Source organism: Streptomyces bauhiniae, assembly GCF_004784475.1.
GTDB lineage: Bacteria > Actinomycetota > Actinomycetes > Streptomycetales > Streptomycetaceae > Streptomyces > Streptomyces seoulensis.
This window is the reverse complement of the sequence record NZ_SRRT01000005.1, coordinates 570376-628046: the sequence shown is the minus strand read 5'-3', so window position 1 is coordinate 628046 and position 57671 is coordinate 570376. Positions and strand designations below refer to the sequence as shown.

Sequence of the window (57671 nt, the reverse complement as noted above, 5' to 3'; positions counted from 1 at the left end):
AGGTAGGTACCCCGGTTGTTGGCGAGCAACGTGACGCCGTCGGCGTGCAGGTCGTCCAGTGCGCGCGCTGCCTCGGCGGCCGATGCGTCGGCGTCGGGCATCGGCAGCGTGGCGAAGAAGCCGAAGCGGCCGGGGTGGTCGAATGCCAGGGCCGCGGAGTGGTCGTTGAGGCGTCGGGCCAGGTCGGCGGCCTCGGCGGGTTCGGTGAGGAAGCCGGTTCCGGGCGTGGAGACGGAGACGACCGACGTGGCGATGCCGAGCAGGTCCATCAGTTCCAGGGCGAACTCAGGGCTCCAGTCGGGCAGGGCGCGGCCGCCGGCGTCGGCGATGCCGGCCTTGGCGAGCGCGTCGCGGTAGAAGTCGGGCACCACGTGCTGGTGGACGTCGATGCGCTGTGCCGAAGGGGACATGAAGCGACCTTTCATGCGGGCTACGAGGTATGGCGGGGAAGCACTGCCGACATGCGAGTCGCCGCCTCGTAGACCAGCTCGGCGTGCAGTTCGAACAGTGCTACGAGGTCGACATCGTCACCGTTGATCTCCCGCTGGACGAACAGCCCGTCGCCGCCCGCGACGGCGTAGGTCGTCAGGGTGTGCACGGACTGCTCGTCGAGGTCCGGGAAGAGTACCTGGGCCATTTCGGCGATCTTGGCCCGCGCGATGTCGCGGACCTGGAGGAACACCGTCCGACCACGGGGTTCGGCAGGACGGTGCTCCAACGCGAGCATCAGACCGAGACGGAGGAAATCGGGGGCGTCGATCAGCGACTTCGCCACGCTCCCCGCCATGGCGACGACCCGTTCCAGCGGCGTTCCCGCCTCTTCGCCCGGAAGCTCGAAGGCGGCGAGCCAGATTTCGAAGCTGCGCTCGATGACCGCGGCGATCAGGTCGTCCTTGTCCTTGAAATGCCAGTAGATCGAGCTGGCGGGCAGTCCGCACTTGGCGCTGACGGCCGCGATCGAGGTGCCTTCGTACCCCCGCTCGCCCGCGATCTCCGCGGCGCCGTCGAGGATGCGCTGCCGCGACTCGACTCCGTTCGCGCGCTTCTTGCGGGTCGGCTGCGGCTTCGTCATGGCAGGTGTCCCTCTTGTTGTGCACGTCTCGACCGGCTGCTTGACCGTATCCGGCGACGAGCCTACCGTAGCACCCGTTCCAATTGGAATGAACGCTACAGCAAGTGCTGAGCGGCATGATCGACAGTGAGGTGGCCTGATGAGCGGGACCAGGGCCGGGGCGGAAACCGAGGACAGTGCCTACGACGTGGCGGTGATCGGTTACGGACCCACGGGCGTGACCGCGGCGAACCTGCTGGGTGCGATGGGGCTGCGTGTCGTCGTCCTGGAGCGGGACGCCGAGATCTACACGCGCGCACGGGCCATCTCCACCGACGAGGAGATCGTCCGCATCTGGCAGCGGATCGGCCTGGCCGAGCGTCTCAAGCGGGACATGCTGACCGAGCGGCCGGTGGAGTTCGTCGACGCCGGCGGCCGTACGTTCCTCAGCGCGGTCCCCACGCCACGCGGCCACGGGCATCCACCGCAGATGTTCATCTACCAGCCGGCGCTGGAACAGGTCCTGCGCGACGGTGCCGACCGCTACCCGAACGTCAAGATCCTCTTGCGCCACGAGTGTCTGCGCCTGCGCCAGGACGCCGACGGGGTGGAACTGACGGTGGTCGGAACGGCCGACGACTCCGTTCACCGGCTGCGCGCCTCCTATGTGATCGCGGCCGACGGGGGCTCCAGCCTCACCCGCGCCCAGTTGAACATCGGCTACGAGGGCCGGACGTACGAGGACCGCTGGGTGGTCATCGACACCAAGATGCTCAAGCCCTGGCCGGACCACGACAAGCTGCGCTTCCACTGCGACCCGGCCCGTCCGGCCGTGGACTGCCCGACCCCGCTCGGCCACCACCGGTGGGAGTTCCCGATCCTGCCCGGCGACGACGAGAAGCAGTTGACGACCGAGGAGGCCGTGTACCGGCTGGTCTCCAGGTACGGCATCTCCCGCGACAGCATCGAAGTCCAGCGCGCCACCGTCTACAGCCACCATGTGCGCTTCGCCACCCGCTTCCGCATGGGCCGGGTCTTCCTCGCCGGGGACGCCGCCCACGCCATGCCGCCGTGGATCGGCCAGGGCATGGCCGCCGGCGTGCGCGACGCGGCCAACCTCTGCTGGAAACTCGACGCCGTGCTGCGCGGCGAACTGCCCGAGACGGTCCTCGACAGCTACGAGGCCGAGCGCAAGCCGCACGTCAAGGAGGTGACGAAGCGGGCGGTGTTCGTCGGCCGGATCATCACCGAGCGCCGCCTGCCCGTCGCCCGCGTCCGCAACGGCGCCGTGCGCGTCCTGGACCGCATACCGGGCCTGGGCGACCGGATGCAGGACTCGAAGTGGATTCCCGAGGCCCGCTACGACGCCGGCCTGCAGGCCCGCCCCCGCACCAGGGCGACCGGACACCAGATCCCGCAGCCCTGGGTGACCGGGCCCGACGGCGAACGCGTACGGCTGGACGACGTGCTCGGCGGCCGCTGGCTGCTGCTGCACCGTGGGCTGCCCACGACACAGCCCGCGTGGGAGCGCCTCGGTGTCGAGTCGCTGGCCGTCCTGCCGGTGGGCTGGCGCCCGGCCGAGGGCGCGGTCGTCGACAGCGAAGGCGTCCTGTTGCCCTGGCTGGCCGGACACCGGGTCACCACCGTGGTCCTGCGCCCCGACGCCTACGTATACGCCGCCGCCCCCGCCGGTGCCCAACTCCCTTCGCCGCCGACCGGATTCGCCCCCGCGTCGCAGCCCGCCACTCAGTGAGGACCACCATGACCACACCCACCGAAGTCCCCGCGATGCGGGAGCGTCTGCTCGACGTCGACGGCAAGCAGATCTTCGTAGCCGAGACGGGGCAGGGAGCGCCCGTCCTGCTGTTGCACGGCGGCGGTCCCGGCGCCTCCGGCGTCTCCAACTACAGCCGGAACATTGCGGAGTTGGCCAAGGAGTTCCGGGTCATCGTGCCCGACCTGCCCGGCTACGGCCGCAGCAGCAAGGGCATCGACGCCGACGACCCCTTCGGCGCCCTGGCCACCGGCATCCGCGGCGTGCTCGACCAACTCGGCCTGGACAAGGCCCACTTCGTCGGCAACTCCTACGGCGGTGCCTGCGCCCTGCGCCTCGCGCTGGACACCCCCGAGCGGGTCGACCGCATGGTGCTCATGGGCCCCGGCGGCATCGGCACCACCCGCGCGCTGCCCACGCCGGGCCTGAACAGCCTCCTGAACTACTACACGGGGGACGGGCCGTCGCGGCAGAAGCTGGAAAGGTTCATCCGCGACCACCTGGTCTTCAACGCCGCTCAGGTGCCCGACTCGATCATCGACGCGCGCTACCAGGACAGCATCGACCCCGAGGTCGTCGCCGCCCCGCCGCTCAGGCGCCCGAAGTCGCTGCGCGCGCTGTGGAAGATGGACTTCACCCGCGACAAGCGGCTGAACCGGCTGGGTGTGCCCACCCTGGTGCTGTGGGGCGCCGCGGACCAGGTCAACCGGCCGTCGGGTGGCCGGATGCTGGCCGGGCGCATGCCCAACTGCGATCTGTACGAGGTCGCCAACACGGGCCATTGGGTGCAGTGGGAGCGCGCCGGCCTGTTCAACCAGCTCTGCGCCGGCTTCCTGGCGGGCCGCCGATGAACACCACGCCCTCGGTCTTCGGCTCCGTCCACCTCGGCTACCTCGTCATCGAGTCCGACCGCTTCGCCGACTGGCGCCGGTTCGGGACCGACGCCATCGGCATGCACCACGACGACATCTCCCGCGACGTGATGCGCTTCCGCCTCGACGACCAGGAGTGCCGCTTCCTGATCCGGCGCGGCCCCGCCGAGGACGTGGTGGCGATCGGCTGGCACATCGACGACCACGCCTCCTTCGAGCAGATCGAGGCCCGCATCCGGGCCCATGGTGTCCCCGTCGTACGGGGCTCCGAGGAGGAGGCGGCCCTGCGCGGCGTGGAACGCCTGCTGCGCTTCCCCGGCCCCAAGGGCATCGTGCAGGAGATCTACACCACCCCGGTCGTCTCCCCTGAGCCGCTGCGGATGCTCGCCTCCGGCTGGGTCACCGGCGACTCGGGCATGGGCCATGTCGCGATCACCTCCGCCAGGCCCACCCTGTTGCGCGGCTACTACGACACGGTCTTCGACGCCCGCCTGACCGACTACATCGACGAGACGATCAGCGGCGTCAAGCTCAAGATCCGCTTTCTGCGCGTCAACGAACGCCACCACTCCATCGCGATCGCCGCCGTCCGCGGCCTGCCGATCGACCCGGTCCGCACCCGCGTCCAGCACCTCAACATCCAGGCCGAGAGCCTGGACGACCTGGCCCAGAGCTACGAGCGCGTGCACGAACTCGGCTTCGACATGGCCCTGTCGGTGGGACAGCACACCAACGACAAGGAACTCTCCTACTACGCCCGTACTCCCTCGGGCTTCGAGTGGGAGGTCGGCTGGAACCCCCTCGTCATCGACGAGAGCACCTGGGAGCCCGCCACCCACCAGGGCATCTCCATCTGGGGCCACCGGCCCGTCGGCCAGACGATCGTCGACAAGCTCGACCAGTTCCGGCTCGGCGCCCGTTCCCTCGTCCGCCCGGAGCGAACCGTCCCGGCCCTCAGCGGCGCCGGCATCCCCGACGACTGACGCGACAGGAATGACGTGTGCCGCGGCCCGGCAGTCCGGCCGGGCCGCGGCCCGGGTCAGGCCGCCCCGATCCTGGCGGCCAGTGCGGGGAACTGAGCCAGCGCGTTGGACCGCTCGACGGCCAGTCGCTCGGCGGACGAGAAGGTCTCGTCCAGTTGCGGTGCGGGGTCTCCGGCCGCGGGGAACAGGGCGCTGGTGAACGGCCAGTCGGTGGCGAAGAGGATGTGCTCGGTGCCGGCCAGCTCCCGCACGGATTTCATCGCCTGGGGCGCCGGGGACAGAGCGGTGTCGTAGAACAGCTTGCGGAAGTGCGGGCTGCTGTCGTCCAGGCCGGCGGCCCCCACCTGCTGTGCGACCGCCGGGGTCACGGTCAGCAGGCTGGTGCGGTAGGAGATGTACGGCAGGGTGCCGCCGGCGTGCGCGGCCAGCCACCGGATGCGCGGGTACCGCTGGTAGACGCCCTTGTAGAGCATGTTGACCAGTGCGCGGGTGGTGTCGAACGTGAACTCGTACAGGAACGGCGGCAGCCCGAGGTCCGGGTAGCCCTGCGGGGTCACGGGGTGGATGAACACCATGGCGCCCAGTTCGTCGAGCGCCTTCATCAGCGGTGCGAACACGGGATCGCCCAGGTACGTCCCGCCGTAGCTGCTGAAGATGCCGACGCCGTCCAGCTTCAGGTCGCGCACGGCCCGCCCGGCCTCGGTGACGGCGTGCGAGACGTCCTGCTCGTCCGGGGCGCTGCCCAGCGGCAGGACGGCGAAGCCGCCGAAGCGGCCCTTCACGCGTGCGGACGTGGTGTGGACCAGATCCCGGCTCATATAGGTGTTCAGACGCTGAGCCATCGCCACCCGGTCCTGCGCGGAGGACAGGTAGGTGACCCCCGGCTCGGAGACGGAGACCACCTGGGTCTGGATGCCGTAGCGGTTCATGAAGTCGACCGCCAGGGTCGGGCTCCACGCGGGGACCGGCACACCTCCGATCTCGGTGACTCCGTGCGCCGTCAGGGACCGGCGGTAGAAGTCCGGGATCAGATGGCAGTGCACGTCGATGCGGTCCCTGCCGTGGCGGGCCGGAGCGCTGGAGGGGGCGTTGCCGGCCGCGATCGCCGGGCCGGTGCCGAGTGCTGTCGCGGCGGCTCCCAGCGGCAACGCCGCCTTGAGCAGTCCGCGCCGCCTCATGCCGCCTGAGTCGGCTTGTCCAGGAGCAGCCATGAATACACCTCACCGATGGAGCGAAAGGGGGGAAGGTACGTCCGCGGGAGAGCCCACGCGGACACCGGGCAGTCACCGCTCGCCAGGCACGACGGCAGCCGCACCCGCAGCGATGTTCCTGTAGTGGTCACTACGGTGACTGGAGTGATCACTACGGTAAGAGGGGCGGGGGTGGGCGTCAAGGATGGCGGCAGGGGTGCTTCATGGACGTGCGCCCGAGCGCAGCACGCGGGACAGACCCAGCGCGGCCGTCCGTACGGCGGGCGCCAGTTGGGCGGGGTGAAATCGGCCGAGCGGGACGGCGACGGACAGGGCGGCCACCGCAGTCGGCCCGTCGAAGACGGGAGAGGCGATGCAACTGACACCGAGGGCGGCCTCCTGCTCCTCGTAGGCGAGACCGGAGACCCGGATCTGCTCCACGACGGTACGCAGCCGCCCCGGATCGGTGACCGAGTGTGGGGTGAGGCGGGGCAGAGGCCCGGCCAGTACCTCGTCCGCCAGCCCGGCGGCGGAGAAGGCCAGCAGCGCCTTGCCGACGCCCGTGCAGGTCAGCGGAAGTCGCCCCCCGATGCGGGAGGGCAGCGTCAGGGTCTGGTGGCCGTGGATACGCTCGATGTAGACCACCTCGTGCCCCTCCCGGATGCCGAGGTGCACGGTCTCGTGCGTGGCCTCGAAGAGATCCTGGAGGAACGGCAGCGCCGCCTCCCGCAGGTCGAGCCGGCGCGGCACGAGTGAGCCCAGCTCGAAGAGCTTGCCGCCGAGCCGGTAGGTCTCACCGTCGCGCTCGAGCAGACCGAGGCGCACCAGCTCGGTGCAGAGGCGGAACGCGGTCGTCTTGGCCAGTCCGGTGCGGGCGGCGATTTCCGTGAGACGGAACGTGCCGCCGTCCGGGCGGAAGCAGTCGAGGACGGCAGCCGCCTTGTCGAGCATGTTCCCCTGCGTGCTGTTCCGTGTCATGGAACGTATTTTGCCGCTGCTCGAACCGTACGCCTATACCTGTCGTGGATCGACGGACGGCCACCGCCGCCTCTCCGACAGCCCCGCCACTCTCCGTCCGGAGGTAACCCGCATGTTCGCTCCGCCCCGCCGCACCAGTCCCCGCCGGGGGCGACCGTGAGCGCCCACGAGCCCGCCGACGCCGTGACCGAGGTGGCGGCCGTCCTGGAGGAGGCCGCCCGCACCGGCGCCCCCTGCGCCCCGGTGCGCTCGCTCCTGCCCAAGGCGGACATCGAAGCCGCATACGCCGTGCAGCGCCTGTACGTGGAGCGCGGGATCGCCGCCGGGCGGCGGCTGGTGGGCCGCAAGATCGGCCTGACGTCACCCGCCGTGCAACGGCAACTCGGCGTGGACCAGCCGGACTTCGGCGCGCTGTTCGCCGACATGGCGGTGCCCGAGGGAGTGCCGGTCGCCTCCGGCCTGCTTCTCCAGCCGAAGGTCGAAGCCGAGGTCGCCCTGGTGCTGGGCACGGACCTGCCGCACCGCGACCCGACCGTCGCCGACCTGTTGCGTGCCACGGCGTTCGCGCTGCCCGCGCTGGAGATCGTCGACAGCCGCATCGCCGACTGGGACATCACCATCGTCGACACCATCGCCGACAACGCCTCCTGCGGCCTGTACGTCCTGGGCGGAACCCCCGTACCCCTGGAACGCGTCGATCTCCGGTCCGTGACGATGACCCTCACCAAGAACGGCGAGACGGTCTCCGAGGGCACCGGCGCCGACTGCCTGGGCAGCCCCCTGACCGCCGCGCTCTGGCTCGCCTCCACCCTCGCCGGGCTCGGCGACCCGCTGCGGGCCGGCGACATCGTCCTGACCGGTGCGCTCGGCCCGATGGCCGTCGCCGCCGGGGGCGACGAGTTCACCGCGCACATCGAAGGACTCGGCACGGTCACGACCACATTCGCGTCCGCCGCCACGGAAGGAGCCGGAGCATGAGCACGAAGGTCGCCGTCATCGGGTCGGGCAACATCGGCACCGACTTGATGATCAAAATCCTGCGGCTCTCCGACTCCCTGGAGATCGCCGCGATGGCCGGGATCGATCCCGACTCCGACGGCCTTGCCCGCGCCCGCCGCCTGAAGGTCGCCACCACCCACGAGGGCGTCGACGGCCTGGTGCAACTGGACGAGTTCGCGGACGTGGAGATCGTCTTCGACGCCACCTCGGCCGGTGCGCACCGCCGCCACGACGAGGTGCTCCGTTCGCTGGGGCGCAGGGTCGTGGACCTGACGCCCGCCGCGCTCGGCCCGTACGTCGTCCCGCCGGTCAACGGCGACGACCACCTCGGAGCACCGAACGTCAACATGGTCACCTGCGGCGGCCAGGCGACGATTCCGATCGTGGCCGCCGTCGCAGCCGTGACGCCCGTCCACTACGGCGAGATCGTCGCCTCGATCTCCTCCCGCTCGGCCGGCCCCGGCACCCGGGCCAACATCGACGAGTTCACCGAGACGACCTCGTCGGCCATCGAGAAGGTGGGGGGCGCCGCCCGAGGCAAGGCGATCATCGTCCTGAACCCGGCCGAACCCCCGTTGATCATGCGCGACACCGTCTACTGCCTGGTCGGCGAGTGCGACGCCGCCGCGGTGACCGCTTCGGTGGAGGACATGGTCGCCCGGGCCCAGGCGTACGTGCCCGGATACCGCCTCAAGCAGCAGGTCCAGTTCGAGCGCGTCGCCGACGACGACCCCCTGCGCTCGCTGCTGCCCGCCGGCACCCGGTCCACCGGGGCCGCGAAGGTCTCGGTCTTCCTGGAGGTCGAGGGCGCCGCCCACTACCTGCCCGCCTACGCCGGAAACCTCGACATCATGACCTCGGCCGCCCTGCGCACCGCCGAGCGCATGGCCGCCGCACAGCCCTTCACGGAGGTGGTCTCCCGATGACCGCGAACCAGCCCCCCGCCCTGTACGTCCAGGACGTGACCCTGCGGGACGGCATGCACGCCGTACGCCACCGCTACACCGTCGACCAGGCCCGCACCATCGCCGTCGCGCTGGACGCCGCCGGGGTCGGCGCGATCGAGATCGCCCACGGCGACGGCCTCTCCGGCTCCAGCATCACCTACGGCGTCGGTGCGCACACCGACTGGGAGTGGATCGAGGCCGTCTGCGACAGCGTCCACCACGCGGTGCCCACCACGCTGCTCCTGCCCGGCATCGGCACCCTGCACGACCTGCGGCAGGCCCACGCCCTCGGCATCCGCTCGGTCCGCGTCGCCACCCACTGCACCGAGGCCGACATCTCCGCCCAGCACATCGACGCCGCGCGCAGCCTGGGTATGGACGTGGCCGGGTTCCTGATGATGTCCCACATGGCCGAACCGGCCGAACTGGCCCGCCAGGCCAAGCTGATGGAGTCCTACGGCGCCGGGTGCGTCTACGTCACCGACTCCGGCGGCCGCCTGACCATGGACGGCGTACGCGATCGCGTCCGCGCCTACCGCGATGCCCTCGACCCGGACACCGGCATCGGCATCCACGCCCACCACAACCTCGGCCTGGGCGTCTCCAACTCCGTCGTCGCCGTCGAGAACGGCGTCACCCGCGTCGACGCCTCCCTCGCCGGCCAGGGCGCCGGAGCCGGGAACTGCCCGCTGGAGGCGTTCATCGCGGTCGCCGATCTGATGGGCTGGGAGCACGGCTGTGACCTGTTCCCCCTGATGGACGCCGCCGACGACGTCGTACGTCCCCTGCAGGACCGCGAGGTCCGCGTCGACCGCGAGACCCTCACCCTCGGCTACGCGGGCGTGTACTCCAGCTTCCTGCGCCACGCCGAGACCGCCGCCCGCCGGCACGGCCTCGACACCCGCACGATCCTCGTCGAGGCCGGCCGGCGCAAGATGGTCGGCGGCCAGGAGGACATGATCACGGACATCGCCCTCGACCTCGCGGCGGCGGACCCTGCCGAATTGCCCGAAGCAGAACGGGGCCTCCAGACAACCCGGTTGAGCCTCTAGAAGAACCCGAGTTCTTCGGGCTGTAGGAAACCAAGAGGCTCTTCGTCTGCTGGTGGTACACGGCTCAGATGCAGTTTGACCAGCGAAAACAGCTCTGGTCGCCACAAGCTGCGGACGGCTGGTCCGGATATGGTCCGGATCTTAAGACTTGGGCCCCGCCGCTCCTTGGGTTGGAGCGGCGGGGCCCACGGTGGTGGCGGAGGTCAGCGGAGTGCGCTGACCTCGGTGGCCGACAGGGTCCGCGGGTAGACGTGGACGTCGGCCACGGAGCCGGGGAATGCCAGGTACGGCGCCGTGGCGGAGGCGCTGTTGACGCACCCGCCGACGGTCAGAGGCATGGAGGAGTCGTACTGGGGGCTGCGGTTGGCCGCAGTGCCCACCAGTGTGCCGTTCTGGTAGAGGGCCATGTTGTCGGTGCCGGCGTCACCGGCGACCGGGGCGCGGAAGGTGGCGACGAGGTGGGTCCAGGTGCCGACCGAGCCGCTGTTGGGGTCGCCCTCCGCGGTGGGGAAGTCGGAGTTCTCGTCGTTGGTAGTGGTGGTCTGGAACATCCAGGCAGCGCTGGGTTTGTCGTAGGAGAGGTAGAAGGACTGGTGCTGTGTGGTGCCCTGGCAGACGGCGGTCGTGCCGAGCGCTGAGTTGATTTTCACCCAGGCGGAGACGGTGTAGCTGCCGAGTGTGTTCACCGCGCTCTGCTTGCTCTTGAGGAAGCCTGTGCTGCCGTCGAATGTGATGCTGCCGGACATTCCGCTGGGCGCGTCGGGACCGAAGGTGGCGGTGCCCGAGGGCGTGAACGGGTTGAGGGAGGCGGTGTCGGTCCCGTTGGCGTTGAGCTTCCACTCGTCCTCGGGCATCCCATTGTCCCAGCCGGCGGGCACGATCACGCTGCTTGCGCCGGCGTCGCTCGCTGACATCGCGTACGGGTACACCTGGACGTCCGAAACGGAGCCGGGGAAGGCGTTGTACGGCGTGGTCGTGTCGGGGCTGTTGACGCAGCCGCCGATGGTCAGGGGCATCGAGGAGTCGTACTGCGGTGTGAGGTTGGTGGCGGTGCCCATCAGGGTACCGTTCTGGTAGATCGACATCACGCCGGTGCCGGCGTCACCGTCGACGGGCGCGGTGTAGGTGACGAGCAGGTGTGTCCAAGTACCGAGGGCACCGGTACCCGTGTCGCCTTCCGCCGTAGGGAAGTCGGCGCTGTCGTCGTTCGTGGTCGTGGTTTGGAACATCCAGCCTTGATTGCCTCTGTCGTAGCCCAGGTAGAAGGCTTGGTGCTGGCTGGTTCCCTCACAGATGGCGGTTGCGGGGCCGGCAGCGGAGTCGAGCTTCACCCATGCCGAGACGGTGTAGTCGGCGAGAGTGTTGACGGCGGTGTGATCGCTCTCGAGGAACCCGGTGTTGCCGTCGAAGGACGTGGCGCCGGCGGGAGCGTTGAGCGCGTTCGGCCCGCCCGCGTTGAAGGTCGCCCCGCCGACCGCGGTGAACGGATTGTCTTCGCGCGCGTCGGCGCCGTCAGCGGCCAGCTCCCACTCGTCGTCGGGCGTGTCACCACCGGTGGCTTCCGGAACGATCAGGTTCGGCGCGATGCCGACGACCTGGGTGTTCGTGTCGTTCAGGTATCGGCCGGCGAGATCGGCGTAGTACGCGTCCGAGGGGTTGCCGCCCGAGAGGTCCGCTGCCTTGACGGTCGACGAGGTGGCCGTGCCGTCCGTGGAGACCGCTGCGGCGAAGTCGATGACCTGGGTCGGGAAGTTGTCGAGCAAGTAGCCGTTCACTTGCTCGCGTGCGGCTTCCTGAGCCGCGGTGCCGGGGCGGCCGGCGGTGAAGGGCGGGATGGTGGTCAAATAAACGGTGATATTGGCATTCTGTGTCACCGGCCGGCCGTCGATGTAGGTCTGCCCGTCGTCGGTGAAATATGAGCTCAACTGGCTGTTCAGTGCCGCCAGTCCCTTCTCGACGTTGGTGGCACAGGTGTCGGCGTCGCTCGAGCAGTTGAGCAGGTCGGTGGCACCGGTGGAGACGAGGACGGTTCGCACGTTGCCCTGGGCCAACACGTTGCGATCCAGCGGGTTGAGCGCATTGGTCGGGTTGTCGCTAAAGGTACTTTGTGGCAGCGCGCTGTTGCTGTTGGTGCCGACGTTCAGTACGCCGTATTCGACGGTGCCGTCCCCGTTGGGGTCATCGACGATATCGCCGGTGATGGCGTCGCTGAGGTGGTGTCGGCCGTCGCTGCTCGCTGTGTCTCCGTTGACGCTCTGGTCTCCGTAGAGGACCAGCGAACCGGTGGGCGCAGAGGTGGGCGTGGTGACGTCGATGCCGGCGAGGTAGGGCAGACCGGTGTACGTCGTCTGCGTGTACTTGGTGGCCGCGGTGTCGCCGGTCCGGTTGGCCGCGTCGCTGACCCACACCGGGGTCCGGGCCGCGGCATGGCCGGCCATGGACGACACCGAGCCGTGCACCTGCAGGCTGACCAGCACAGTGGCCTGCTGTGTGACGGCCAGCGTCACCGGGCTGCTGGTGACGTCGCCGCCCGCCGGGACGGTGACCGAGGTGGTGCCGCCGAAGGTCAAGGCCGTCGGTGCGGCTGCGGCGGTGGCGCCGCCTGTGGTGGTGTCCTGCACTGCGACGGAGGCTGCGTCGAAGGTCACGGGCGCGGTGCCCATGGCGTTGGACAGATGGACCCGCACCCCGTTACCGCTGTCGGTGCCGAGGCTGACGTGAGCCGGGATGCGCAGCGTCTGTCCGTTGACGGTGGCGGCAGTGCCCCCGGATTGCTGAATCTTGGCGGTGTCCTGTACGGACGACCAGGTGCCGACCCAGTGCTGAGCGCTTGTTCCGCTGCCGGTGACGGTCAGAGGCCGTACGCCCATCCCGAGGATGTGCAGTGTCGGCTGCCCGGCCTGAACACCGTTGGTGAACAGGGGGAGAGTGATGCTGCTGATGACCGACCCGGGGCATTGCAGCGGGACGCTGAAGGCGTAGACCTTCGGCCCGGGGCTGGGGCTGGTCTGAGTGTTGTTGCTGTGGTTCTGGTGGACCAGGGTCGCCGAGGCTGCCGTAGCCGGACCGCTCAGCCAGTCGGGCACTGTGTCCAGCTGGTAGGTCTGGTCTGCGGAGTCGCCGTTGGGGTCGAGACAGTTGTTCTTGGCGTAGGTGATGGTGCCGGTGGCGCCCTTGGCGGCGCCGCCTGTGGCGAAGCCGAGGAAGACGACTGCGTTACCGGTGTTGACCACACCGCTGCCCGGCACGGTGACGGTCTGGCCGGAGGCCAGCATGTTGTCGTACGTACCGGTGCCGAACTTGGGCAACACGACACTGGCGCCGTCGACGGTCACAGTCTTGCCGCTCTGCCAGCCGACTGTGCTCGTCAGGTCGGCGGAGTTGATGCTGTTGCCCGAGCCGTCCGCGTCGGCCGGGCTGGTCGTAGTGGTGAAGGTGCTCGTGGCCGTGTTGTTCTGGCAGCTGCTCGTGGTGTTGATCGTGCAGGTCAGCGCGGGTGCGAGGCGCAGCACGTCGAGGCCCGCCTGATATCCCGTGGAGGTGGGGTTCTTCCCGGTGAGGGTGAGGGTGAGGGTGTGCACGCCTGTTTTGAGGGTGAGTAGTTGACCGCTGGAGTCCTTGGGTATGCCGAGGTTGACGAACCGGGTGGTGACATAGGAGTTGTAGGCGTCGAAGCCGCTGAGCAGGGTGGATTCGGTGGGCTGGCCCGCGTCCAGGACCAGCCGGTAGATGCCGTAGTCCTTGGCCTTGGTCAGATTGACGCCGAAGCCCCAGGGGCCGTCCTTGGGGATGTCGAAGCTGAGGGTGGCGCTGTCACCGGAGACGACCTTCGAGGTGGTGCTCTTGTTGGCGAAGAACGCCTGGTATCCGTCGGTGAACTCGTAGCCGGCGCCCGCGGCCTGGCTGATGAGCTGGCCGCCCTTGCTGGTGATCGTCGCCTTGGGGACGGCCGTCGTCGAGTTGTCGGCGTTGGTGGCCGTCCAGCCGCTGACCATCTTGTCGCCGTAGGCGTACGTCGGGGTGTTGGTGCCGGCATAGAACGCGTAGGACGTCTGCGAGACGGATGTCGAACCGGCCTGGTCCACGGCCTTGGTGTACAACGTGTGCGGTCCAGTCACCCCGGGAGCGAAGGCGGGGGAGGCACTGCCGTTGATGACCGACGTGCCGGTGCCGGGGCCGTTGTCGGAGGTGACGTAGTACGCCTTGCCGGCTGTGATCTTCGTGCTGGTGGTCCAGTGGGTGACGCCGCTGCTGTAGACGGTGTTGCTGAGTGTGCCGTCCAGGGCGAACAGGTAGCCGGTGATGTTGTTGGTGTGGTTGTTGCCGAGAGTGAAGGTGCCCTTGTCCCCGAAGGCGGCGCCGATCTGCTTGGCCGGGAACTGACTTGATGTCACCGTGGGTGCTGGTGGAGCGCTGGTGTCCACGGTGAAGGTCTGGGTCTTGGTCCACAGGCCGGAGCCCGGCCCCGCCCAGTAACCGGCCGCGTTCTGGGCGGTCGCCTTCCAGGTGTAGGTGCCGTCCGGCAGGCTCGGGGTGGTCCAGTCACTGCCGTTCGTGTTGTAGCGCGCCCGCTTCTTGGAGTCGGTGCTCGGGCCGAAGCCCTGATGCACCATCGTGCCGGCGCTGTTGTAGACGTTGTAGTCGACACGCACCAGCTCGCTGCCGCCGGCCAGGTCCGGGTCGACGGCGCGGGCGGACAGCGTCGGGGTGTGGGTGGTGGTCATCGTCTTGCCCATATTCACCGACGACGGCTTCACGGCCGGCGTGCCGGTGCCGTTCTTGAGCTTGGGCCGGTAGCTGTAGGTGACCGACATGGTCGCGCCGCCGCCGTAGGCGAGCTGCTTCCACTGCTGCGCGTCGTTCATGTCGGGCGACTGGACCATGAGCGTCACGCTCTTCCAGCCGCCGGCCGCCGCGCTCTGCGCGCGAGAGGTCACGTCGAATTCGAGCGACGGCGGGCTGACCCATGAGTTCGCGCCGTCGGTCACCGGGCAAGTGCCCGCCTCGTGGCTCTTCGGGTTGGTGCCCAGCGCACCGGTCCGGCCTCCGGGCTCGTGTCCCCAGTACAGAGAGGAGGAGCTCCATCCGGCAGGCCGGTCGGTGCCGTACACGGCGGCAGGGGTGTCGGAGCAGGAGGCGGCGGAGAGCTGCTTCACGTACAGCGAGGCGTGGCTGACCACTGCGCCTTTGATGCCGCCGGTGTTCATCTGGTAATAGGTGCGCGCCCGTTCGCCGTTACCAGGGGAGTTGTTGTCCCACCCTTCACGGGCATTGGTGGCGCCGGAGGTGGACGTCGAGTTGTAGACGTTCCAGCCGTTGTCGGAGATCCGCGCCCAGTCCAGCTGGGACGGTCGGCCGCTCCACTCCGGGTCGATGTACACCGGGTAGGTGGTCGTCTTGGCGGTCAGGAGCTTCACATCAGGGCTGAGCAGTTGCTGTCCGTGCTGAAGCTTTACGCGCACCTGCGCGCGGTGCTTGCCTACTTCGGCTGCCCTCTTGTGCTCCGCTCGCGCTGAGGCAGCGGTTGTGGTCCGGGCGGTGCGGGCTGCGGTTCTACTGCCGCCGCTGTCCCACATCAGCGCGGTGTCGCTGTGGAATACCTTCTTGCCGGTGCGCTTGTCGGTGGCCTGCGCCCCGCCGTTCGAGGTGCCTGTCACGGTGAGGTTGGCCGAAGTGGTGTTGAGCGCGAGCTTGCGCAGTCGTGGGTTGGTGCCGGCTTTGGGTGTCTTGACCACCAGGATGGAGGAGTAGCCAGAGGCGTCCGCCGTCAGCTGAAGGTCGACTCCAGGGAGCACCTCCGGGTAGGTGGCGGTGTCTCCGGCCACGAACGGTGTGGGCAGCGCGCCCGGCCAGGAGAAGTCCAGCTTGTCCGCCCCGCTGTGCATGGTCACCATGGCGCCGGAGCCGCCGCTGGAGAACGCCACGGGAGTTACGGCTGCCTTGGGCGCCCATGTCCCGTCCGCCTGCCGTCTCAGGGTGGTGTCAATGGCGACCCATTTCCCATTTTGTAGTACTCGCTGCGGCATCGAGGAGTCGGTCCGGGTGAAGGTACCGTCCGGATTGGCGACCACGGTGGTGCCCGTGTCGGTGAACTGGTCGATCGTCACCGCTTTACCGGTCGCTCTAGCCTGCGCGGACGCGGACTCCGTGGGATTGAGGCGCCGCGCTGCGGTTGACGGAGATGCACTCCGCGGCTTGGAACTGGCCCCGTGCGAATGGGCGTTGGGAACTGCATGAGCCGGCATCGTGGCTGTAAGGGCTCCAGCAGCCAGCGCCGCGGCAATGGCGACAGCGATAGGCCTCGCTGCAGGACGTCTGGACACCCGCGCGGGTGCGCGAAAAGCGGACATCGTAGTTCGGGTCCTTCGCAGGTCTAAGGCGGTCCCCCCTTGGGCCCGACTGCGCTGTGCATTCTCAGGGCCGGTGTACAGAAGGTCCATCAGGGCCGGAGCACCGGCTTCCGCTGCAGAGACCGCTTTCGACCGATGCTGGCCATCTTGCGCCCCGGTGCAGGCGATTCCTTTGCTGTCCCTGTGGAGATGCTTTGCAGATTGTGATGACTTCCAGTCCTAGCGTGATCCACTGCGGGGGGTCATCGACTGCGCCTCCGTCTGACGACTACTCAACAGCGCCTGCAGCTTTCTTTTTTGGGGTGCTTTGAGACCCAGGGGGGGGACGCACGGCATGGCGCGGATTTCGGCGTGGGGACGCAAGCGGGCGGCACATGCCGCCAGGCGGGCTCGGCGCACGGCGGCGGTGATGGCCGGGGCCCTGGTGGTGGGACTGCTGCCGGCAGGTGTTGCCACAGCGGCGTCTCCGGCCGCGCAGCACAAGACCCTTCCTGCCGCTCCCCAGAACAAGCGCGTCCCTCTGGCCCACCCCAAACCAGGGTGGGGCTCCACTTCCAAGCGTTTCAAGCACTTCAATCCCGGCGGCGGTGCCAAGCTCCCCGCGGCGGGCATCGCCGATGTCACTCTGCCGGTCCACGCCGCCTCCGCGCATCTGAATGCCAAGGCGACTGAGATGCGGGCCAAGGGGACGCCGCTTCTGTTGGCGGCGACCGCAGGAGCAGGGACCAAGGCGAGCGCCGCCGAAGGATCGCAGCGGGTCCGAGTGGCCGTGATCAGTCAGAAGACGGCGCGGGCGGCCGGTGTGCACGGTGTGCTTTTCACTGTTCAGCGCACTAGTCCGGGTACCGGAAGAGTCGCCCTGCGGGTTGATGACTCGTCGTTCCGCTATGCCTTCGGCGGCGACTTCGCCTCACGCCTGCGCCTGGTCCAACTGCCAGCCTGCGCCCTGACCACGCCGACGCTACCGAAATGTCAGGTCCAGACCGTGGTGCGTACCGCGGCCGGTGACCCGTTGTCCACCCAGATCGCCCCGCCGGCTCCCGGTGTTCTGTCGACCAAGGCCGACAGTTCTGAGGGCTTGGCAGCTCCATCGTCCGGCGCAAGGATGGTGTTGGCGGCCACCTCAGGCACATCGGGGTCATCGGGCGACTACTCAGCGACCAGTCTGTCACCAGGTGGGTCCTGGTCGACATCGGGGAACACGGGTGCCTTCACCTACAGCTATCCGATCTCCGTGCCGCCGCCCATCGGCGGCACAGCACCGAATGTCGATCTCGTCTACAACTCCTCGAGCCAGGACGCGCGTACTGAAGGCACCAACAACCAGTCCTCCTGGCTAGGCGATGGTTGGACGTCGTCTGACAACTACGTCGAACGCACATACAAGTCGTGCAAGGACGACTCGTCGTCCGGTGCGCCGGCCAACGACGGAGACCAGTGCTGGGCGGGGCAGATCCTCACCCTCTCACTGAACGGCAACTCCACCGCGATCGTCTACGACGACTCGACGAAGACCTTCCATCCCGTCGACGACAGCTCCACGATCAAGATCGAGAACCTGGCCGACGTCCAGAACGGCACAGTGAACGGAGGAGAGTACTTCAAGGTCACAGAGGGCGGGACGCAGTACTTCTTCGGTCTCAACCGGCTGCCGGGTTGGTCGTCGGGCAAGGAAGAGACGAAGTCCGTGTGGACCGAGCCGGTCTACCACGCTCACAGCGGTGTGTCCGGCTGTCCGGACAGCACGGACTTCGCTGCAACCTCGTGCACGCTGGGCTACCGCTTCAACCTGGACTACGAGGTCGACACCCACGGCAACGCCACCGCCTGGTACTACTCGCCGGAAACGGGTTACTACGGCGCTGCCATGAAGAACACCGCGGTGCCCTATACGCGCGGCGGCACCCTGTCCCGCATTGACTACGGTATGACCGCCTCGACGATCTATTCGGCCACCGCACCGGAGCAGATCGTCTTCGACGCCACCGCTGAACGCTGCATCGCCGGTACGCCATCCGGTAACACCTGCGCCGACAGCCAGTTCACCGCTGCGAACGCCTCGTACTGGCCGGACGTTCCGGTGGACCTCAACTGCGCGTCAGGCTCAACGAACTGCACCAACCATGGGCCGAGCTTCTGGTCCCGCAAACGTCTGACATCGATCACCACTCAGATCCAGTCGGGTGGGGCGACGAGCCAGGTCGACAAGTACACGTTCACCCAGTCCTTCCCTGACGGGGGCGACCACGCCCCCACGCTCTGGCTGGACGCGATCCAGCGCACCGGCCTCGACAAACTGGGCGGAGCATCTGGGAGTACCTCGACCCCGGCGGTGAGCTTCGATCCGCCGCTGCAGTTGCCCAACCGGGTCGGCACGATCCCGCAGATGCCGCTGATGTACCACGACCGGATCCAGACGGTCACCAGCGAGGCCGGAGCGCAGATGACGGTCACCTACGACCGTCCCAACTGCTCGGCAGCACCGGCGAGCGACCCCGACGATCCGACGGACGCGGCCGCCAAGACGTTCGCCTCCACCAACACGTTGTCCTGCTTCCCCGTCTACTGGGCCCCCGACGGGCAGCCCGCCCCGTGGATGGACTGGTTCTACAAGTACAAGGTCGCCTCCGTCGTCACCGAGGACCCCCACAACTCCTACCAGGACGGGACCCAGCCGAGGCTGGAGACGGATTACAGCTACAAGGGCACCCCTGGCTGGCACTACGACGACAGTGAGACCGTCAAGGCAAAGAACCGTACCTGGGGTCAGTTCCGGGGCTATCCGGAAGTGGACGTCACCACGGGCGATCCGAACGTCTTCCACTACACCGACGGCGCGAAAGTCTACGACCAGAAGACGCTGACGAAGACGCACTACTTCCTGGGCATGAATGGTGACACCCTGCCCGGCGGCAAGACCCGGTCGGTGCCGGCCCTGACCAGCCAAGACGGAGCGACGTCGGTCACCGACGAAAACGCCCTGGCAGGCCAGACCTTCGAGACCGACACCTACACCAGTGCAACGGGCATCCTGGACAAGGCCGTGGTCACCGTGCCCACGATCATCGGCCCTACAGCCACGCGCACTCGGAGCGGCCTGCCGAATTTGACGGCCCAGATGGCACGTACCGCAAAGACACTGACCCGGCAGGCTGTGTCCTACGGCTGGCGCAAGACCGAGACCGACACCTTCTACAACACCGCCTTGGGCAAGTCGACCACAGGCATGGCGGTGCAGGTCGACGACCGCGGTGAGACAACAGCCAGCGACAACGTCTCGAAGTGCACCTACAACCACTACCTCACGGGCGCTGTCGCCACCCTGGTGTTGGCCGCCGAGACCCTCACCACAGCCCAGGACTGCTCATCGGCGGGTGCCACCCCCAGCGGCACCCTGCTCTCCGACACCCGCACTTCCTACGACACCAACAGCTTCGTCTACGACGGCGACGGGCAGCAGAATCCGGCCTTGCCCAAGATCGGTGACGCAACTCTCGTTCAGGCGGCCTCTGCCGCGAACGGTGCCACCGCGACCACCTTCATCGACAAGACGTCCACACGGTACGACTCCTACGGCCGGACGACGAAAGTCACCCGGACTCCCAACTCCACTTCCCCGGACGGCAAGAGCCTCGCTCAGAGCGTCTTTACTTCTTACAGCCCCGCCAGCGGTGCTGTGCCCACCGGCAGTACCACCATCACGCAGGTGACGCCCGCCGTGGACTGCTCCACGGTCACCGCCTCGTCCCTGAACTGCCAGTTCGCCAGCAGCACCCTGGACCCGGCGCGTCTCCTGCCCACGGCCAAGACCGACATCGCCGGGAAACTCACCTCACTGACGTACGACGCACTCGGCCGTCTGACCGCGGTATGGCTGCCGAACGAGATCAAGGCCAACAGCGCCCCGGCGAACACCGTCTACTCCTACAGCATCTCCCAGTCGGCCCCGTCGATCACGACTACGAACTCGCTTCTCGACAGCGGCAATTACCGGACCAGTGAGACGCTGTACGACGCAATGCTGCGGCCCCTGCAGGCTCAGAATGCCGGGGAGAACTCCAGCACCACGGTCACGGACACCCAGTACGACTCCCACGGCTGGACGGTCGCCAGTAACAACGGTTACGCAGTGGGCGGTAGTCCCCGTAGCAGCCTCATCTCGGTCTCCCAGGTCTCCATTCCCGACACCACCGTCACCGACCACGATGGCCTGGGCCGTCCCGACTTGGTCACCGAGGAGCACAACGGGCTCAAGACCTGGAAGACGACTACCGTCTACGCTGGCGACAAGACCACGGTTTTGCCACCCAAGGGTGGGGTGGCCTCGGCGAAGGTAGTCGACGCCCGGGGTCAGACCAGCGAGCTGGACCAGTACACCGCTCCACCCACCGTGTCAGGCACAGCGACCACCGGCTTCACTGCTTCGGGCGGCACCACCTCCGCCACCACTTACGGCTACACCCCGGCCGGCCAGCAGACCCGGGTCACCGGCCCGGACAAGACGGTCTGGACGTTCGACTACGACCTGCTGGGTCGCAAGAAGTCCCAGACCGACCCAGATACAGGGCGGAGCAGCTACGGGTATGACGACGCCGGCAACCTGACCTCCACCACGGACGCCAAGCAGGTCGAGCTCGATTACACCTACGACCTGTTGGGGCGCAAGCTCACCGGCACCGACAAGGCCAAATCCAACTTCCAGTTCGCCTCCTGGACCTACGACACCCTGCGGGTCGGTTTGCCGACCTCCTCCACCCGCTATGTCCCGGGCGTGACCGGCGGATACACCGTCGCGAGCACCGGCTACACCTCGCTCGGTAAGCCGACCGGCACAAAGATCAGCCTTCCAGCGTCCGAGACACCGCTGCCCTCGACCTACACCACGACGTACACCTACACGGTCCGCGACCAGTTGCTTGCCACGCAGAGCGACCCGCGTGCCCAGGGCCTCAACAACGAGGTGATCACCTACGACCACGACGCACTGGGGATGCCAACCGGTACCGGGAGCAGCGCCTTCTCGTACGTCACCGGGACCGTTTACACCGATTACGGAATGCCGTCCCGAGTCACCATGGGGGCCTCGACCAACCCTGCCGTGACCACGTACGACTTCGACGATCAGACCCTCAGGCTGAAAGAGCGCGTGATCAGTCGGACGCAGGCACCCGGCCCCACCGTCGACGACGTCAAGTACAGCTACGACGCGGCCGGCAACCCCACCTCCGTCAGGGACGAGCAGTCGGAGACCGGCAGCACCGTCACAGACCAGCAGTGCTACAGCTACGACGCCCTGGACCGGCTCACCGACGCCTGGACCGCCAACGACAGCTGCAACGCCAACCCGCCCATCAGCAGCACTCTCACCACGGCACCCGGCTCCTACTGGCAGAGCTTCAGCTACGACGCCATCGGCAACCGACACCAGAGCGTCGACCACGCCATCGGCACCACCGGCAATACTTCCACCACCAACTACGCCGACGGCTGCACCGCCACCTGCAACCCCACCGGCACTCAGCCCCACACTTTGACCGCCACCACCGGTGGCACCAACCCGACGACATTCGCATACGACGAAGACGGCAACTTGCACACCCGCACGCCGAGCGCGGGGCCAGGTCAGACACTCACGTGGGACGACGAGGGTCACCTGGCCCAGGTGGACACCACCGGCGCCAGCCCCACGACCACGAAGTACCTCTACGACGCCGACGGCAAGCAACTCATCCGCCGTGACCCCGGGCAGACCACGCTCTTCGCCGGCGACACCGAGATCGTCGTGAACACCAGCGTCACGCCCAACACGTTGCTCGGCGCCATCCGCACCTACAGCCACGGCGGGACGGGAAGCCCCGTCGCCATCCGGTCCAGCCTCACAGGCGGCGGAGTCAAGTACCTGTTCGGCGACGCCCACGGCACCTCGACCCTGGCGATGGACACCACCACACAGCAGGTCGCACGCCAGCAGTACACCCCCTACGGACAGCCAAGATCCAGTGCCAACACTGTCACCTGGCCCGACCCCACCCATTCGTACCTCGGCAAGCCACAGGACAAGAACACCGGCTACACGGACGTAGGCGCCCGCAAGTACGACCCCAACCTCGGAAGTTTCATCAGCGCCGACCCCATCTTCGAAGCCTCCAGCCCTCAAGAACTCGGCGGCTACACCTATGCCGCCAGCAATCCGGTGACAGGCAGCGATCCGACCGGCACCATCCGGGTGAACCCCGACGGCACCCAGTGCACTGGCGGCTGGAATGAATGCGGCCCGGGCAACGTGAGCACCGGCGGAGGATCCACGACGGAAGCCACCACCACGAGTCACGGAGGCGGTGGCCTCGGGGCCTGGTTTGGGGGCGTGGTCAGCACAGTAGTCGACCAGGGCAAGAAGTCCGTCGTCGGAATGGTGGAGGCGCCTTGGCGCCAGATCCAAGCCGACAAGCAGTGCTTTACCAGCGGTGACAACTGCATGCAGCTACTGGCCCAGGCCGAGCCCTCCCTCGCTGCCTCTAACTCGGTAGTGGGACGCGGGTCCGAGATCTACGGTGACTTTACTCATGGCAGAAGCGCCGAAGGCACCGGAAAGCTGATTTTCGACGCGGCCGTGATTCTCGTGGCGAAGGGCGCAGGCGCAGAGACTGAAGCGGAAACCGCGGAAGCCAGGTCCCTGGTCAAACCTCCGAAATGCAGTTTCGCCCCAGCTACTCCGGTGCTCATAGCCAACGGCAGAACCAAGCCCATCGGCAAAATCAAGCCTGGAGACAAGGTCGAAGCCGCAGACCCGAAGACCGGCAAGCACCAAGGCACGCGAACCGTCCAGCACGTATGGATCAACCACGACCACGACCTGCTCGACCTGACCATCCGCACCAAGAACGGCCACACCGCTACTCTCCACACGACTGCCAACCACCCATTCTGGGACGACACCACCCACAGTTGGGTCCCTGCCGGCAAGCTTCGCCACGGCGACGCTCTGAACACCGCGATCAACGGACACGCCTACGTCGTCGCCACCCAGTTCACCCCGGGCACAGCAAACCGCTGGAACCTCACCGTTCAGCAGCTCCACACGTACTATGTTGTGGCGGGCGGCGTGCCGATATTGGTCCATAACACCGACGGAGCAAGTTGTCGGGTTGACCTCGGCGATGGAACATTTCTGCATCCTGATGGGTCCATTCGAGATAAAAAGGGCCACTACGCCGGCACAACCGGTGCCCAGCCAGGTGCCAACAATGAAGAAACTGTCTGGGATCACTTGCAAACCGAGGGTGCCACCGTGGTGCGCCAGGAGGTGGGCGTCAGAGTGCCAGGATTTAAGCTGCGGAAGTATGACGGGCTGGCCAATATCGATGGTTCCTGGTATGGAATCGAAACAAAGGGTGCATCGGCTGGTCGTAACCCTGATCAGAGGCTCTTTGATGATTGGCTGAACACGCCAGGTAATACAGCCGTCACTACAAATGGGATTGAACTGAGTGGCGTCTTTGACGCCTGGGTACCGCAGGATCGGCCGCCGGCCGGGTGACAGGCACACGGGCAGGCCGGGCTGGAGGCCGGGCCTGCCCGTGTTCTATGCTTCCCTACCCTGAGGTGGCCGATGTTCATAGGAGTCGAGTGATGAGCTTTGATCTCGCGTTCTGGTACTCAGCGGATCCGGTCGATGGTACGAGTGCGCTTGGAACTTACCGGGCGATTCTTGACGAGGTCCCTGAGGCTGTAGTGCCGAATGCGGCGGTCGGCGATTTTTTGGCTGACGTCGTAAAGGTCTTCCCGGACCTGACTGAGGAGAATATGGATAGCTCTCCTTGGATGAGTCCTCTCTATTTCAGCGACGCTTTCGTTGTGGCGAGTATTTCTTGGTCTAGGCAGCAGGTGATGGCGCGAGCTCTTGCTGCTCTGGCGCGTAAGCACGGTCTCGTTTGCTTTGACCCGCAGGCGGAATCCGTCATTTCTTGACCGAGAAGTCTGGAAGCGGATTTAGGCCCCGCCGGAATGGCATTCCGGCGGGGCCTCTGTGGTGTCTGACGGCAGTAGTTGACGGCAACGTCCAAGCCGTCATGGTCCTCCAACTCACTGCCACGGGCTGAGATCAACCCGCAGCATTCACCAGGTCCGCCAATTCGGCTTCTGCCGTCCCGGCCCGCAGGCGGACGTCGAAGGTGTAACCCTCATCGCAGAACATCAGGTCGAGATCCGCTGGTGTTAACCTGCGGAAGACGATCGCCAGCCAGATGGCGTCTTCCTCCCAGACGTCCACGTACGGGCAGCACCGTCCTCATGCACGTACGCCTCACCTGGGCCGTTCTCCGTCTCGAACTGCCATATGAGGCTGCGCACTTTGCTGCGTTGCGTCGAGTCGATCTCGACCCTGGACCGTCGGGCCCGGATCGCGTCTGTCAGCCCATCCCGATGCGCCATCCGTCCGCATCACCCTCGACCACCGTCAAGAACATCAGGGCCAGGGTCTACCAGACGTCCGTGACACAGCACCGATCAGTCGTGCCTGAAGTTGGAATGGGCGCAGGGTATCGACATCGGCGCCGTCCTCACCGAACCACTCTTGAACCGGCCGCTCCGCACACCCCTCGTCGCTACACATCGACAGAAGGTACTTCGACCAGAAGCCCAGGTGGGCAAGCAGTGACTCGCCCGCCACCAACGGGCTAACAGTGTATCCCTTGATCAGCACCCGTCGATGGCACCGATCACCACACGGTCCGATCCGGGATCGGCTAGGCAGACCGGCCAGTTACGGGACAGCTCTGAGCTAGCCGAGCAACTGATCGGTTCTGGCAATGATCCCAGTACTGCTAAAGACCGGTTCACCGCTACGTTGCGGTATTGAACTCACGGGGTGGGGGTGATCTTATTTCTCTGTTGCGAGAGTGTGACGCTGAGCTCAGAGCGGAGAACACGAGTGGTCAGAATCCGCTTGGTCTGGCCTGTTTGATCGCCAATCTTGATAAAGCTAAGTATTTGTGGACCCGAGTCGTTCTGAGTAGCTAGATTAAATTCCCTTGATAGTGCGCCTGATGCCTTGCCGGGAGCGAGTTCCGGTAAGACATCAAGCGTCTGACGGTAGTAGTGGACGGCAACGTCAGCGGACGGATGCGGCACCGAACGGCTGGTCCTCGCCGCCGTCGGGCTTGGGAGATATCTCCGCGAGCCCGGTTGAGGGCTCGGCACAGGAGGTTGATGGCCTGGTGCTGGAGGCGGACGTGGGCGTACACGTCCCGGTTGACGCGGATATGGGCGGGCCCCAACGGCTCCTCGATGACGACGAGTTCGACGACCTATTCCAGGAGGAGCGTCGCGGTTTAGTGCCTCAGATCGTGGAATCGGATCGGCCATAGTCGAGCTTCGCAGAGCAGGGCGCTGCAGTGCGGGGTGAGGGTTGCGGGCAAGATCGAATGTCCGTCCGGCCGTGTGAACACGCGCCCGCGGCCCTGCCACTTCGAGGCGCCCCGGTCTCGCGCCTTGGGTTTGCCGCTGGCGGTGTGCGCGCAGCGGGGTGATGCAGGAGGCCCAGAGGGTGATGCGCCGCTCAGAGCCGTTGGTCTTGGTCGGCAGGGTCGCCAGGCTGATGCTTCGGGTGCGCTGGAGGTGCGGACCCAATCGATTGCGGAAGGTACCTAGCGGGTCGCGTTGCCTGCAGCCGATGGTGCCTCCAGGCAACCGACTTCAGGCTCTAGAAGAAGCCAAGCTTCTGAGGGCTGTAAGAACAAAGGATGTTCTTCGTCTGCTGGTGGTACACGGCGCACATGGCTCTGACCAGTGCGAATGTCAGCTTTCAAGCAGGAAGGGCTGTCCCTGGCCCGTATATGGTTCGGATCTTGATCGTGAACTGGGCGAGGTCGGAGGCGGAGAAGGGCTCGCTCTGGATCAGACGGGATGCGCGAAGCCAGTGGGCCAACTAGATCTTCTTGACGTCGTCGCCCGAGTGGTGCTGCCCTGCGGTGATGATGCTGGGAACGCCCCTGGCGTGGGCTCATCCGTCCTTCTGGGCCTTCCATGCTCGTGCCCGGCTATGCAGTCGAATGATCCCGAGCGGGATGGTGCCATTCTTGGTCGGCAGCGTGCTGATGGGCACGCACCGCCGTGGAGTCCACGGACACGTCCCAGTCGATCCGGCCGGTGGCGCCCTCAGTTCCATCCGCCGACCAGCGACGATGGCGCCTGTAGACCGTCTCCTACGGCCCGAACCGCTCCGGAAGGTTGCTCCGCTGCAGCCTCGTACGGACCCGGTACACCACCTCGTTGATCGCCCGTCGGTGATCGCACCACCGGCCAACAGCGTCTAGGACCAGTTGGATGGGAGGCAGGTCATGACTGTCGTCGTCGTGCTGGTGGCGAGCGAGGAGGACGTGGAGCCAGTGCGGCTGTCGTGTACGGAGCAGGGCATCTATTTGCCCGCGCTGGCCAAGATCGCGCGGCTGAGCGGGCCTACTGGATCAACCGCGTTCCAGGTCGACACCAATGAAGCCGCAGCCGCAGTGCGCCGGCTGGTGGTCGAAGGGCTATTCGCGGGGCCGCGCGGGCAGTACGTGAACGATTACAGCGCCGAGCAGCATCACCGACGCATCCAAGCTCTGTGCCCTGAAGTCCTCGACCGTATCCGGGAAACCGTGTGATTTCGCGGGACTAGACTCGTCGAGATGATGTATCAGGATCTTCTGTGCCGGATCCAGTGACGCGTAGGTACGGAGCGCCGAGGGATGTAGGGAGGCCCGGCACCATTGTTGGGTAGGTGGTGGGGCCGTCCACGGCGACAGCAGTCGCTGCCCCTGGAGGGCATGTCTATGGCGACCGGTGCTCGCTCCGTGGTGGCAGCGGGGGACATCGGTCTGGTCGTCACGGGCGACGGCAATCAGTTCCAGTTTGTCGCCTCCCCACAGCGCGTCGCGACGTCCAACTACCGCTACCAAGTGGAGTCCCTGGCAGCCGCCGAGTTTCGCGGACGGTCTCAAGAGCTGGCGTTGATGGCGGAGTTCTGCACCGTGCGGGAAGATGCCGATAGTGCCGAGGGCGCTTACTGGAGGTGGCTCGCCCCCGCATGGGCCGGAAAGACGGCTCTCATGGCCCAGTTCGTGATGGAGCCCCCTGCCGGGGTCGACGTCGTGTCCTTCTTCGTCACATCGCGCTTGAACCGGCAAAACGACCGTGAGGCGTACTGCGAGGTGGTGCACCGGCAGTTGTACGCGCTGCTGGGTGAGGAAGAACCAGCGGTCACCGAGCACACGCGCGAGGAGAGCCTGCTCGCCGCGATGGACCGGGCCGCAGCCGTGTGTGAGAGTCGCGGTCGACAACTGGTGCTCGTCGTCGACGGTCTGGACGAGGACTGCGGGGTGCTCGCGGGCCCCGGAAGCCACAGCATCGCCGCGCTACTGCCGCGGTCGCCCAGGCACGGAATGCGGGTAGTGGTCGCCGGGCGGCCGCATCCTCCCTTACCGGACGACGTGGCCCACGCGCACCCGCTGAGACGCGGTGCCATCAACCGGTGGCTGGCACCGTCGCCGTACGCGGAAGTCGTGCGACGGGAGGCGGAGGACAGCCTCATGCGGATGATGCAGGCCGGTGGCCTCGCACGGCAACTGCTCGGGCTGGTGACGGCGGCTGGTGGCGGACTGACGGCGGCAGACCTCGCCTGCCTGGCAGACACCCGTCCCCGGCTGGTTGAAAAGGAGTTGAGCACCGTTACCGGACGCGCCTTCCGTGTCCGCACGCCGCACTGGTCCTCCCAGGATGCCGATGCGTCCGCTTCCGGCGTCTACGTACTGGCCCATGAGGAGATCCGGCGCAGCGCGGTCGAACTGCTCACCGAAAATGAGCTGGCGGCGAACCGCGAGCGGCTGCATGAGTGGGCGGATGATTTCCAAGCGCGGCGCTGGCCGCCCCACACACCGGAGTATCTGCTCCGTGGCTACAGCCAACTGCTGCGCGCACAGGGCGATACACGACGCCTTGTCCGACTGGCCCGTGACGCTCACCGTCACACGCGGCTGTGGCAGCGGTCCGGTTCCGATCTGGACGGGCTGTCCGAGCTGTCTGCGGCGTTCGAGGGCCTTGTGGCCGGGGGCGGCGGGGACCCTGCCGAGGTTGCTGACGCATTCGTGCTCGCTGTGCGGCGCGACACCCTGCTTTCGCGCAGCGAAAGTCTCCCGGACGCCTTGATCGCGGTGTGGGCGGGTCTGGGGCGGATCCGGCGCGCTGTCAGCCTGGCCCGAGCCCGGCAGAGTGAAGTGGCCTGTCTGAGAGCTCTCGTGGACGTAGTGCGGGTACTCGTCGCGAACGGTGAGTTGCAGCGTGCGACGGAAGTCGCCGACGAGGCAGCCCAACTGGCCGATGCTGTAGCCGGACAAGGGCGTAGGGAGGCCGCAACGTATGCAGTGGTCATGCTTGCCATAGTCGGTTCCACGAACCGGGCGTACAACATGACGTGTGCGCAGGTGCCCCAGCAAGGGCAGGACGAGGTGCTTGCGTCGGCGGCCACGGCCGCCCTTCACGCGGGGCAGCGCGGTACGGCGGAGATCCTCGCCCACGCGGCCGCCGCCTCGCTCCCCGACTCCGTGCCGGTCATAGCGGCGCAGGCCATGATCCTTGACAGCGACTGTCCGCAGGCTGTGGCGGTCATCCGGACTGTCGGTGACCGCAGGCTGCGGGTTGATTTGCTGGCAAACGCCGCGTCGGCCATGGCCGAGGACGGGCACACCGATGCGCTCGTTGTGGCCGAGGAAGCCCTCGCCGAAGCCCTCGCGGAGGGAGGAGAGCGCGCCCTGGTCCCAGCCGCTCTCGCCCTCGCCTACGCCGATGGACCCAGGCGGGCAGGCGAGATCTGCCGATCGCTGTCCGACCCGTACGAGCGAATGACTTCCCTGGCTCGCGTCGCAGCGGTGCTGGCCACCTCCGGCGACGCCGGCGAGGCCGCGGACCTGGCCCACGAGTCCGCTGCCCTCGCGGACAATGTGACCGCGGACAACCAGCGCGCCGACGGTCTCACCATGGCCGCAGTGGCTCTGGCTCTGGCCCGACAGCACAAGTCGGCTGTCGAGTTGCTGGCTCCTCTCAGGTCGACTGCGGCCCGGGAAGAGGCTGTGGCGGACATGGTGATGGGCCTGGCTGAAATGTCGGATGATCTCGAGTGGGCCACCGAACTGGCCCACGGCCTGAGCTCTCCGCGCAGCCGGAGCCGGGCGTTGGCGTGCCTGGCGGCCGCGCACCTCGCGCGCGGAGACAGGGCGCGGGCACAGGCCCTGGCGCAGGAAGCGTCGGACGCGACCCGGGAGAACACCGGGTGGGACAACTTCCATCATGTCGCACAATTGGCCATGGTCTTGGCCGAGGCGGGCGCGCCGGGCCTTGCCGTCGAGGCCGCCCGGAAGATCGACGAGCCGGACAGACAGGCTATGGCCCTCAGGGAAGCGGCCGTCGGCGCGGCAGCTTCCGGTAAGCCGGAGCATGGCGCGGACATCGCGCGCGCGATTGAGGACCCCCGGCGCCGGGCGCAAGGGCTCGGCTGGGTGGCAACGGCGGCGGCCCGAGGCGGTTCCACGGGCTTAGCGGACAGACTCATCCAGGAGATGCGAAAGATCGAGAGCCGTCTACCTCCAGCGGGCCTCGTGCCAAGCGATCACCGCACAGCGGCCCTTGCCGCACTTGCCGCGGCCTTCACCGAGGACGGGCAGGAGGACGCCGCGGACGCCATAACCGACACCGTAAAGCCGAACTGGAGCCGGGCGGAGGTTCTCGCAGCCATCGCCAGGAGTCTCGCCGAGCGCGGAGAAAGTGACAAGGCACGCTCTCTCGTGCGGCAGTTGGTGACATCTCCGCGTGCTGCACGCCTTGCTGCGCCGATTGCCACCGTATGGGCGAGAGCAGGATCAACTCCAAGCGCCCTAGCCGCCCTTGGTCTTCTGCCACTGGCGGCGGACCAGGCGGAGGCACTGGCGCTGACCGCGAAGTCCCTGGCCGGGGCAGACGGCATCGTACGGAGCTCGGGTTTGGCCCATCACGCCCATGCCCTAGCCGACGTTCTGAACAGCCCAGATTGGACCAACTACGCGCTGTCAGAACAGATAGCACTGTTGCTCCGTCACGACCGCACCGATCTCGCCGCGGCGGTGAGTCAGCACATCACAGAACCTGGACGACGTACGGAGCATGGCGCTTTGTGCGGCACTGCCGCTGGATCGTCGACGGTTTCCGACACCGGCCCGTACGGCGAAGATATAACCGCTGAGGCGGCCTTCCTCGCAGAACAGATCACGAACGTGCACGATCACTGGCGGGCCCTCGCCTATGCCGTGGCCGCTCTGACCTGGACCGAACAGCACGACCGTGCCTGGTCATTGCTCAACGGACTGCCGGACGAAAGTGCCAGCAGGGATGAGGCCGCTGCCGCGTTGGCCGAGGCCCTTGCGGCTTCTGGGCATTACGCAGTGGGTCGCGAAGTCGCCCGGAGCCTGCCGAAAGGTTTCCAGCGAGAGCGGGTGCTTGACGACGTCGCTTGCTGGGCCGCTCGGCGCGGAGACTTCCTCATCGCCATCGATCTGTGCGTCGCGGAACACCACGTTGAGCAGAGTAAATTCCCTCTGCTCAAGGTCGTGGACCTCGCGGCGGCGAAGCGACAGTACGCTGAAGCCGCTGTCGCCGCCCGCGCGCTCAGGGACACCGAGGACCAGGTGCGCGCACTGTGCGCCATCTCGGCGGCTGCCAGGCGGCACGGTGCCCACAACTGGGTGGGTGAATTCACCGACGAGGTTGGTGCCTTGCTGACAGCTGCTTCAGAGTCGACGGGAGACTGGACGGGACGCCAGCGAGGCCGTCTCCAGGCCGCCGCGGCCGAAGGATGGGGGGACTGCCCCGCAGGCCGTGCAGCCGCAGTCGAAGCACTGAGCCTTGCCTCGTGGCCCACCTGTTTGGAGGCGGTTCGCCGGACAGCGGCCCAGGCCCTACCAGCCGCTCTGGGGCCGCTGCTACGCGAGAAGGAGGATCTGTCATCGCAGAGCGGGCCGCTGCCAGCGCCCTCGGCGCCTCAAAAGACCAACCTACATGGATGAGATGAACGGGCTGAGCCCGCGCCACGAAGGCAGGCGTGACCTGTCGGCCCACGACAACGCACAGGAGTTGCTCGAGACATGAAACCCCTCATGTACACCGGAGTCGGGCTCTGCGGTGCTGGCATGGTCGCATTGATTGTCGGCGCGGTTGTCGACGTCGACGCGGCGGACCCGTGGGCCAGCGTCGGTGGTGGCATCGCAAGTCTGGCGGGCATCGCCCTGGCGCTGTACGCCCAATTCGCTCAGCCGGCCGCTCCTGCCACCAGCAGAACCCAGGTCAGCGCCGACGGAGAACGGTCCATCGCGGCCGGAGGCAGCATCGGCGCCGCCACAACAGGCAATGGCGCCGCGCCCGCATCCGCGCCAACACCGTCCATTCCGCCTCCGGCGTCCGGGACGGTAACCGCAGCCGGCGACAGATCCATCGCAGCGGGCGGTCATATCGGCAGCGCCTCGACGGGCGACGCCTGAGTCAGCTGAAGCTGGGGCACTGGGCAGGTCTCCAAGGGCAGCTCGGGCTGGTCGGTCCAGCGCCACCGCTAGGGGCTGTCCAATGGGCCGGGTGAGCTAGGTCGGGTCGTCGGGAAGGAGAACGTGATCTTCCTGAGGTCGCTCAGCACCGGCAAGACCCTCCTTACCACCAGCCTCGGCATACGGGCCTTCAGGCCGGTCACCGGGTCGCCTTCGTAACCGCCGCCCAGTGGATCACGCGGCTCGCCGAAGCCCACGGTGGATTCGCGTGTCGCTGACATTGCCGCACCGTCAATGACATGCGAGGCAGTCTCCTGGTCACCCCTCGTGCGGCGGCTGGGACTGCGCTGGGTTCGGGGTGATGAACACCGCGAGGCAGCGGAACTCGCTACTTGAACCTTCCAGCGGGGTGTATGGACGCCAGGCGAGCATGTAGGCGCCCCGCAGTACTCGGGTGATGTCTGGGAAGGAGCCGCTGGCCCACAGCAAGTGCCGCTCAGTTCGCGGCCTTCGTGGATGCGGAACTCCTCGTCCCTGGTGGGCGTTCTGCGTTGCCTGGGGCGCCACAGGGCTGCCTCGTTTGTGATGAATAGGGCCAGCCCATTCTGCTCCTCGCGGTCGCAGAAGCGTTTCAGTGCAGCTTCTTAAGGACGGGCTAGAGCGCAGGAGCGCCGACAACCTCGCAGTCGTGCGGGAATCTAGATCCATTGGGCGGGCTCGGTCTCGCCGACCCACGTTTTGGACCTGGTAGGAACCTAGGTAGCCGATCGAGCCGAGTACCAGCAGCGCGAGGTAATGGCGGGTCAGTAGCCAGGTCTCGGAGACCAGCCCTTAACTCCGAAACGGGCTCTTGTGTCTCTTTGGGATGCACAAGACGGTTCCGGACCTGTGGGACGACGTCCGCGCCATCGCGGTGTCCCGTCTGTTCTCCTTCAGTCCGCTTCCAGCCGCATGACGACATCTCGGGTAACGATCGGTGCGGCTGCCCGCTCGGACAGAATGCCCAGCAGGTCGGGGCGGATCACGACGGCGCAGCCGGTCGTCCGCGGCCACGGCAGGCGGTAGGCACTCCGCTCGTACTCGGTGCGCCAGCAGATGAACCGCAGGGCAGGACCGCGGTCGTCCTCCAGTGTGAGCGGGGCGCCGGGCTTCAAGCGGAGTGCGGTGCGGAGCCACGGGGTGGGTGTCAGTGTGAAGCCGGGTAGTCCCAGGCCGTGGGCGGCGTCGGCGGCGGCGGTCATGGCGCGGTCGAGGCCGAGGAGCGGGGTCCCCGGCGGGACGTCAGCGGCGGGGTGCTGCCCCCGCGGTCGGGCCCACTCCTCGATGTCTCCGTCCGAGAAAGGGATAGCGTCACTGTCCTGGTTCCCGGAATCGGTCACTTCCGGGCCTGAGAAGCTCACGACGGTCAGGCCGGTCTTCCGGGTGTGCGGTGATAGGAACTTGCGTTCCTCCACGGAAGCGAGGATGCGCCAGCCCGGGAGAGTCTGTCCGCCGAGGGCGGCGGCTTGCGTCAGTGGCTGAGTGGAGATGGTCTCGGCGGTTGTTCCGGTCAGCGGAGTGTCCTGGCTGGCCGGGTCGTCCGGGCCGGGTGGCAGAGGAAGGTCGGGGCGTGGCCAGCGTGCCTCTTCGAAGGCCAGCGGAATACGGGGGTCGTCTGTCAGTACGGTGGCCAGCTGATCCTCCCAAGCTGCCGGATCGCTCACGCCTAGGCCCTGCGAGAGCCTGTGCGCGCGGCTACCCGCTGCCACCGTTTGGATCGCCTCTTCGATGGTCTCCTCTATTGCGAGATAGGCGTCCGGCAGCTCGCCCTCGTCGGCGCTGAGGTTGGCGCGGGACTGGGCCTTGTTCCTCTCGATGGTGCGCTCCGTATCAATTTCGCGGCGAACCCTGGCGAGGACCGCTCGGATCAGCCCGGGCTGCAGTTGCTCGGCTTCGTTCAGCCGCGCGCCAGCCACCTCTGCCACCATCCCCGTCACGACGCGATCTCTCGGGCTGTCTCCCTGTGCGGCGGAGGTCCACAGGCGGCTCGGCGGGTTCAGCCCGGCCGGGTCTGACGTTCCCATGGGCACGCTGGCCGCATCGGTGAGCAGCCGGCGGGCGAGGGCGCGGACGGTGAGCAGCGGTCCTCGGGCCAGTGCCTCGAGCGCGTCTTGGCAGTGGTCCACGACAGGTTGGGCGTGCGGCCCCTGTTCTTGGAGGAGGCACAGCAGCCACATCAGGGTCGCCGGATCGGAGAGTTGCTCGAGTGCGAGGGCCATGGCGGGTGCCGTGGCTTCGGGGCGCAGTGTGACCAGAGATCGCGTCGCAACCATCGCTCGGCGTTTGCCTTCCCGGTCCGCGTGTGCGACTGCGGCCAGTGTCGCGGTCGCGAAGGCGTGGTCGAGATCGCCGGGTGCGGGGGTTCCGTTGTCGTTGTCGGGGGCGCGGTAGGGGTGCTGGGGATCGTCGCTGTCGTGAACGCGTGGTGCTCTGCTCTCGATGACCGTTGCGGCTTCGTCCCAGAGGGCGAAGGCCAGGTCGAGGGAGTCGTTCGGGGGCAGGCCGAAGGCTTGCTGGGCGAAGGCGAAGACCAGTGCCTGGGTGATGCCGTGGGTCCCGTACCGACCGGCGCTCACCACTGCTTCGGCCTCTTCGGTGATGACGCGGTGGGTGAGGGTGCGATCGAGTTGCGCGGCCGTACGAAGGGCGTCGAGGGCTGTCTCGCCTCCGAAGTTAAGCCATCCGCCTTGTCCGCGGGTGCGTACCCATGTCAGTGCATAGGCTTCGGCGGCGAGCGCGTCATGGCCCTTCTGGCGGAGCTTGTCCGCGAGTTGGCGCAGCAGGAGGGGACCGTCCCGGAAGTCGAAGGGGCCGGCGATGGCACGCAGGACTTGTGCGGCCTCGTCGGTCTGTCCTCGGGTGGCGAGGTTGAGCACGCCGTCGCCGACGAGGTCTCTCATCTGTTCGAGGGTGTGTTGTGGTGCGCCAGCCTCGTACGGGCTTAGGTGCCATGCGCGCAGTACTCGGATCAGGCCGACCGGTTCGGAGGGCGCGAGCGACGGGGCGGCAGGTGAGGTCGGGGCCGTGGTCGGCTGCGCGGGGATGGGTGCGCTGCGGCGGGGCTGGGACTCGTCGGTGACCGGTGGTTCGGGCAGGCGGGTGAGCTGCGGGGCGCCGACGCGTTCGGCGACGGCGTTGAGTTCTGCGACCAGCTGTGCGTCGGTCAGCCTGGTCTGGTCGCTGGAGGAGTCGCGGTTGGCTTGCCGCTCGTCGGCCCTGCTCAGTGCGATGCGCAGCAGTTGTGGAACGCCGTCGGGCGTGGAGGGGCCGACTGTCCGGGCGAGCCGGTCCAGAAGTGCGGCGTCGGCTTGGAGGAGCGGGGTGTCCAACGTGATGCGGAGCGCGGTTGCCACAACCGGATCGGCGGTGTCGTTCCACGCGCGCCAGAGGTCTTCTCGGGCGTCGTGGAGGATGGTGTTCGGGCCGTTGCAGTCGCTCAGCAGGCCGGTGGCTGCGAGATCGGCAAGGGCCACGGGGTCTGCCCCGGCCAGGACGTTCCACCACCGCGGGCGGGCAGCGTTGGTCTCCTTGCCGTCGGTGTGAAGGACAAGACGCTCGCACAGTGGCTGGATTTGCGCCACTCGCGCCCGCCCCCGGGCCGGGTCCGCGGTGACCAGGGCGGGCAGCGGATCCAGGAGCTCATAGACGGTGATGTCCTTGCGCCAGCTGTAGGCCACTAGGAAGTGGCAGGCCGCCAGCCAGTGTTCCTTGGCCTCGGCGAGCTCGTCGCCGGTGAGGGCGAGACGCGAAACGTCCACCAGCCTGCTGGAGGAACTCGTTGCGGACGGCTTCGGCGACGCCGGCCCGCCGTGCGGGCGTGGTGTGCTCGACGGCGATCGTAAGGAGCGTGTCGGCTGGCAGTGGTCCGCCCATCTCGCCGCGCAGGCTGACGCTGATTTCCCGGCTGACGTGGATGAGGGTCTTCCACGCCTGCGGCCAGTCCTGGTCGGACACGAGGGCGGCCGCCCGGCGTACCGACCCTTCGATGAGCGGATGGATCGAGTAGAGGTCGCACGCACGCGGGTTGCCGGTGAAGGGGCTGAGGTCTGCGGTCAGGAGCCCGAGGGCTTCGATCACCAGGCCAGACTGGGTGTGTGCTGCGGCGACTTCGGCGCGCGCGAGGGCGATCGCGAACCGCAGCCAACAGGGGTACCAGCCGGGCCCCTGAACGAGAGCCGGTACCGCGTCCAGGGCGGTAAGGTCGGTCTGCGCCGTGATCGCCAGGGCATCGAGCCACCTGGCTACGGCCACGGGGCTCCACTGGACACGTTCGTGCTGTACGTCGTGGGTGAGGGCGAACAGGGTGTTGCGGGCAGTCGAAGTCTCGTCTGTCGCAAAGCCTTCAGCGAGCTCGGCGGCAGCGACCCCCAGCGCGAGCAACCGATGCGCCGTTCCCAGCATGTATCCCAGGTCGGCCGCCTCCTGAGCCCACTCCGCGGCGCTGCCCGCCTCACCGGGCACCGCGTCTGCGGCGATCTGTTCGGCGAGTGCGAGGCATACCGGGCCGCCCGTTGCAAGGCGCGGCACCAGGTCGGTGACGGCCTCGATTCCGACGGTGTCGAGGAGCGTCTTCACGACGGCGTCGGCCGTTGCCTGGTCACCCCGTTCCTCAAGCCACTCGGCGATGCGGTCCAGCGACACCGGTCGGTCAGGCCCGTCCTCGCGGGGCTCCTTACCTCTCTCCTGATCGGTAGCCGACAGGCGCAACCCACCCCGCAGGTATGCCAGTTCGACGGCTCGGTCGGACTCCGCCCCGTAGGAGGTGTTGTCCGATTCGGCCTCGTGGTCGTGTGCCGTCAGGTACGCGTGCCAGGGTGCCACGGCGCCTGCCGAGTCGAGGACGGCGCACATCTGTAGACCTGCCCGGGCGGGCATGACGGTCCGGCCGTCGTGCAGGAGCCGGTCCGCCAGCCTCTGAGCCCCTATCAAGGTAATCGGCACGTCGGCGAATTCCACCAGGTCCGAGTCGAAGCGCTCGAACTCGTACGTCTGCGCGGCCCTGGCGAGTTCGACGCACCGCGCGACGACCGGCCAGTTCGCCGTCCTGGCGGCGCAGCGCAGGCCGGTGGCCAGGTTGTCTCTGATTGCCGAGGCTGGGTGGGCGGTGGCGACGGCTCGCGTGACGAAGTCCCGCCCGATGTGGTCCAGCACCTCCGTGTCGCGCCCAGCTTCGGCGAGGATCTGCAGGAGGCGGCGGAAGGCCCGCGGGTCGTCGAACAGTCCCTTCCCGGTCAGCCAGGTGGCGATCAGCGCCAGCGTCGATTCCAGGGCCCTGGGGTCGTTGTCGTAGCCCAGGCGCAGGTAGCGGGCGAACGACTCGTGGTAGACGCGGATCTCGCTGGTTCCGGCCGTCCCGGAGAGCACCGGGGCCAGCACCTTAAGCGCGCCGTCGATCCTGTGCGCACGGTCCGGGATGATCTGCCCGAGCTCCTCGCGGGTGACGGACACGCCAAGCAGGGCGATGATGTCCGCGACGACATCGGCTTCTGCGCCGAGGGTGTCGTAGAGGTGGGCGTAGTAGCCCTTCAACGATCCCTGGTAGGCCGGGAGCGCCCGCACCACTGCCGCGGCCTTCGTGATCGTCTCCGGCCGGAGGGCGACCTCGCGGCAGAGGTATGTCGCGTACAGGGCGTTGCCGCCCGAGCGTTCCTGCAGCGCGTCCAGGAAGTCGGTCACGTCGAGGTCGTCGGTCAGGAGCGCCTCGGTGTGCTCGTCGTCCGCCGCCGGGACGAGTCCGAGCCGCTCCGCGACGGTGCGGCACTCGAGCGCAGTCAGTGGTGGCACGGCGACGGAGGCCGCCCCGGCGTCCTGGAGGGGGACGAGGTGGTTCCCAGGCTGGCTGAGGACGATGAGGACGCTGCCGGGCGGAAGGCGCTGCGAGCCGAGGACCGCGGCGAGGGCCAGGGACGGATCGGTTCTCCTGGTTCTTCCTCCTTGTACGCGGGTGACGTGGTCCAGTCCGTCCACGACAAGCGCCACGCGCCGGGTGGGGTCCTTGCGCAGAGCGGTGTCCACCGCCGTGGTCAGCGCTTGTGCATCGGCGGCGAAACGCGGGCGCTGCTCCTGGACGAGGTCGGGGTCCGACTCGGCCAGACGGCCCAGCAGGCTGCCGAAGACCGTTTCGGTGACCACCCGGGTCAGCTGATCGCCGTCGGCGTCGCCGAGGTAGCAGTAGTGCTCGGCGACCAGCCACCCATCACCGGTGAGTTGGTCGACCAGCTGCTGGCACGCCCAGGACTTGCCCTGTCCCGGAGGGCCCGTGACTAGCAGGACTCCCCCCTCGGCTGCCGCTGTCCCGGCGGCCTCCGCCAAGACGCCGACCGTGGCGGGCCGGGCCACTTCCAGGGCGCGGTCGACAGGGTTCGCGCGCACGACGGCGCCGAGGTCGCTGCGCAGTTGGGCCTGGCGCAGTAGCTCGCGGGGTGTCACGTCGGTTCCGCGCTGCCGGGCGGAGCGGACTGTGCGGATCAGCGCCTCGGCGACGTCCTCCGGTGAGCGTCCCTCGTTGGGGTAGATTCCCGCGCCGAGCTCGCCACGCACCCGTTGGAGGAGAAGCTGTTCGGCCGGCCCCGGCTGCAGGAGGTCCGTCGTCATGGCCGGTGCGTCGACTTCCACCACCAGGTGCTCGCACAGCCATTCCAGGTCCCGCTTAGACACAGCCCTGTCACCGCTGGTCAGGAACCCGAGAACGTTGCCCGCCCTGCGTCGGCCCCGCGCGGGCAGGTCGAACCCTCGCCAGAGGGCTTCCGCGTCGAACCGCAGGAGTGTGGTATTCATCCCAGGCAGGAACGGCGCGTCGGAGGAGCGGGCGGGCACCATCACCGCGTTCAGTGCATCGCCGTCCGGAGGCGCATTGCGCATCACGATGCGCAGCCGGTGGGCGATGGCGCCCGCACCCGGTCCGTCCCGGTCGGCGACAGCAGCCGCCACAAGGCGGTCCAGCCTCAGTCCGCGATCGTCGGTCGTAAACGTGGTGTAGCCGAGGGGGTCTTCCTCGTCCGAGTGCTTGAACTGGATCCGTTCACGGGATCCGTCCGCGTTGATCACCGTGAGGTCGTCGAAGCGGTCGTCCGTCACCAGCTTCTCGTCGACATGGACCCTAACGATCCCGCCGAGCAGCAGGTCGATGACGCGGCCTGCCTCCATCAAGTCCTGGTACTCGTACCCGCGGTGCGCGGCAGTTAGATCACTCATGTCGGCAGTATTCTCCGCTGTCAAGCACCCTGCTGGCGCAAAAATTACCCGAACCGCGACGAAGGACCTCGGTTGTGGTCGTGAGCGCACCGCCGACGAAGACGGCGCCGCCGGCTTGAGTTCTGGCGCGGGCGGTGTAGAGGGCGGCGTTGAATCCGGCGCGGCCGGAGTTACTGAGTGCTGGAGCAGCCGCCACACGGGCACTTGGAAGAAGCATCTACGACCGTGACTTGCGTAGTGAGGCGAACGAGGCACCAGGTGCGCTTCCTGCACGTTCGTGAAGATCTCACCCGTGGGTTCTGGGGCTCCTGATTACCTGGTGCCTCCATCTACCTTGCCCGCGCGCACCCAACTCTCGCCCAGCCCCGCCCACGCTGCATACTCGCCTCGGGCCTGGTTCAGTGGCCCGTCAACAGGAATGTGACGTATTTCCGGACACCGAGGTTGCGGCGGGTCTCCGACCGTGCGGTGCTGAGTTCGCCCGTCACCCTCGCTCGCTCCGCCTCGGCGCCGCTGAGCTGCTTCTGACGTTGCAACAGGTCAGCACGTTTGCGCTGGGTCTCCATAGCGCGCTGCTGGCGGTCGGCCGTGAGCCGCTGCCGTTCGTCGGTGACCTGCTTTTGGAGGACGTCCCTGTCCTGCTGGGCCTTGCTCTCCGCCTGCTTTACCTCCCGGTCGTACTGCGCCCGCAGCGTGGCGATCTCTGCGCGGATCCTCGTCAGGGCGTGCCCGGGCAGCTTGGCGGGTGCGGAGGCCCTGGCCCGTTGCTCCAGGGACCGGCGCCATGCGTCGAGGGCGGTCGCCCGCGCTTCGCCCACGCCGGCCACGCGGACGTGGTGGCCGCCTGGGCGGACGAAGTAGGCGACACGGCTCCCGGAACCCTGGCTTTGGGAGTAGGACACCCCCGTGAAGTCGGCCGCCGTGCGGATACCGGCCTGCACCAGAGCCCCGACCGTTTTGGCGCCCATGTTCGGCAGTGACCGCGCTTCCTGGATCGAGGTGGCGCGCAGCTTCGCCTCGACGTGCTGGCGCACCGCGGGTTCCAGCGCGGCGGCGATCATGCTCTGCTCTCTGGCGGGCAGTTTCACCTTGTGCTTGCGGGACTGGTCGGTGCGGCGGTTCAGCTCCATGGTGATGCGGGCCAGTCCGTCGCGCAGGTCGGTCTGGAGGGTCTGGATGCGCTTGTCAGTGGCCGCGCCGTCCTTGGCTGTGGCGGCGTCCAGCTTCCGGATCTCCTGCTCCAGCCGCCGGTGGACGCCCGCCGGATCCGTGAGTTCGCGGGCCCGGCGACGTAGTCCCCGGACCCGTTGGCGGGCGGTGTGGTACTCCGGCCTGAGCCGCCGGCCCACGCCGATCAGGGCGGCCGAGACGAGTAGGGCGGACCCCTGCGCGGCAGGCAGGTAGCCCTCCGGCTGTCCGACAGTGACCGCGAGCACGCCGGGGGCGGCGGTGCTCAGTACGGCGGTGGCCGCGGCCGCCAGGTCGCGAGGGCGGCGCCCGGTGAAGCCCGTGGCGGGGGCCGGAGCGCCGGTCGGCACCGCTTTGGCGGCGGCCGGCGCCACGCGGTCCACCAGCCAGGCTGGGATGGCCCCCGAAGGTGCGGTGGCCGGGGCGGCCATGCTCGTCCTACCACCGGTCGTCGTCGGAGCCGCGGCGCCACCATTCCCGTTGCGGCGCGGGGCGGGCAGCGTGAGCGCGTCGGCGGTCAGGCGGGGCAGCGCAGAGCAGGGTCGCCCGAGGAAGCCCCTGACGCGGTCCGCCTCCGCGCGGAGCCGTTGGTCGAAGTGGCCGAGGAGCAGTGGCCAAGCCAGGGAGGTCGCCGGGTCCTTGAAGTCGGACTCGGAAAGGATCAGGTACTCGCCTTGGGCGTCGTGAAGCTGGGTCCACAGGCCGGGGTCGGCGGCCACGGCGAGCAGGGAGAGGTGGATGAGCCAGGCCGAGAAGCGGTCCATGGCAGGCCCGAAGTCGGCGGCGCCGCGCTGCGGCGACTGGTAGTTGCGGTGGCCGTTCTCCGTCGCCGCCTCGCCCTTGAGGGCGGGGACGTACATGCCGTCGTAGTCGACGAGCCGGAGAGTGTTGTCGTCCGCCACGAGGATGTTGCCGTGCTGCAGGTCGCCGTGGGCGATGCCGTGGTCCTCCAGGTCGCCCGCCAGCGCGAGGAAGCGGTCGGCGAGGGCGTGGACGGCAGTCGAGTCGTGGCGGTGGCGGTCGATCCACGAGATGAGGTCGGTGCCCTGCACCCACGCCATCCGCACCACCGGGAACCAGTCGCCGAGAGCCAGGACGCCCTGCTCCAGGAACTCGAAGCGCACAGGCCACGGTTGGGAGAGGTCACCGGTGTCGAGGGCGCGCAGGGCAGCGCTGATCGCGGTGTAACGGACGCCTATGGCGGAGGTGTCCCGGGTGAAGCACTTGAGCGCGTAGCGCTGCCCGTCCCGCGCGGTGACGGAGAAGACGCTGGCGAAGTTGCCAGAGATCGCCTTGGGTCCGAGGACGGGGCTCTGCTGGACGGTTCCGTGCCGGAGATCGGGATCGCGGAAGCAGAGTTCGGGGTGCTGCAGGGCCTCCGCGTAGTTCGCGCCCGTGGGGAACTTCCGGACAGCACCGGTTCCGGTGGCGGGGCGACCGCCGCGGGACACAGCCATCACGCCTCCGTTCTCACCCGGATCCGGATCAGGGTCACGTCGTCGTTGCGCATGAGCCCGCGCGCCCGCTGGTCCTCCACCCACTCCGTGAAGGGCTCATCGCCCACCTCGGCAAGCGTGGCAAGCACGGTGCCGGGCGCCCGGTGCCCGTGGTGCGGGGACAGCAGCCAGGCGGCCAGCGCGTCGCTGGCCAGCAGCACCTCGTCGCCCGGCGCCAGGGTGCCGTGGGCGAGCCGCAGCCGCTCGGCCACCAGGGCCGTGTCGTGGTTACGGCTGCCGAGGAGCTGGGGGGTGATGCCGAAGCCCTCGACGTCCTCGACGGGGAAGGCCCGCCGGACGACACCGTCCCGCAGGTGGAACAGGCAGCTGTCGCCCAGGGCGAAGGCGTGCCAGGACCAGTCGGCCCTACCACCACCGGACACGGTGGCTCGGACCTCCACCCCTAGGACGGTCGCGAACGCGCCCTTCTCCAGGCCAGGTTGCTCGTACCATGTGATGGGCTGGCCACGGGCGTCGCGCTCCGCCCGGTACCACTCGAGGTACGCCTCCCAGCGAGGCGCGGACCGCTCCATGAGGTCGACGACGAACGTGTCCACGTCGTCCCACCAGTCACGGCCGAGGGACATCGACTCGACGGCGTCCGCGACGAGACGCTCCGCCCAGGCGCCCGCGAGTAGGCTCTCCGAGGCGCCGTCGGACACCGCCGCGTACAGCGGGAGGACGGTACGGCCCTGGTCGTCGGCCCGGGCGTCCCCGACCCAGGACCGCCCGGCGTCCTCGCACTCCTTGAGCGTGTTGCCCGCCTTGGGTACCCGCAGCAGCTGGCATTCCGGCAGGGCCGAAACGTCCTCCATGGTCAGCGCAGCTCCGTCTCGGTGGTCAGCGCAGCTCGGTGGCGCGGGTGCCGATGTCGAGGAACTCCACGATGGAGGTGATGTCCGCGTTGTAGACGAAGCCCCGGGTGGTCTCGCTGACACGATGCCCCTGCGAGGCCGCGTAGGAGCGCATGTGGCTGGGCAGCACGCTGGACATCAGGAACAGCAGCCGGGCGTACGTGTCCGGCAGCCCCTCCTCGCTGTCCGGGAAGGTGACCGGTGTGCCGCCGCTTCCGGACACGTGGAGGTTGAATAGGAGGACCGCGCCATCGGCGGTGGCATGCGAGGCCAGAGCGATCGCGGCGCTGGTGGGATCGCCGTCGGTGGACTCGCCGTCGGTGAGGTTGAGCACGATCGGCGGGAAGCCGCTCGGGTGAGCCTCGACCCAGTTCGCCACGAGGCTGTCCGCGTAGCCGAGGGCGCGTGTCATAGGCGTACCGCCGTTGGTCACCGGGTCCATCCACACCGGGAACTGCACCGAGGTCTCGACCAGGCCGCCGGCGCCGTCCGGCACCTTCTTGGTACGGCTCTCCACCCGCGCCGGGTTGTTGGCGACCTCGCTCAGCGGAACGAGGTCGCGCCCGGCCAGCGCCCCCTGGAACGCAGAGCCCACGTGGTTGTGTCCGTACCCGATTACGGCCACGTGGAAGTAGTCCCGTACGCCTTCCTCTTTGGCACACTTGACGGACAGTTCGGTCAGCAGCCGGTTGATCGCGTCGGAGACGACCTCGGCCCTCTGCCGCGTGACCTCGCCGGCGCCCATGGGATCGCTCATGGAGGCGGACTGGTCCACGAGGAAGATGAAGCCACCCGGATTTGTTCGGCTGATCTCTGCGGTGTACGGCACTGCTCCCCCCTTGCTGTGAAGGGGATCACCATATCGAATGACCAGTGCTTTCACACTGCCTACACAGTCTCGATGTCGGGGATGTGATCGACACTCACATGCCGTTCCACCGGCCGCCCGCATGAGCCCCCGACGGTCTGCTCGACGACGTTTGGATCCAAGTGCTGCTCGGCGTCGTGGAGGAGGTTTTCGATGTCTCCGGAATCGAGGCTAGTGCCTTCACCCAGGGCAGATTCCCATCAGGGCAGATTCCCATGATCAATGACATGCGAGGCAGTCTGCTGGTTCCGCCTCGTGTGGCCACTGGGGCTGCGCGGCGTTCGGAGTGATGAACACCGCAAGGCATCGGAACTCGGCACGTGGATTCTCCAGTTGGGTCTACTGACGCCAGGCGAGCGTGTAGGCGCCGCGCAGCACTCGGGTATTGTCCGGGAAGGAACCGTCGGCCCACAGCAAGGTGCCGCTCAGTTGGCGCCCGTGGTGGATGCGGAACTCCTCGTCCCTGGTGGGCATCCTGCGTTGCCTGGGGCGCCACAGGGCCGCCTCGTTTGTGATGAGCAGGGCCAGCCCGTTCTGGTCCTGGCGGTCGCAGAAGCGTTCCAACCTTGCTACGTCCCGCAGGAAGTCCCTACGTGCGACGTCTGGGGCGTTGTGTCCGCGCAAGGCGTACTCCTCGGGAGGCGTCCCTGCAGTACCCGACCATTGTCGGGTCACGTACTTGAACTCGATTGCCGTACGGCTCGCCGGCCCCAGGCACAGTAGGTCCAGGTACTCCGAGGCGTTGCTTCCGCGCACCGGGATCTCGAGACGGCACCTGACATCCGGTGCGACCTCGCCTACAGCGAGGGCGAAACTGTGCTGGAGATCGGCCTCGGAGTGGAACACCGGCCGCCGCGCGCGTAGACACTCCAGGACTTCGTCCAGCGTGGCGCTACCCGCGATCGTCTCCAGAGTAGCGGGCGGGGGCGGGGGTGTTGGCATCGGCGTGGCCATGACGCCATTGAAGACTGTGCGGCCTGCCCATGTCAGCTGACAGTCGACTACCGTCGACAGGACGTCGGCCACATTGCTGGACACCGAGGGGCTCATGATCCGCCGAATGCATCTTCAAAGGGGCCGATACCGAGGATGCCGTCGGGCGGCAGCGATCTCCTAAGAGGTCATTTCATTTGGTTGAGTAGGCTGTCCGCTGTGGTGGGGATTATTGAACGGCTGGTGCCGGAAGAGTTGAGGGAACTGTTCCAGAGGGTCGTGCCGGAGGCGCCATCGCGGCCTCAAGGTGGCGGGCGGCGCCGGCATGGCGACCGTAAGGTGCTGGCCGCGATCGTGTTCGTGGCGACGTCGGGCTGCACGTGGCAGCAGTTGCCGACGTCGTCGTTCGGACCGTCCCGGGCGACAGCTCACCACCGGTTCACCGAGTGGACGAAGGCTCGGGTGTGGGCCAAGCTGCACCGCCTGGTCCTGGACGAACTCGGGTCCCGCGGGGAGTTGGACTGGTCCCGCTGCGCGATCGACTCGGTGAACATGCGGGCCCTGAAAAAGGGGACCTGACAGGTCCGAATCCTGTTGCACCCTCATCTGCTACCGCAGACTCGCCAAATGAGATGACCTCTGAAGAAGGTTGATACGACGGAACCCGGGCTTGCTCGACTACTGGGTGCAGCGGCGGGGTGCATCGTGACCGACGGTTATCGAGTCGCGCCTCGGGAGCACGTTCCGCACGCGGTACGGCCTCCTCTGAGGCTGGTCAGGGTGAGGGTGATGGCCGTGCTGCACCTGCAGCGGCAGCGCCACCGGTCGGTGGTCTTCCCCGGATAGGGCTCCAACGGCTCGAACCCGGCGGCGCGTGCCTCCGCGGCGGCTGCCGTGGGATCGGTTCGGCCACCGGATCGGGGGCACTTCTTGCAGCCGGTGGTTCCCGACCGGACGGATGACAGGCGCGTCATGACCTCGTTTCCGCAGGAACAGCGGCAGCGCCAACGGTCCGTGGTACGGCCAGGGTACGGCTCCAGCGGTTCGAAACCGGCCGCTCGTACTTCGGCGGACGCACGCTCGTCGGTTGCCGAGTTGAGGGCACAGAACCGGCAGCCCTTCGAACCGCTGTTGACGTTGGAGTAGGTGGGGCTGGTTTCGCGACCGCATGTGGTGCAGCGGCACCGCCACGGCGTTTGGCTGCCCGGGTAGGGTTCCAGCGGTTGGAGTCCGGCCGTGCGCATGGTTTCTTGGGCCTTCGGCGCGTTCGTGGCGGCGTGTTTCGCCTGGGTTTCCTTTGCCCGGCAGACGCGACAGCGCTGGCCCGCGTTACGGACGGCATTGAACGTCGGACGCCCCTCGTGCCCGCAGGTCATGCAGCGCGAGGGCCAAGTCGCGTTGGTGCGGCCGGGATACGGCACGAGTGGCTCGTATCCCACAGCCCGCATCTCAGCGGCTGCGGCCTCCGCGTCGATGAGGACCACGGCACGGGGTCGGCCGCCAGCTCGGGGCGCATAGGGTTTTTCTGCGCTCCGTGTTTCCTCATCGACCATGGCCCAGACCTCGGCCGCCGTGATGCGGGCTGCGGAGCAGGTCTCGGTCCAGCCGTTCGGCATGATGTCGCTCGTGAGGAAAGGAATGAGTCCGGCCCGATGCAGCCGGCCCAGCACGGCCTGCTCGACGTCGTAGGCGGCTGCGCCGGTGGTGTAGTCACGGGCCTGATGCAGTTGCCAACCCTGGCGTTCGTGTTGGATGAGGCGAGAGGTGTAGCCGGTGCAGGCACCGATCCCGATCTTGACGGCTTTCCACTCCTGGTGGGTGATCACGTAGACCTTCGACGGTCCTGCCAGGTCGATGCCGTGGGTGGCACAGAACTTGCATCCTCCACCAGCACGGATCTTCATGAGAGTCGGGGAGACCTCGTTGCCGCAGGCTGTGCAACGGCACCGCCACGCAGTCACCGAGGTGGCATACGGCTCCAGCGGCTCCAGCCCAGCCGCGCGCATGGCAGCCACCGCGATGTTCGGGTCGGTCTTTCTACCCGCTGCCGCCCTCACGTCGGCACAGTGCCGACAGCCGCCCTGGCCCGCCAGAATGCCGCCCAGACTCGGTGACGTCTCGCGTCCACAGCCGTTGCAGTGACACCGCCACGCCTTGTCACGACGCCCGGCGTACGGTTCGAGCGGTTCCAGGTCGGCGGCACGCATGAGGGCCTCGGCTTCGTCTGCGGGCCAGCGGCGTCGGCCACCCAGGGAGGGAGGGCAGTATGGGCATGCCCGAAGGCCGCGTCTGAGGTTGCTCAACCTGATCTCGACGTCTCGGCCGCACGGGAGGTGGCGGCAGTGCCACAGCCCGCTCGGTCCCGGGTAGGACTCCAGCGGTTCGAGGTCGAAGTCCTTCGCCTCAATTGCGGCCCGGTCGCCGTCCGTGCGGGGCAGTTCGCGGCGACGCGACCATGCCCGGCTGATGCCCTGCCCGGCGTTCTTGCGCCCGCACGGGCCGCAGCCCCCTTGTCCGCCCTTGACCGAGCCATGAGTGGGTGTCCCGATCGTGCCGCATGTTGTGCAGCGGCACCGCCAGGGGATGTCGGCCCCGGGATAGGGCTCCAACGGTTCCAGACCCGCCGACCTCATGAGAGCGGCGGCCTCGTCCGGATCGACCGCCGCGTTCGGCGCGCACCATCGGCACGGTCCCCCTCCGCGTTTGATGTACGAGTAGCGCGGCTTGACCTCCCGACCGCACGGCACGTGCCGGCAGCGCCAAGGGGGTGTCGCCCCGGGATACGGCTCCAGCGGTTCCAGGCCAGCCGAGCGCATCAACTCCACCGCCTCCTCCGGAGGAATCGGCGCCGTGCCTGAGCAGTACCGGCAGCCGCCCTGCCGGCCCGCAGCAATGTTGCCCAGCCGCGGTGACACTTCTCTCCCGCACGCTTCATGGCGGCAGCGCCAGGGCTTATCACTTCCTGGATAAGGCTCCAGTGGTTCGAGCCCGGCATCCCGCAGAATCACCACCGGATCGCGTGGATCCTTCCGCGGACGTCCCCTCGCCACCTGGCCTCCTTCTGAAGTGCCCGCTTCCGGGGTGAGGATCGCACGAGGCACTGACAACAGCCTTGTTCGCGTCGCGAGCTTGGAGCGGGCTTCCTCGCGGCGGCCTTCTTGCTTGGCCCTTCCGGGCTGTCCTGTTCGTGGCCTTCGGCAGCTTGTGGACGTTGGCAGGCCCGTTTTCGCCGCGAGGAGACTTCGCTCGGGTGGGGACTCGTTCAGGGCGGTCATGAGGTCCGATGAGCTCTCCCAGTCCTGCAGGCGGTTTGCGCGCTGCTTGCGGGTATCGGCGGGTCGCTGCGCTCGTGACCGGGCGGCTCGTGGGCTGATGTCCCGAGGCGCTACTTGGTCCGCGACTGGTCCGGCGGGATCTCCTTTGGATGCCAGACAGTAGCTCGAAGAACCCAATTGATTACAGTGGGTACCTATAATGTCGGGGCGCCTGGAGCGCAAAATACCTCCAGGCAACCCGAATGCAGGCTCTAGAAGAACCCAAGCTTCTGAGGGCTGTAAGAACAAAGAACGTTCTTCGTCTGCTGGCAGTACGGAGATTATGCTGCGCTGACCAGCAGAAACGTTGTCTGCGCCTCTTGGTTTCCTGAGTCCGGCCCGCGTATGGCCCTGATCTTGGTCGTGGTCGTCGGCTATGCACGAGAAGGGCTCAGGTGGGCCTTGCTGGACCCAGTGGATTACGTCGTGAAGTTGTCCACCTAGGGGCGCTGAGCTGCGGTGATGTGGCAATACCCATGGCTGACCTGTAGCGATGGTTCTTTCTGCGCCTTTCATAGGCGCGCCGTCTTATGCGGTCGATCCTCCCCAGGCGCTCCCCAGCGGCCCGGATACTCCCCAGATTCTCCCCAGGAGTGTCGGCGTCCCGGGCAGGGCGATAATCGGAATCGCCCTGCCCGGTGCACATTGGGTAACTGAAGTTGCGACTGGGTGAGGCACCTAGGTTCTGTCCGGCGGATCACTGACGGAGCCAGAGCCGGATCGCAGTGGCGGCGGCCGTGCCGTGGAAGACGTAGGCCCGCTTGTCGTAACGAGTCGCCACCGCGCGGGAGTTCTTGAGCTGATTGATGGTCCGCTCGACCTCATTGCGGCGCCGGTAGGGGTCGCGGTCGAAGCCGGTGGGCCTGCCGCCTGCGCTACCTCTGCGGCGGTGGTTGGAGCGCTGGTCCTTCGGCTCCGGGATCGTGTGCCGGATGCGGCGTCTTCGCAGGTAGGCGCGGTTTCGATGGAAGCTGTATGCCTTGTTCCCGCTGGCGTGGTCCGGCCGGGCCCGGGATCGTCCGCCCAGCGGTCGGGGAACCCGAATCCGGTCCATGACCTCGGCCATCTGTGGGGCGTCGCCCCACTGGCCCGGCGTGAGCAGAAGGGCCATGGGGCGGCAGCCGCCTTCGCAGGCGAGGTGGATCTTGCAGGTCAGACCGCCCCGGGACCGTCCGAGTCCCTCGTCGGGGCGGTGGTGCCGGGGCATCGTCCATTTTTCGGGACCCGCGGACGGGCATTGCGGGCGTCGGCTGCGTGCTGATGGGCCCGGCAGGACGTCGAGTCGACGCCGACCATCGACCAGTCGATCCGCCCGGCGAGGTCGGCGTCGGCCTGGACCGACTGCAGGATCCGGTCCCAGGTTCCGTCCGCCGACCAGCGGCGATGCCGTTCGTAGACGGTCTTCCACGAGCCGTGGCGTTCCGGCAGATCACGCCACGGGACACCGGTCCTGACCCGGAACAAGATGCCGTTGGCCACCGTGCGGTGGTCGTTCCTCCGGCCGCCCCGGCCACCCGAGGGTGACAGATGCGGCTCCAAAAGCGACCACTCGCAATTCGTCAGATCCCCCCGACCCATGCCCGAGCCAACGAGCGACCTGCCAGAAGGTCACATGATCCGCCGGACAGAACCTAGCTGGCGACCCATCTACCTGGGCCTTCGTCGTCCCAACACCGCAATCCCTCGATCTCACAGCCAGGTTGGGAGGGGCTCACTGGCGCCGTCGTGCGCGCCTCCACTGCCACCAGGGCAGCAAGCAGGGGAGTCCGGAAAGCCCTGGCTTTTGCGCACCCGCAGCGCGGCGCAGACGAGGACCAAAAGTCTTATGGGCGCATTGATGAGCAGCGCCCGACCTGACTTGCAACTGCTCGGGAGCCCGGCCGCTTTCAGCCGTTTGTATGCCGCATACATCTGCTTCCACAGAGGCATACGCGAGGTCCGATGCTGCTATCTGTCCTTATTTGCAATGGATTGGCTACTTAAAGGGGAGCGGCGGATTCCTCCCCCGCATGGATGAGCGATTCACGGGTATTTCCCGGACCTTTGTGTGATTCCTGTGAAAACGTCTGCGGGTCCGGTGGCCAGTGGGGCTGCCGGTTCTGTCTTCCCGTGGGGGGAATCATGCTTGAGCGTGCTTGGAGCGCGCCTTCTCGGCGTGCTCGGAGAAGATCACCGATGGGGGCGCTGGCCGCGGTGACGGCTGCGGCACTGGCAGCAGCCGTCCTGCCGGCCACGGCAGCGGTCGCGGCGGACGGCAAGCCCGCCTCGGCGTGGGGCAAGCACGGCCCGCACTTCAAGATGCCGGCCGTGAAGGTCGGCGCGAACCGGCCGGTGAAGTCGAAGCCGTCGAAGGCGCCGAGCGACGCGGCGTACCTACCGTGGCTGCGCGAGCAGCGCGCCCATGCGAAGGCCCCCGCGTCGGCGGCGCGGGCGTCGGTGATGAACCTCGTCCCCGAGGGTCAGGGCGATGTCCCCTGGCACCGCTCCACCAGCTTCGCGATCACCGACGCGCTGACGGCGAGGATCGACTACTCGACCGGCAACCTGATGCTGACGGCGACCGACTTCGACATCGCCGGAGTGGGTCAGCAGCTGCGCCTGGCGCGGACGTACAACTCCCTGGACGCACCGTACGGCCAGGTCTCCCAGCGATGGTGGCAGCAGTACGAGCGCTACCTCTCGGTCTCCTCCAGTGAGGCGATCCTCTACGACGCCTCGGGCGCGACCGTCCGGTTCAAGAAGAACACCGACGGCTCCTTCACCACGCCGACGGGTTACTCGCAGGACCTCAAGAAGAACACCGACGGCACCTACACCCTGGGCAAGTGGAAGTCGGGCGCCAAGGAGACCTACGACGCGAGCGGCAAGCTCACCAAGGTCACCGACCGCAACCACGGCACGCTCACCGTCACCCAGCACACCGGCGGCGGATTCAAACTCACCGAGACCCGCTCCGGGCGCTGGATCGACCTGACCAAGGCCGGCGCCACCCTCTGGCAGGCCAAGGACAGCACCGGCCGCACCGCCTCCTACGCCGTAGATGCCGGTGGCAACCTCACCGGCACCACGGACACCGAGGGCAAGACGGTCACCTTCGGCTACGACTCCTCGAACCGGATCAGCAAGATCACCACGGCCCAGGGACGGGTGACGGTCTTCAGCTACGACGACGTCAACCGGGTCACCTCCATGCTGCGGGCCACCGGCTTCAACGGCTCCGGCGACACCGGCCCGACCTGGACGTACACCTACAGCGCGGCGTCGGCAACGGCCGCCGGCACCACGACGGCCAAGGACCCCGAGCTCCACGCCACCGCCTACAAGCACGACGGCGACGGCCAGGTCACCGACGTCACCGACGCCCTCCAGCACAAGCGGTCCACCAAGTTCGACGCCAACCACAACATCGACACGGCCACCGACGCGATGGGCTCGGGCACCACTCCGGGGAACGTCACCGACTACGGCTTCAACTCCCGCAACAACCTGGAGACCGCGAAGACGCCCACCGGCGCCCTTACGACGAACCACTGGCAGACCATCGCCGGCGGCGACCACCCCTCCGACTCCACCAATGCCGACGGCGAGAAGACCACCTTCGGCTACGACAGCGTCGGCAACACCACCTCCGTCGCCCAGACCGGCACCGGCGGCGGCAACGTCACCTACGACTACAACCCCGCCACGCCGACCTGCGGCGGCTTCGAGGGCCAGCGCTGCTCCGCGAAGACGAAGATGACGTCGTCCAAGACCGTCACGACCGGCTTCCACTACGACGCCCAGGGCAACCTGGACCGCGTCACGCCGCCGGCCCCGCTGGACAAGACGACGTACACCTACGACGCCCTGGGCCGCACCAAGACCGTCACCGACGCCCGCGGCGTCACCGTCACGTACACCTACGACAACCGCGACCGCATCCGCGCGGTGGACTCCACCCACCACGCGCAGGTGAGTTACACCTACGACGGCGACGGCAACCTCACCCAGCGCACTGACGCCACCGGCACCATCTCCTACGAGTTCGACCCGCTGCAGCGCGAGACCGTCCGCCACCTCCAGGATGGCTCTCAGACGCTGCTCGCCTACACCCCGGCGGGCAACGTGGACTACTACCAGGACCCGGCCGGCAAGACCGACTACACCTGGAACGAGGTCAACAAGCTGGGGCAGCTCACCGACCCCCAGGGCCGCAGCACCACGTATGACTACAACAACAACGACGTACGCAAGACCACCACGTACCCCGGTGGCACGGTGCAGAAGGTCGACATCGACAACTCCGGCCGTCCCAAGGCCATCAAGGTGACCTCCGACCAGGGCACCCTGGTCGACCTGGCCTACACCTACGGATACGGCACCAACGGCGCCACCGACGGCAGCAAGATCCGCACCCAGACCGACAACGTCACCGGTCTGAAGCGCAGTTACACCTACGACGGCGCGGGCCGCTTCTCCTACGCCAAGGAGGAGAAGGCCGGCAGCATCACGGACTCCTGGCAGTACTGCTACGACCTCGCCGGGAACCTCACCAGCCAGGGCACCGACCCCGGTTGCCCGCGCGGCACCGCCTACACCTACAACGACGCCCAGGAAGTCACCGGCAAGTCCGGCAGCACCGGCACCTGGTCCTACGACCAGATCGGCAACGAGACCGCCGCCGACTCCACCAGCGACTACACCCGCACCGCCGAGACCTGGACCGACCACTCCCAGATGTCGTCGATCACCGTCAACGGCAAGGCGTACGCAGGCCAGTACGGCTCCACCGACCAGAGCGAACGCATCAAGCTCGGCGACACCCTCTTCCACAACGGCCCCCTCGGCCTGTCCGCGAAGACCACCGCCGGAACCGACATGGGCTTCAACCGGGAACCCGGGGGCACCCTCAACTCCATGACGACCGGGGGCAAGAGCTACTACTACCTCACCGACGCACTCGGCTCGGTGATCGGCCTTGCCGACATCGACGGCAACAAGGTCGACAGCTACACCTACAGCCCCCGCGGCGTCCGCATCCTGGCCCAGTCCACGGAACCGGTGGCCCAGCCCTACCGCTTCGCCGGCAACTACCAGGACCCCACCGGCCTCTACCACCTGAACGCCCGCTACTACGACGCCAACCTCGGCCGCTTCACCCAACCCGACCCCTCCGGCCAGGAACAGAACCCCTACCTCTACGCCGAAGGCGACCCCGTCAACCGCATCGACCCCAGTGGGCTGTACAGCGTGACCGACGCAGTGGACGACGCCAGCGAGGTGTCCGACGCTGTCTCCAGCGGGTTGAAGGGCGACACCGACGCCCTTTGGGGACAAGCCGCCGGTCTGGCTGCCGGTATCGCCGTCGAGTCCGCGTGCCAGTTCGTAGCCGGATTCGCCGGAGCACCGACCGCCGGCGTAGGGGCAGTTGCCGTCGAGGTCGGATGTGCATACGCGAGCACGGCAGTAGGTGACTGGACCGCGAGCACCGTCGAGAGCAACTTGTAGTACCGACATACCCGTCAACCGGGTGGCCGCGTGATGCGCGGCCACCCACGACCTTCGGAAAGAGATATGGCGAGATTCTTCGAGGGCCTGTACGGGTCCGACAAGGCGATCAAGCGCAACGCCGTCATGGTGATCATCAGCACGCTGGTTCTCTACGTGATTTCCGCGATCCTGTGGACCAAGGGCGGTTGGGGTGCCGCGTTCGCCCCGCTACTCGTGGCACTGGTAGTGGACGCCCTGTGCATCGCCGTATGGCTCTCCTTGCGATCGCAGCGCCGGTAGAGCACCGGCGTACGCACAGAAAGGATTTAGTCATGGAACTCGCGCATCGAGGCGTAACCCCGGGAGGCCCCCTTGGGATCGTACTATTCCTCATTGCGGTGGCCTGTGTAGTGATCCCCATCGTCGTAGCTCGAAAGCGGCGCCAATAGCACGTCGTCCACATACTCTTCGTCGTTCCGTGACAGAGCCACCAGCCTCCTGGTGGCCTGGCTCACGGGTCGCTGACAGGCGTGTCGACCTGCTGGCTCATGCAAGAGCCACCAGGTCGACGGCCTCTGTCGCATACCCCGTGCGAGCTGCTGCCACCAAGACCTGAGAGGCGCCGCAGCCACTCGATTCCATGCGCATCGAGGCCGCCGCCGCCCGGTCGCCAGCTAGGTTCTGTCCGGCGGATCATGTGACCTTCTGGCAGGTCGCTCGTTGGCTCGGGCATGGGTCGGGAGGATCTGACGAATTGCGAGTGGTCGCTTTTGGAGCCGCATCTGCCACCCTCGGGTGGCCGGGGCGGCCGGAGGAACGACCACCGCACGGTGGCCAACGGCATCTTGTTCCGGGTCAGGACCGGTGTCCCGTGGCGTGATCTGCCGGAACGCTACGGCTCGTGGAAGACCGTCTACGAACGGCATCGCCGCTGGTCGGCGGACGGAACCTGGGACCGGATCCTGCAGTCGGTCCAGGCCGACGCCGACCTCGCCGGGCGGATCGACTGGTCGATGGTCGGCGTCGACTCGACGTCCTGCCGGGCCCATCAGCACGCAGCCGACGCCCGCAAAGCCCGTCCGCGGGTCCCGAAAAAAGGACGATGCCCCGGCACCACCGCCCCGACGAGGGACTCGGACGGTCCCGGGGCGGTCTGACCTGCAAGATCCACCTCGCCTGCGAAGGCGGCTGCCGCCCCATGGCCCTTCTGCTCACGCCGGGCCAGTGGGGCGACGCCCCACAGATGGCCGAGGTCATGGACCGGATTCGGGTTCCCCGACCGCTGGGCGGACGATCCCGGACGCGGCCGGACCACGCCAGCGGGAACAAGGCATACAGCTTCCATCGAAACCGCGCCTACCTGCGAAGACGCCGCATCCGGCACACGATCCCGGAGCCGAAGGACCAGCGCTCCAACCACCGCCGCAGAGGTAGCGCAGGCGGCAGGCCCACCGGCTTCGACCGCGACCCCTACCGGCGCCGCAATGAGGTCGAGCGGACCATCAATCAGCTCAAGAACTCCCGCGCGGTGGCGACTCGTTACGACAAGCGGGCCTACGTCTTCCACGGCACGGCCGCCGCCACTGCGATCCGGCTCTGGCTCCGTCAGTGATCCGCCGGACAGAACCTAGCCGGCCCCGTTCTGGTCAGTTGTCCCGGAAGAGACCAGCCAACGCCGTGGCCTGCGGCGACGAGTGACCCATGCTCGCTGACCTGCGCAAATGACCTTTCGACTGTTTCACGCTCGTGCCGCTTGATGAGGCCGGAAGTCCCACGAAAGTCCCAGGGGACTCCCACCGCTGAGGGGCGCCCACTCAGCCCTCTACGTCACCGTGGCCATCGGGGCGACGGAAGACGGGCGGAATCGAAGAGACCATCCCCTGCGCGGGCGCGGGCCCCCCTCGTCCTCGGGTCGAGGTCCTTGATTGAGGGGCGTGCCCGTGCGCGCGCAGATCGTCCCTTGGACCTTGCTATACAGAAAGCCGCCAGGGGTGGCAGACCTGGAGGAGTGGAGAGCACACCCCCCCGCAAGTTCGGCTGGCTCCTGACTGGCGGCTTAACTCCGCTCGCGCGGTGAGCAGCCGAGGATCTGCCGCACCACGCGGGCGGGGATCGGTTCACCTCCGCTCGCGCGGAGAGCACTCCAGCCACCACCGCGCGGCGATCTCGGCGTCCGGTTCACCTCCGCTCGCGCGGAGAGCACTGTAGTAATCGGCGACGGCCTGGAGTTCGGGGCGGTTATCCCTGACCTCAACGCGAAGTTCGCCGTCGTCGCAACGAAGCCGAAGGCCGACTCCGCCCCTGCCGCCGTACTCGACGGCGTTGGTCACCAACTCGGAGATGACGACGGCCACATCCTCGAACGGCGCCGCGTCCAGATGGTGAACCGCCAGGTAGCGGATGACCACCCGACGTGCGATCGGCACGCAGAAGCGCTCCGCTGCGAACACCACCTCAAAGGGAGGCGCCGTCGGCCCAACATCGGGTACGAAGGCCAACGCACCAGCTCGGTCCAGAGTCATCCGGGGCCTCCCAAGTGAACGGGCATTGGATCGTGCACGGACGGGCTTGCTCTCGCCGCGACCGACCTCCCCAACATGGGGAGCTTCAGGGGACACGAGTGTGATTCCGTAGCGGCCTTAGACCTATCTCTGTAGAGATATCTCTGTAGAGATATGGAATCCCGCCTATCGTGTGGAGCGGTTGAGGGTTCCGTTCAGGGGGATGCTTTGAAATCGCCGATCCGTACCTGCGCGCAGTGCGCGACCGAGCTGAGCCAGTACAACTCGGGGGACCTCTGCGCTGCGTGCGCGAAGGCGAAGTCCGCCCCTGGGGTGCCCGACCGGGCGTGGCGGCAAGAGGCCGTCCACCAAGCCCTGGCCGAGTGGGACTTCGGTGAAGTACTACGCCTAGTACGCAAACGGTCAGGACTATCGCAAATTGCTGTACGCGACCTGACAACCCTGCCTCAGTCCTTCATCTCAGCCCTGGAGCAGGGCCGTAAACAGGTCGGCAGCCCCGCTACCCTCCTTGACCTGCTGAATGGTCTCGGGATTCCTGAAGATCTACAGCATCTGCTCCTGGCGCCTCTCAGCCGGAATGCACCAAAACCAGGTCTTAGCCCAGCGGTTGAGGCGGCGCTGCCCTGGACGGCGGACCGTATGGTGGCGTCACTTGAAGTGGCAATCGGAGGTACCACCGCCATGAAACGACGCCGCGTGCTCACCGCCCTGAGCGGCGCTACCCTCACTCAATACGTCATGCAGTCCGCTGTCGCCCCGGTAGAGGCTCTGGCGTCCTCCGGCACCACCACCGTCACCGAGAGTTTGATCGACTCTCTGCAAGGCACCACCGACGCTCTGCGCCGCGCCGACGCCGTGGGCGGCAGCGGGGCCCTCGCCGAGACCGCCCGCTATCACTTGCAGATGCTGGTCGGACTGCTCAAGAACGGCCGCTGCAACCAAGCCCTCCTCCGCCGTCTGGCAGCCGTTGCGGCCGACACCGCCTCACAGGCCGGTTGGTACACGTTCGACAGCGGCAACCACAACGCCGCGCAACACCTCTTTCTCGGGGCGCTCCGAGCGGCTCATGCCTCAGGGGACTCCCGCCTACGCGCCGGCGCTCTCGGGTTCCTGGCAATCCACGGATACTCCGCAGGCGACCCTCGCGACGCCATCACGGCAGCTCGTGCAGCACGCCAGGCCATCACGGACCAGGACGCGCCGGCGTTGCACGCCATGCTTCTCACCCGTCAGGCCCGAGGGCACGCCAAGCTACGCGAAGAGCACCACGTCAAAGCGGCACTTGGCGAAACCGAAGAGCTGTGCAGGCGGGGGGCCGGTGAGGATGACCCGCACTGGCTGTATTGGATCAATCCGGGTGAGATCTTTGGGCAGACCGGCAGTTGCTACCTCGATCTAGGCAAGCCGGACCAAGCCGCCCTTGCTTTCGCTGACGCACGTAAGGTTCTGCTGCTCGATCAGACACGCACCAGTGCCCAGTTCCTCGCACGCGCCGCAGTGGCCCAGATGCGGGCCGGGGACGCCGATGCTGCTTGCCTCACCGCGCACGAGGTCCTTGACCTGGTGGATCGAGTACGCTCCGCCCGTCTCGACGATCACCTGCGAACCATGCTGGACGAAGCCCGTCTCAACCGGGATTACAGGCCCGTGCAAGATCTCCTCGACCGGGGGCGAAGCGTACTGAGCGAGCGGGTGGTGGCGTGAATCTGACCCTCGTCCTCTGGGACATCGATCGCACTCTGCTGTACACCGGCGACATCGATCGGCGGGTGTACAGCGAGCTGTTTGAAGAGGTAGTCGGCCGCCCCGCCGAGCATCTTCCCGCGCGCGGAACCGGGGTGACCATGCCACTCGCTGTGCGGGAACTCTTGCGCGTCAACTCGGTGGAGCCGATGCGGGTTGAGGAACTCGCTCACAAAATCATCCAGCGAATGCCCGACCAGCTCGGGAGCCACCAGCGCGACCTCGTACGCATGGGCAAAGTCATGCCCGGTGCCGCCGCCGCGCTCGCGGCTGTCCACCGGAAGCCTGAGTTCGTGCCTACAGTAGTCACCGGCAA

General features: G+C 67.5%; 31 protein-coding genes and 2 pseudogenes (2 of these 33 only partly in view). 17 read left to right on the top strand and 16 right to left on the bottom strand.

Annotated features, from left to right (window positions below; all coding sequences use genetic code 11):
• Together E5083_RS19665 and E5083_RS19660 are read right to left on the bottom strand one after the other, a co-directional pair.
• Positions 1 to 410 carry the 5' end (the start) of an amidohydrolase family protein gene (locus tag E5083_RS19665; protein ID WP_167513579.1) on the bottom strand. Its footprint begins 640 nt before the window's first position, so the window shows 410 of its 1050 coding nt (coding positions 1-410); its start codon is at positions 408 to 410; the stop codon falls past the left edge of the window.
• A 20-nt stretch (positions 411 to 430) separates the two neighbouring features.
• Positions 431 to 1072, bottom strand: a complete 642-nt coding sequence (locus tag E5083_RS19660) for a TetR/AcrR family transcriptional regulator (protein WP_135786996.1) — start codon at positions 1070 to 1072, stop codon at positions 431 to 433.
• Between the two features lie 139 nt (positions 1073 to 1211).
• Between E5083_RS19660 and mhpA the strand changes: the two genes are divergently transcribed.
• Genes mhpA through E5083_RS19645 form a run of 3 tightly spaced genes read left to right on the top strand, consistent with a single transcriptional unit; the run spans position 1212 to position 4680 of the window.
• Positions 1212 to 2804: a bifunctional 3-(3-hydroxy-phenyl)propionate/3-hydroxycinnamic acid hydroxylase MhpA gene (mhpA, locus tag E5083_RS19655; RefSeq protein ID WP_135786995.1), complete on the top strand. Its 1593-nt coding sequence runs from the start codon at positions 1212 to 1214 to the stop codon at positions 2802 to 2804.
• A gap of 8 nt (positions 2805 to 2812) precedes the next feature.
• Complete coding sequence (locus tag E5083_RS19650) at positions 2813 to 3676, top strand: alpha/beta fold hydrolase (RefSeq protein ID WP_135786994.1); 864 nt, start codon at positions 2813 to 2815, stop codon at positions 3674 to 3676.
• Entirely contained in the window at positions 3673 to 4680 is a 1008-nt protein-coding gene (locus tag E5083_RS19645) for a VOC family protein (protein ID WP_135786993.1), read from the top strand. The genes E5083_RS19650 and E5083_RS19645 overlap by 4 nt, the downstream gene beginning before the upstream one ends.
• A gap of 56 nt (positions 4681 to 4736) precedes the next feature.
• Here E5083_RS19645 and E5083_RS19640 read toward each other — a convergent pair whose 3' ends face one another.
• A complete protein-coding gene (locus tag E5083_RS19640) occupies positions 4737 to 5858 on the bottom strand; it encodes an amidohydrolase family protein (RefSeq protein ID WP_167513578.1) in 1122 nt (373 codons plus the stop codon).
• Between the two features lie 234 nt (positions 5859 to 6092).
• A complete protein-coding gene (locus tag E5083_RS19635; protein ID WP_135786991.1) occupies positions 6093 to 6821 on the bottom strand; it encodes an IclR family transcriptional regulator in 729 nt (242 codons plus the stop codon).
• A gap of 183 nt (positions 6822 to 7004) precedes the next feature.
• Here E5083_RS19635 and mhpD point away from each other — a divergent pair, with 183 nt between their 5' ends.
• Genes mhpD through dmpG form a run of 3 tightly spaced genes read left to right on the top strand, consistent with a single transcriptional unit; the run spans position 7005 to position 9846 of the window.
• Complete coding sequence (mhpD, locus tag E5083_RS19625; RefSeq protein WP_208754091.1) at positions 7005 to 7826, top strand: 2-keto-4-pentenoate hydratase; 822 nt, start codon at positions 7005 to 7007, stop codon at positions 7824 to 7826.
• Positions 7823 to 8773 (top strand): acetaldehyde dehydrogenase (acetylating), encoded by a 951-nt coding sequence (locus E5083_RS19620; protein WP_135786989.1) that lies wholly within the window; start codon positions 7823 to 7825, stop codon positions 8771 to 8773. Before mhpD ends, E5083_RS19620 begins: the two co-directional genes overlap by 4 nt.
• Positions 8770 to 9846: a 4-hydroxy-2-oxovalerate aldolase gene (gene dmpG, locus E5083_RS19615; protein ID WP_135786988.1), complete on the top strand. Its 1077-nt coding sequence runs from the start codon at positions 8770 to 8772 to the stop codon at positions 9844 to 9846. Before E5083_RS19620 ends, dmpG begins: the two co-directional genes overlap by 4 nt.
• Before the next feature lie 203 nt (positions 9847 to 10049).
• On the opposite strand, the gene E5083_RS31765 is transcribed toward dmpG, so the two are convergent.
• The gene (locus E5083_RS31765) at positions 10050 to 16196 is read right to left on the bottom strand and encodes a LamG-like jellyroll fold domain-containing protein (protein WP_244317567.1); all 6147 of its coding nucleotides are present in this window, start codon (positions 16194 to 16196) and stop codon (positions 10050 to 10052) included.
• 409 nt (positions 16197 to 16605) lie between these two features.
• Between E5083_RS31765 and E5083_RS19605 the strand changes: the two genes are divergently transcribed.
• Complete coding sequence (locus E5083_RS19605; RefSeq protein ID WP_135786987.1) at positions 16606 to 23733, top strand: polymorphic toxin-type HINT domain-containing protein; 7128 nt, start codon at positions 16606 to 16608, stop codon at positions 23731 to 23733.
• Positions 23734 to 23825: 92 nt separating this feature from the next.
• Positions 23826 to 24164: a hypothetical protein gene (locus E5083_RS19600; protein ID WP_135786986.1), complete on the top strand. Its 339-nt coding sequence runs from the start codon at positions 23826 to 23828 to the stop codon at positions 24162 to 24164.
• Positions 24165 to 24297: 133 nt separating this feature from the next.
• On the opposite strand, the gene E5083_RS31505 is transcribed toward E5083_RS19600, so the two are convergent.
• Positions 24298 to 24465: a hypothetical protein gene (locus E5083_RS31505; protein ID WP_208754090.1), complete on the bottom strand. Its 168-nt coding sequence runs from the start codon at positions 24463 to 24465 to the stop codon at positions 24298 to 24300.
• 1795 nt (positions 24466 to 26260) lie between these two features.
• Positions 26261 to 26497, bottom strand: a pseudogene (locus tag E5083_RS31760) (transposase); the annotation flags it as partial.
• A 36-nt stretch (positions 26498 to 26533) separates the two neighbouring features.
• Here E5083_RS31760 and E5083_RS19585 point away from each other — a divergent pair.
• The 3 genes from E5083_RS19585 (at position 26534) to E5083_RS19575 (ending at position 31735) form a co-directional block, all read left to right on the top strand.
• Complete coding sequence (locus E5083_RS19585; protein ID WP_135786984.1) at positions 26534 to 26839, top strand: hypothetical protein; 306 nt, start codon at positions 26534 to 26536, stop codon at positions 26837 to 26839.
• 168 nt (positions 26840 to 27007) lie between these two features.
• Complete coding sequence (locus E5083_RS19580; RefSeq protein WP_135786983.1) at positions 27008 to 31264, top strand: P-loop NTPase family protein; 4257 nt, start codon at positions 27008 to 27010, stop codon at positions 31262 to 31264.
• A gap of 78 nt (positions 31265 to 31342) precedes the next feature.
• Positions 31343 to 31735, top strand: coding sequence for a hypothetical protein (locus E5083_RS19575; RefSeq protein WP_244317566.1), 393 nt, complete (start codon positions 31343 to 31345; stop codon positions 31733 to 31735).
• Positions 31736 to 32667: 932 nt separating this feature from the next.
• Here E5083_RS19575 and E5083_RS19565 read toward each other — a convergent pair.
• The 6 genes from E5083_RS19565 to E5083_RS32040 form a co-directional block, all read right to left on the bottom strand.
• On the bottom strand, positions 32668 to 35532 hold the full coding sequence (locus E5083_RS19565; RefSeq protein WP_135786982.1) for a hypothetical protein: 2865 nt from the start codon (positions 35530 to 35532) through the stop codon (positions 32668 to 32670).
• Entirely contained in the window at positions 35414 to 38968 is a 3555-nt protein-coding gene (locus E5083_RS19560; RefSeq protein ID WP_135786981.1) for an ATP-binding protein, read from the bottom strand. The genes E5083_RS19565 and E5083_RS19560 overlap by 119 nt, the downstream gene beginning before the upstream one ends.
• 398 nt (positions 38969 to 39366) lie before the next feature.
• Positions 39367 to 41613 (bottom strand): hypothetical protein, encoded by a 2247-nt coding sequence (locus tag E5083_RS19550; RefSeq protein ID WP_135786979.1) that lies wholly within the window; start codon positions 41611 to 41613, stop codon positions 39367 to 39369.
• Entirely contained in the window at positions 41613 to 42467 is an 855-nt protein-coding gene (locus tag E5083_RS19545) for a hypothetical protein (RefSeq protein ID WP_135786978.1), read from the bottom strand. Before E5083_RS19545 ends, E5083_RS19550 begins: the two co-directional genes overlap by 1 nt.
• Positions 42468 to 42492: 25 nt before the next feature.
• The gene (locus E5083_RS19540) at positions 42493 to 43335 is read right to left on the bottom strand and encodes a vWA domain-containing protein (RefSeq protein ID WP_135786977.1); all 843 of its coding nucleotides are present in this window, start codon (positions 43333 to 43335) and stop codon (positions 42493 to 42495) included.
• Positions 43336 to 43713: 378 nt separating this feature from the next.
• Complete coding sequence (locus tag E5083_RS32040) at positions 43714 to 43848, bottom strand: hypothetical protein (protein WP_279632499.1); 135 nt, start codon at positions 43846 to 43848, stop codon at positions 43714 to 43716.
• Positions 43849 to 44526: 678 nt separating this feature from the next.
• Here E5083_RS32040 and E5083_RS19535 point away from each other — a divergent pair.
• Positions 44527 to 44900 (top strand): annotated as a pseudogene (locus E5083_RS19535) (transposase); the annotation flags it as partial.
• A gap of 123 nt (positions 44901 to 45023) precedes the next feature.
• Here E5083_RS19535 and E5083_RS31245 read toward each other — a convergent pair.
• Together E5083_RS31245 and E5083_RS19525 are read right to left on the bottom strand one after the other, a co-directional pair.
• Positions 45024 to 46514 (bottom strand): hypothetical protein, encoded by a 1491-nt coding sequence (locus tag E5083_RS31245; RefSeq protein WP_167513577.1) that lies wholly within the window; start codon positions 46512 to 46514, stop codon positions 45024 to 45026.
• A gap of 1804 nt (positions 46515 to 48318) precedes the next feature.
• A protein-coding gene (locus E5083_RS19525; RefSeq protein WP_135786976.1) for an IS5 family transposase occupies positions 48319 to 49199 on the bottom strand; the annotation gives its coding sequence in 2 pieces (ribosomal slippage) (positions 48319 to 48833 and positions 48833 to 49199; 882 coding nt in all).
• 597 nt (positions 49200 to 49796) lie between these two features.
• Between E5083_RS19525 and E5083_RS19520 the strand changes: the two genes are divergently transcribed.
• From E5083_RS19520 to E5083_RS19510, 3 genes are all read left to right on the top strand, one after another.
• Entirely contained in the window at positions 49797 to 53108 is a 3312-nt protein-coding gene (locus E5083_RS19520) for an RHS repeat-associated core domain-containing protein (RefSeq protein ID WP_135786975.1), read from the top strand.
• 66 nt (positions 53109 to 53174) lie between these two features.
• Positions 53175 to 53390, top strand: a complete 216-nt coding sequence (locus E5083_RS19515) for a hypothetical protein (RefSeq protein WP_135786974.1) — start codon at positions 53175 to 53177, stop codon at positions 53388 to 53390.
• A gap of 431 nt (positions 53391 to 53821) precedes the next feature.
• Positions 53822 to 54702 (top strand): IS5 family transposase gene (locus tag E5083_RS19510; RefSeq protein ID WP_135786973.1). Its coding sequence is split into 2 segments (ribosomal slippage): positions 53822 to 54182 and positions 54182 to 54702, totalling 882 coding nucleotides; the frame shifts between segments, so codons are not numbered across the junction.
• A 505-nt stretch (positions 54703 to 55207) separates the two neighbouring features.
• On the opposite strand, the gene E5083_RS19505 is transcribed toward E5083_RS19510, so the two are convergent.
• Entirely contained in the window at positions 55208 to 55612 is a 405-nt protein-coding gene (locus tag E5083_RS19505; RefSeq protein WP_135786972.1) for an ATP-binding protein, read from the bottom strand.
• Between the two features lie 153 nt (positions 55613 to 55765).
• On the opposite strand from E5083_RS19505, the gene E5083_RS19500 reads away from it, so the two are divergent.
• Positions 55766 to 57316, top strand: coding sequence for a helix-turn-helix domain-containing protein (locus tag E5083_RS19500; RefSeq protein WP_135786971.1), 1551 nt, complete (start codon positions 55766 to 55768; stop codon positions 57314 to 57316).
• On the top strand, positions 57313 to 57671 hold the 5' portion of the coding sequence (locus E5083_RS19495; protein ID WP_341869877.1) for an HAD family hydrolase. 349 nt of this gene lie beyond the right edge of the window; 359 of the gene's 708 nt are visible here — the first part of the coding sequence; its start codon is at positions 57313 to 57315; its stop codon lies off the right edge, out of view. Before E5083_RS19500 ends, E5083_RS19495 begins: the two co-directional genes overlap by 4 nt.

Coding starts and splice junctions, on each gene's coding strand:
- E5083_RS19545 (WP_135786978.1), bottom strand. CDS start 42,467: ATGGAGGACGTTTCGGCCCTGCCGGAATGCCAGCTGCTGCGGGTACCC.
- E5083_RS19505 (WP_135786972.1), bottom strand. CDS start 55,612: ATGACTCTGGACCGAGCTGGTGCGTTGGCCTTCGTACCCGATGTTGGG.
- E5083_RS19580 (WP_135786983.1), top strand. CDS start 27,008: ATGGCGACCGGTGCTCGCTCCGTGGTGGCAGCGGGGGACATCGGTCTG.
- E5083_RS19575 (WP_244317566.1), top strand. CDS start 31,343: ATGAAACCCCTCATGTACACCGGAGTCGGGCTCTGCGGTGCTGGCATG.
- E5083_RS31765 (WP_244317567.1), bottom strand. CDS start 16,196: ATGTCCGCTTTTCGCGCACCCGCGCGGGTGTCCAGACGTCCTGCAGCG.
- E5083_RS19660 (WP_135786996.1), bottom strand. CDS start 1,072: ATGACGAAGCCGCAGCCGACCCGCAAGAAGCGCGCGAACGGAGTCGAG.
- E5083_RS19560 (WP_135786981.1), bottom strand. CDS start 38,968: ATGAGTGATCTAACTGCCGCGCACCGCGGGTACGAGTACCAGGACTTG.
- E5083_RS19605 (WP_135786987.1), top strand. CDS start 16,606: ATGGCCGGGGCCCTGGTGGTGGGACTGCTGCCGGCAGGTGTTGCCACA.
- E5083_RS19515 (WP_135786974.1), top strand. CDS start 53,175: ATGGCGAGATTCTTCGAGGGCCTGTACGGGTCCGACAAGGCGATCAAG.
- E5083_RS19635 (WP_135786991.1), bottom strand. CDS start 6,821: ATGCTCGACAAGGCGGCTGCCGTCCTCGACTGCTTCCGCCCGGACGGC.
- E5083_RS19500 (WP_135786971.1), top strand. CDS start 55,766: ATGGAATCCCGCCTATCGTGTGGAGCGGTTGAGGGTTCCGTTCAGGGG.
- E5083_RS19600 (WP_135786986.1), top strand. CDS start 23,826: ATGAGCTTTGATCTCGCGTTCTGGTACTCAGCGGATCCGGTCGATGGT.
- E5083_RS19550 (WP_135786979.1), bottom strand. CDS start 41,613: ATGGCTGTGTCCCGCGGCGGTCGCCCCGCCACCGGAACCGGTGCTGTC.
- dmpG (WP_135786988.1), top strand. CDS start 8,770: ATGACCGCGAACCAGCCCCCCGCCCTGTACGTCCAGGACGTGACCCTG.
- E5083_RS19645 (WP_135786993.1), top strand. CDS start 3,673: ATGAACACCACGCCCTCGGTCTTCGGCTCCGTCCACCTCGGCTACCTC.
- E5083_RS31245 (WP_167513577.1), bottom strand. CDS start 46,514: ATGCGTGCCGCCGACCTGGAACCGCTCGAACCGTACGCCGGGCGTCGT.
- E5083_RS19585 (WP_135786984.1), top strand. CDS start 26,534: ATGACTGTCGTCGTCGTGCTGGTGGCGAGCGAGGAGGACGTGGAGCCA.
- mhpA (WP_135786995.1), top strand. CDS start 1,212: ATGAGCGGGACCAGGGCCGGGGCGGAAACCGAGGACAGTGCCTACGAC.
- E5083_RS19620 (WP_135786989.1), top strand. CDS start 7,823: ATGAGCACGAAGGTCGCCGTCATCGGGTCGGGCAACATCGGCACCGAC.
- E5083_RS19520 (WP_135786975.1), top strand. CDS start 49,797: ATGGGGGCGCTGGCCGCGGTGACGGCTGCGGCACTGGCAGCAGCCGTC.
- E5083_RS19640 (WP_167513578.1), bottom strand. CDS start 5,858: ATGAGGCGGCGCGGACTGCTCAAGGCGGCGTTGCCGCTGGGAGCCGCC.
- E5083_RS19650 (WP_135786994.1), top strand. CDS start 2,813: ATGACCACACCCACCGAAGTCCCCGCGATGCGGGAGCGTCTGCTCGAC.
- E5083_RS32040 (WP_279632499.1), bottom strand. CDS start 43,848: ATGCCCACCAGGGACGAGGAGTTCCGCATCCACCACGGGCGCCAACTG.